At 68.5% G+C, this 55739-nt stretch carries 50 protein-coding genes (1 of these 50 running past the window's edge); 14 read left to right on the top strand and 36 right to left on the bottom strand.

Annotation, left to right across the window (positions count from 1 at the left end):
• The 3 genes in view from AC6LJ9_RS15565 to fdnG are tightly spaced (at most 12 nt apart) and all read right to left on the bottom strand, a layout consistent with a single transcriptional unit that may run on beyond the window.
• On the bottom strand, window positions 1–35 hold the 5' end (the start) of the coding sequence (locus AC6LJ9_RS15565) for a formate dehydrogenase subunit gamma (protein ID WP_103272123.1). It extends 625 nt beyond the left edge of the window; 35 of the gene's 660 nt are visible here — the first part of the coding sequence; its start codon is at window positions 33–35; its stop codon lies off the left edge, out of view.
• A complete protein-coding gene (gene fdxH / locus AC6LJ9_RS15560; RefSeq protein ID WP_212313697.1) occupies window positions 28–927 on the bottom strand; it encodes a formate dehydrogenase subunit beta in 900 nt (299 codons plus the stop codon). The genes AC6LJ9_RS15565 and fdxH overlap by 8 nt, the downstream gene beginning before the upstream one ends.
• A 12-nt stretch (window positions 928–939) precedes the next feature.
• The gene (fdnG, locus tag AC6LJ9_RS15555) at window positions 940–4008 is read right to left on the bottom strand and encodes a formate dehydrogenase-N subunit alpha (protein WP_498148253.1); all 3069 of its coding nucleotides are present in this window, start codon (window positions 4006–4008) and stop codon (window positions 940–942) included.
• Between the two features lie 442 nt (window positions 4009–4450).
• Between fdnG and solA the strand changes: the two genes are divergently transcribed.
• Window positions 4451–5590 (top strand): N-methyl-L-tryptophan oxidase, encoded by a 1140-nt coding sequence (gene solA / locus AC6LJ9_RS15550; protein WP_498148252.1) that lies wholly within the window; start codon window positions 4451–4453, stop codon window positions 5588–5590.
• A gap of 38 nt (window positions 5591–5628) precedes the next feature.
• Here solA and AC6LJ9_RS15545 read toward each other — a convergent pair whose 3' ends face one another.
• On the bottom strand, window positions 5629–6333 hold the full coding sequence (locus AC6LJ9_RS15545) for an SDR family oxidoreductase (protein ID WP_498148251.1): 705 nt from the start codon (window positions 6331–6333) through the stop codon (window positions 5629–5631).
• A 99-nt stretch (window positions 6334–6432) separates the two neighbouring features.
• The gene (locus AC6LJ9_RS15540; RefSeq protein WP_498148250.1) at window positions 6433–7770 is read right to left on the bottom strand and encodes an MFS transporter; all 1338 of its coding nucleotides are present in this window, start codon (window positions 7768–7770) and stop codon (window positions 6433–6435) included.
• A 377-nt stretch (window positions 7771–8147) separates the two neighbouring features.
• On the opposite strand from AC6LJ9_RS15540, the gene AC6LJ9_RS15535 reads away from it, so the two are divergent.
• Entirely contained in the window at window positions 8148–9740 is a 1593-nt protein-coding gene (locus AC6LJ9_RS15535; RefSeq protein ID WP_498148249.1) for a DUF1254 domain-containing protein, read from the top strand.
• Between the two features lie 145 nt (window positions 9741–9885).
• Entirely contained in the window at window positions 9886–10395 is a 510-nt protein-coding gene (locus tag AC6LJ9_RS15530; RefSeq protein ID WP_498148248.1) for an acyl-CoA thioesterase, read from the top strand.
• A gap of 13 nt (window positions 10396–10408) precedes the next feature.
• Here AC6LJ9_RS15530 and AC6LJ9_RS15525 read toward each other — a convergent pair whose 3' ends face one another.
• Entirely contained in the window at window positions 10409–11371 is a 963-nt protein-coding gene (locus AC6LJ9_RS15525; protein WP_498148247.1) for a LysR family transcriptional regulator, read from the bottom strand.
• Between the two features lie 95 nt (window positions 11372–11466).
• Here AC6LJ9_RS15525 and AC6LJ9_RS15520 point away from each other — a divergent pair, with 95 nt between their 5' ends.
• Window positions 11467–12963 (top strand): sulfatase-like hydrolase/transferase, encoded by a 1497-nt coding sequence (locus AC6LJ9_RS15520; protein WP_498148246.1) that lies wholly within the window; start codon window positions 11467–11469, stop codon window positions 12961–12963.
• Window positions 12964–13015: 52 nt separating this feature from the next.
• Complete coding sequence (locus AC6LJ9_RS15515) at window positions 13016–13990, top strand: Bug family tripartite tricarboxylate transporter substrate binding protein (protein ID WP_498148245.1); 975 nt, start codon at window positions 13016–13018, stop codon at window positions 13988–13990.
• 14 nt (window positions 13991–14004) lie between these two features.
• On the opposite strand, the gene AC6LJ9_RS15510 is transcribed toward AC6LJ9_RS15515, so the two are convergent.
• From AC6LJ9_RS15510 to AC6LJ9_RS15440, 15 genes are all read right to left on the bottom strand, one after another.
• Window positions 14005–15012: a sterol desaturase family protein gene (locus tag AC6LJ9_RS15510; protein WP_498148244.1), complete on the bottom strand. Its 1008-nt coding sequence runs from the start codon at window positions 15010–15012 to the stop codon at window positions 14005–14007.
• Between the two features lie 2 nt (window positions 15013–15014).
• Window positions 15015–15821, bottom strand: a complete 807-nt coding sequence (locus tag AC6LJ9_RS15505) for a polysaccharide deacetylase family protein (RefSeq protein WP_498148243.1) — start codon at window positions 15819–15821, stop codon at window positions 15015–15017.
• The gene (locus tag AC6LJ9_RS15500) at window positions 15805–16785 is read right to left on the bottom strand and encodes a YVTN family beta-propeller repeat protein (RefSeq protein WP_199770963.1); all 981 of its coding nucleotides are present in this window, start codon (window positions 16783–16785) and stop codon (window positions 15805–15807) included. Before AC6LJ9_RS15500 ends, AC6LJ9_RS15505 begins: the two co-directional genes overlap by 17 nt.
• A gap of 216 nt (window positions 16786–17001) precedes the next feature.
• Window positions 17002–17217 (bottom strand): TOBE domain-containing protein, encoded by a 216-nt coding sequence (locus AC6LJ9_RS15495; protein ID WP_006227327.1) that lies wholly within the window; start codon window positions 17215–17217, stop codon window positions 17002–17004.
• Window positions 17218–17281: 64 nt separating this feature from the next.
• Window positions 17282–18196, bottom strand: a complete 915-nt coding sequence (locus AC6LJ9_RS15490; RefSeq protein ID WP_498148242.1) for an ATP-binding cassette domain-containing protein — start codon at window positions 18194–18196, stop codon at window positions 17282–17284.
• Window positions 18197–18246: 50 nt separating this feature from the next.
• Window positions 18247–19086 (bottom strand): MetQ/NlpA family ABC transporter substrate-binding protein, encoded by an 840-nt coding sequence (locus tag AC6LJ9_RS15485; RefSeq protein WP_498148241.1) that lies wholly within the window; start codon window positions 19084–19086, stop codon window positions 18247–18249.
• Between the two features lie 27 nt (window positions 19087–19113).
• Window positions 19114–19776, bottom strand: a complete 663-nt coding sequence (locus tag AC6LJ9_RS15480; RefSeq protein WP_212319595.1) for a methionine ABC transporter permease — start codon at window positions 19774–19776, stop codon at window positions 19114–19116.
• Window positions 19776–20585 (bottom strand): methionine ABC transporter ATP-binding protein, encoded by an 810-nt coding sequence (locus AC6LJ9_RS15475; protein WP_212319597.1) that lies wholly within the window; start codon window positions 20583–20585, stop codon window positions 19776–19778. Before AC6LJ9_RS15475 ends, AC6LJ9_RS15480 begins: the two co-directional genes overlap by 1 nt.
• 51 nt (window positions 20586–20636) lie before the next feature.
• On the bottom strand, window positions 20637–21878 hold the full coding sequence (locus AC6LJ9_RS15470) for an acyl-CoA dehydrogenase family protein (protein ID WP_498148240.1): 1242 nt from the start codon (window positions 21876–21878) through the stop codon (window positions 20637–20639).
• A gap of 21 nt (window positions 21879–21899) precedes the next feature.
• Window positions 21900–22682 carry an aliphatic sulfonate ABC transporter permease SsuC gene (ssuC, locus tag AC6LJ9_RS15465; protein WP_212319602.1) on the bottom strand — a complete coding sequence of 261 codons (783 nt, stop codon included), beginning with the start codon at window positions 22680–22682 and terminating at the stop codon, window positions 21900–21902.
• Window positions 22682–23854, bottom strand: coding sequence for an FMNH2-dependent alkanesulfonate monooxygenase (ssuD, locus tag AC6LJ9_RS15460; RefSeq protein WP_498148239.1), 1173 nt, complete (start codon window positions 23852–23854; stop codon window positions 22682–22684). The genes ssuC and ssuD overlap by 1 nt, the downstream gene beginning before the upstream one ends.
• A 134-nt stretch (window positions 23855–23988) precedes the next feature.
• Window positions 23989–24954 (bottom strand): sulfonate ABC transporter substrate-binding protein, encoded by a 966-nt coding sequence (locus AC6LJ9_RS15455; RefSeq protein WP_498148238.1) that lies wholly within the window; start codon window positions 24952–24954, stop codon window positions 23989–23991.
• A gap of 15 nt (window positions 24955–24969) precedes the next feature.
• A complete protein-coding gene (gene ssuE / locus AC6LJ9_RS15450) occupies window positions 24970–25563 on the bottom strand; it encodes an NADPH-dependent FMN reductase (protein WP_212319608.1) in 594 nt (197 codons plus the stop codon).
• 46 nt (window positions 25564–25609) lie between these two features.
• Entirely contained in the window at window positions 25610–26410 is an 801-nt protein-coding gene (locus AC6LJ9_RS15445) for a MetQ/NlpA family ABC transporter substrate-binding protein (protein WP_498148237.1), read from the bottom strand.
• Window positions 26411–26630: 220 nt separating this feature from the next.
• Window positions 26631–28001 (bottom strand): LLM class flavin-dependent oxidoreductase, encoded by a 1371-nt coding sequence (locus AC6LJ9_RS15440; protein ID WP_212319612.1) that lies wholly within the window; start codon window positions 27999–28001, stop codon window positions 26631–26633.
• A gap of 265 nt (window positions 28002–28266) precedes the next feature.
• Here AC6LJ9_RS15440 and AC6LJ9_RS15435 point away from each other — a divergent pair, with 265 nt between their 5' ends.
• Together AC6LJ9_RS15435 and AC6LJ9_RS15430 are read left to right on the top strand one after the other, a co-directional pair.
• Window positions 28267–28485, top strand: coding sequence for a hypothetical protein (locus AC6LJ9_RS15435; RefSeq protein ID WP_498148236.1), 219 nt, complete (start codon window positions 28267–28269; stop codon window positions 28483–28485).
• A 138-nt stretch (window positions 28486–28623) separates the two neighbouring features.
• Window positions 28624–29061, top strand: coding sequence for a universal stress protein (locus AC6LJ9_RS15430; RefSeq protein ID WP_212319616.1), 438 nt, complete (start codon window positions 28624–28626; stop codon window positions 29059–29061).
• Window positions 29062–29089: 28 nt separating this feature from the next.
• Here the strand turns inward: AC6LJ9_RS15430 and AC6LJ9_RS15425 are convergent, their stop codons facing one another.
• On the bottom strand, window positions 29090–29485 hold the full coding sequence (locus tag AC6LJ9_RS15425) for a ribosomal maturation YjgA family protein (protein WP_103272097.1): 396 nt from the start codon (window positions 29483–29485) through the stop codon (window positions 29090–29092).
• 151 nt (window positions 29486–29636) lie between these two features.
• Here AC6LJ9_RS15425 and sorA point away from each other — a divergent pair, with 151 nt between their 5' ends.
• The 3 genes from sorA (at window position 29637) to AC6LJ9_RS15410 (ending at window position 33048) form a co-directional block, all read left to right on the top strand.
• Window positions 29637–30872 carry a SorA family sulfite dehydrogenase catalytic subunit gene (gene sorA, locus AC6LJ9_RS15420; protein ID WP_498148235.1) on the top strand — a complete coding sequence of 412 codons (1236 nt, stop codon included), beginning with the start codon at window positions 29637–29639 and terminating at the stop codon, window positions 30870–30872.
• 10 nt (window positions 30873–30882) lie between these two features.
• A complete protein-coding gene (gene sorB, locus AC6LJ9_RS15415) occupies window positions 30883–31215 on the top strand; it encodes a SorB family sulfite dehydrogenase c-type cytochrome subunit (RefSeq protein ID WP_498148234.1) in 333 nt (110 codons plus the stop codon).
• A 129-nt stretch (window positions 31216–31344) separates the two neighbouring features.
• Window positions 31345–33048 carry an MFS transporter gene (locus AC6LJ9_RS15410; RefSeq protein WP_498148233.1) on the top strand — a complete coding sequence of 568 codons (1704 nt, stop codon included), beginning with the start codon at window positions 31345–31347 and terminating at the stop codon, window positions 33046–33048.
• A 33-nt stretch (window positions 33049–33081) separates the two neighbouring features.
• Here the strand turns inward: AC6LJ9_RS15410 and AC6LJ9_RS15405 are convergent, their stop codons facing one another.
• Genes AC6LJ9_RS15405 through AC6LJ9_RS15390 form a run of 4 tightly spaced genes read right to left on the bottom strand, consistent with a single transcriptional unit; the run spans window position 33082 to window position 37683 of the window.
• The gene (locus AC6LJ9_RS15405) at window positions 33082–34056 is read right to left on the bottom strand and encodes a Csu type fimbrial protein (protein WP_498148232.1); all 975 of its coding nucleotides are present in this window, start codon (window positions 34054–34056) and stop codon (window positions 33082–33084) included.
• Window positions 34053–36398 (bottom strand): fimbria/pilus outer membrane usher protein, encoded by a 2346-nt coding sequence (locus tag AC6LJ9_RS15400; protein WP_498148231.1) that lies wholly within the window; start codon window positions 36396–36398, stop codon window positions 34053–34055. The genes AC6LJ9_RS15405 and AC6LJ9_RS15400 overlap by 4 nt, the downstream gene beginning before the upstream one ends.
• A 52-nt stretch (window positions 36399–36450) precedes the next feature.
• Window positions 36451–37170, bottom strand: a complete 720-nt coding sequence (locus AC6LJ9_RS15395) for a fimbrial biogenesis chaperone (RefSeq protein WP_498148230.1) — start codon at window positions 37168–37170, stop codon at window positions 36451–36453.
• Between the two features lie 12 nt (window positions 37171–37182).
• Window positions 37183–37683 carry a Csu type fimbrial protein gene (locus tag AC6LJ9_RS15390; protein ID WP_498148229.1) on the bottom strand — a complete coding sequence of 167 codons (501 nt, stop codon included), beginning with the start codon at window positions 37681–37683 and terminating at the stop codon, window positions 37183–37185.
• A 709-nt stretch (window positions 37684–38392) separates the two neighbouring features.
• Here AC6LJ9_RS15390 and AC6LJ9_RS15385 point away from each other — a divergent pair.
• Entirely contained in the window at window positions 38393–39988 is a 1596-nt protein-coding gene (locus tag AC6LJ9_RS15385) for a methyl-accepting chemotaxis protein (protein ID WP_498148228.1), read from the top strand.
• A 38-nt stretch (window positions 39989–40026) separates the two neighbouring features.
• Here the strand turns inward: AC6LJ9_RS15385 and hutI are convergent, their stop codons facing one another.
• The 7 genes from hutI to hutC all read right to left on the bottom strand — a co-directional run bounded on the left by hutI (window position 40027) and on the right by hutC (window position 49147).
• Window positions 40027–41253 (bottom strand): imidazolonepropionase, encoded by a 1227-nt coding sequence (hutI, locus tag AC6LJ9_RS15380; RefSeq protein WP_498148227.1) that lies wholly within the window; start codon window positions 41251–41253, stop codon window positions 40027–40029.
• Between the two features lie 29 nt (window positions 41254–41282).
• Window positions 41283–42725: an amino acid permease gene (locus tag AC6LJ9_RS15375; protein WP_498148226.1), complete on the bottom strand. Its 1443-nt coding sequence runs from the start codon at window positions 42723–42725 to the stop codon at window positions 41283–41285.
• Window positions 42726–42848: 123 nt separating this feature from the next.
• A complete protein-coding gene (hutH, locus tag AC6LJ9_RS15370; protein WP_103272083.1) occupies window positions 42849–44378 on the bottom strand; it encodes a histidine ammonia-lyase in 1530 nt (509 codons plus the stop codon).
• Between the two features lie 32 nt (window positions 44379–44410).
• Window positions 44411–45832: a purine-cytosine permease family protein gene (locus AC6LJ9_RS15365; protein WP_498148225.1), complete on the bottom strand. Its 1422-nt coding sequence runs from the start codon at window positions 45830–45832 to the stop codon at window positions 44411–44413.
• Window positions 45833–45915: 83 nt separating this feature from the next.
• The gene (gene hutU, locus AC6LJ9_RS15360; protein WP_498148224.1) at window positions 45916–47592 is read right to left on the bottom strand and encodes a urocanate hydratase; all 1677 of its coding nucleotides are present in this window, start codon (window positions 47590–47592) and stop codon (window positions 45916–45918) included.
• A 206-nt stretch (window positions 47593–47798) separates the two neighbouring features.
• Window positions 47799–48407 (bottom strand): HutD/Ves family protein, encoded by a 609-nt coding sequence (locus tag AC6LJ9_RS15355; RefSeq protein ID WP_498148223.1) that lies wholly within the window; start codon window positions 48405–48407, stop codon window positions 47799–47801.
• Complete coding sequence (gene hutC, locus AC6LJ9_RS15350) at window positions 48404–49147, bottom strand: histidine utilization transcriptional repressor HutC (RefSeq protein ID WP_498148222.1); 744 nt, start codon at window positions 49145–49147, stop codon at window positions 48404–48406. Before hutC ends, AC6LJ9_RS15355 begins: the two co-directional genes overlap by 4 nt.
• 199 nt (window positions 49148–49346) lie before the next feature.
• Here hutC and AC6LJ9_RS15345 point away from each other — a divergent pair, with 199 nt between their 5' ends.
• The 3 genes from AC6LJ9_RS15345 (at window position 49347) to AC6LJ9_RS15335 (ending at window position 52981) form a co-directional block, all read left to right on the top strand.
• Window positions 49347–49631 (top strand): metal-sensing transcriptional repressor, encoded by a 285-nt coding sequence (locus tag AC6LJ9_RS15345; RefSeq protein ID WP_103272078.1) that lies wholly within the window; start codon window positions 49347–49349, stop codon window positions 49629–49631.
• Window positions 49632–49797: 166 nt separating this feature from the next.
• Entirely contained in the window at window positions 49798–50907 is a 1110-nt protein-coding gene (locus AC6LJ9_RS15340; RefSeq protein ID WP_212317126.1) for an S-(hydroxymethyl)glutathione dehydrogenase/class III alcohol dehydrogenase, read from the top strand.
• Window positions 50908–51040: 133 nt separating this feature from the next.
• Window positions 51041–52981 carry a bifunctional metallophosphatase/5'-nucleotidase gene (locus AC6LJ9_RS15335; protein WP_498148221.1) on the top strand — a complete coding sequence of 647 codons (1941 nt, stop codon included), beginning with the start codon at window positions 51041–51043 and terminating at the stop codon, window positions 52979–52981.
• A 31-nt stretch (window positions 52982–53012) separates the two neighbouring features.
• On the opposite strand, the gene AC6LJ9_RS15330 is transcribed toward AC6LJ9_RS15335, so the two are convergent.
• The 3 genes from AC6LJ9_RS15330 to AC6LJ9_RS15320 form a co-directional block, all read right to left on the bottom strand.
• Window positions 53013–53360, bottom strand: a complete 348-nt coding sequence (locus AC6LJ9_RS15330) for a DUF4148 domain-containing protein (protein ID WP_498148220.1) — start codon at window positions 53358–53360, stop codon at window positions 53013–53015.
• A 136-nt stretch (window positions 53361–53496) separates the two neighbouring features.
• A complete protein-coding gene (locus AC6LJ9_RS15325) occupies window positions 53497–54840 on the bottom strand; it encodes a heavy metal sensor histidine kinase (RefSeq protein ID WP_498148219.1) in 1344 nt (447 codons plus the stop codon).
• Window positions 54840–55529, bottom strand: a complete 690-nt coding sequence (locus AC6LJ9_RS15320) for a heavy metal response regulator transcription factor (protein ID WP_498148218.1) — start codon at window positions 55527–55529, stop codon at window positions 54840–54842. Before AC6LJ9_RS15320 ends, AC6LJ9_RS15325 begins: the two co-directional genes overlap by 1 nt.
• Window positions 55530–55739: the final 210 nt, after the last annotated feature.

Genomic DNA, 55739 nt, shown 5'->3' with positions numbered 1-55739 from the left:
TTGCCGCGGTGGTCGCGGGATTGGCTGTCACTCATGGCGAGCCTCCTCTTCGGCCTTGCGTTCGTCTTCCTCGTGCACCTCGTTGCGGCCGACGCGGGCGTAGTGGAAGAAGCCCGCCAGCGCGGTCAGCGCCATCGCCGCCACGCCCAAAGGCTTGGCGATGCCCTTCCACAGCGACACCATCGGGCTGATGTGCGGATCCTTCGGCAGCCCGTGGTACAGCCCCGGCTGGTCGGCGTGGTGCAGCACGTACATGACGTGGGTGCCGCCCACGCCCTGCGGGTCGTACAGCCCGGCCTGCTCGAAGCCGCGCGACTTCAGATCCTCGATGCGCTCGGCCGCGTGCTGCTTCATGTCCTCCTTGGTGCCGAACACGATGGCGCCGGTGGGACAGGACTTCACGCAGGCCGGCTCCTGGCCGACCGCGACGCGGTCGGAGCACAGGGTGCACTTGTAGGCCTTGTTGTCCTTCTTCGAGATGCGCGGCACGTTGAACGGACAGCCGGTGATGCAGTAGCCGCAACCGATGCAGTTCTCTTCGTGGAAGTCCACGATGCCGTTGTTGTACTGGATGATCGCGCCCGGCGAAGGACAGGCCTTCAGGCAGCCGGGATCCTCGCAGTGCATGCAGCCGTCCTTGCGGATCAGCCATTCCAGGTCGCCCTGCGTGTTCTCGTATTCGGAGAAGCGCATGACGGTCCAGGAATGCTCGGTCAGGTCGGCCGGGTTGTCATAGACGCCCACGTTGGTGCCGACCTCGTCGCGCAGGTCGTTCCATTCCATGCACGCGGCCTGGCATGCCTTGCAGCCGATGCACTTGGAAACGTCGATCAGCTTGGCGACCGAGCCGACGGACGGCTCGCGGATGCCGGGCGGCGGGGTGGTGGTGGCGGAGCGCCGCTTGATGTCCAGGGATTGCATAGCCATGTCGGTCTCCTGTTATGCCTTCTCGACGTTGACCAGGAACGACTTGAACTCCGGCGTCTGGGAGTTCCCGTCGCCCACGAACGGCGTCAGGGTGTTGGTCAGGAAGCCCGGCTTGGCGATGCCGACGAAGCCCCAGTGGATCGGTATGCCCACGTGGTGCACGGTCTTGCCTTCGATCGTCAGCGCGCGCAGCCGCTTGGTCACCAGCGCCACGGCCTTGATATAGCCGCGGTTCGAGGACACCTTCACGCGCTGGCCGTTGGCGATGCCCAGTTCCTTGGCCATCGCCTCGCCGATCTCGACGAACTGCTCGGGCTGCAGGATCGCGTTGATGCGGACGTTCTTGGTCCAGTAGTGGAAGTGCTCGGTCAGGCGGTAGGTGGTGGCCACGAACGGGAACTTGTCCACCGTGCCCATCGCCGCCAGGTCGTCCTTGAACACGCGCGCGGCCGGGTTGCTGGTCACGCCCTTGGCCTTGGGATGCAGCGGGTTGTAGCCCAGCGGCGTCTCGAACGGCTCGTAGTGCTCGGGGAACGGACCCTCGGCCATGCCCGCGCGGGCGAAGAAGCGCGCCACGCCCTCGGGGTTCATGATGAACGGCCCCATGCCGCCTTCCGGATTCTCGTCGGCCTTGAAGTCCGGCACGTCGGCGCCGCCCCAGCTCTTGCCGTTCCACGAAATCAGGCTGCGGCGCGGGTCGAAGGGCTTGCCCGACACGTCACAGGACGCGCGGTTGTAGAGAATGCGGCGGTTGGCCGGCCATGCCCAGGCCCAGTTCAGGGTCTGGCCGATGCCGGTGGGATCGCTGTTGTCGCGGCGCGCCATCAGGTTGCCCGCCGGGCTCCAGGCGCCGGCGAAGATCCAGCAGCCGCTGGCGGTGGAACCGTCGTCGCGCAGCTCGGCGAAGGCGGCCAGCTGCTCGCCGGCCTTGCGCGTGATCTTGGTCGGATCCTTGGGATCGGCCAGGTCGGCCAGCGCCTTGCCCGAGTATTCCTTGGCCAGTTCCTCGGCCGTCGGACTCTGCGGGTTGGAATACGGCCACGACAGGTTGACGATGGGATCGGGGTACTTGCCGCCGTCGTCCTGGTACATCTTGCGCAGGCGCGTGAAGATCAGCGACATGATCTCGATGTCGCTCTTGGCCTCGCCCGGAGGCTCGGCGCCCTTCCAGTGCCATTGCAGCCAGCGCCCGGAGTTCACCAGCGCGCCGTCTTCCTCGGCGAAACAGGTGGTCGGCAGGCGGAAGACCTCGGTCTGGATCTTGGTCGGATCCACATCATTGGCCTCGCCCGCGTTGCGCCAGAACTCGGAGGTCTCCGTGACCAGCGGGTCCATGATGACCAGGTACTTGAGCTTGGAGAAGCCCGCGGTCAGCTTGGCCTTGTTGGGCGCGGCGGCCAGCGGGTTGAAGCCCTGCGCCAGGTAGCCGTTCATCTTGCCCTGGTTCATCAGCTCGTAGACCTGCAGCATGTCGTAGAGCTTGTCGAGCTTGGGCAGGTAGTCAAAGGCCCAGTTGTTCTCGGCCGTGGCGGACTTGCCCCACCAGGCCTTCATCAGGCTGACGTGGAACTTGGCGTAGTTCTGCCAATAGCTGAGCTGGTTCGGACGCAGCGGCTTGGAGGCGCGCGCGGCGATGTACTTGCCGTAGTCCTGCTCGGGCTCGTTGGGCAGCGTCATGTAGCCGGGCAGCAGGTTCGACATCAGGCCCAGATCGGTCAGGCCCTGGATGTTCGAGTGCCCGCGCAGCGCGTTCATGCCGCCGCCGGCGATGCCGATGTTGCCCAGCAGCAGCTGCACCATCGCGCCGGTGCGGATGATCTGCGAGCCGATGGAGTGCTGCGTCCAGCCCAGCGCGTACAGGATGGTGGCGGCGCGGTTCTTGGTCGCCGTCGAGGCCAGCATGTCGCAGACCTTCAGGAACTTGTCCTTGGGCGTGCCGCAGACGCGCTCGACCATTTCCTCGGTGTAGCGCGAGTAGTGCTTCTTCAGCAGCTGGTAGACGCAGCGCGGGTGTTCCAGCGAGGGATCGGTCTTGACGTAGCCGTCGTCGCCGCGCTCGTAGTCCCAGCTCGACTTGTCATAGCTGCGTTTCTCGGCGTTGTAGCCCGAGTACAGGCCCGCGTCGAACGCGAAGTCCTCGCGCACGATGAAGGAGAAGTCCGTGTAGTTGCGCACGTACTCGTGCTGGATCTTGTCGTGATCCAACAGGTACTTGATGACGCCACCCAGGAAGATGATGTCGGTGCCGGTGCGTATGGGCGCGTAAAAATCCGCCACGGACGCCGAGCGCGTGAAGCGCGGGTCCACGACGATGAGTTTCGCCTTGTTGTGGGCTTTGGCTTCCGTGACCCATTTGAACCCGCAAGGGTGGGCCTCGGCGGCATTTCCGCCCATGATCAGTACTACGTCCGCGTTCTTGATGTCGACCCAATGGTTCGTCATCGCTCCACGGCCAAACGTCGGGGCAAGACCTGCCACCGTCGGGCCATGTCAGACACGGGCTTGGTTGTCGAATGCAAGCATCCCCATGCTGCGCACGGTCTTGTGCGTGATGTAGCCCACCTCGTTGCTGCTTGCCGAGGCGGCCAGCATGCCGGTGGTCAGCCACCGGTTGACCGTCTTGCCGTCTTCCGTCTTCTCGACGAAGTTGGCGTCACGGTCGGCCTTCATGAGCTTGGTGATGCGCGTCAGGGCGTCGTCCCACGACATCCGCACCCACTTGTCCGTACCGGGCGCCCGGTATTCCGGGTACTTCAGGCGGTTGGGGCTGTGGATGAAGTCGATCAGGGCCGCGCCCTTGGGACAGAGCGTGCCGCGGTTGACGGGGTGATCGGGATCGCCTTCGATGTGGACGATGCTGGCGCGCGCATTCTTGGCGCCGTCGCCCAGGCCGTACATCAACAGGCCACAGGCGACCGAACAGTAGGGACAGGTATTGCGCGTTTCGGTCATGCGCGCAAGCTTGTACTGACGGACTTCCGCCATGGCCGTGCCGGGGGCAGCCCCCAGCAATGCCAGACTGGAGCCTGCCAGCGTCGCACCTGTCACCTTGAAGAACTGGCGGCGGTTCATGTTGACCATGAAACACTCCTCTCCGGGTGAGTGACGGAAGCCGAGGGCCGGCCCGACGGGAAAGCCCTACGAATTCCAAGGATATTTAACGCGAAGTATATGCCCAGAACCCGTCCCCGCGCCACGGGCCGGACGGACGAGCCGCAAACCGGGGATTTGACCGCCTGATCACGGTTTTTCGCGGATTTTGGACAATCGCGGGACTGTTGCCAATGCCGGCGCCCCCTGCCCGTCTGTTGGTGCGCCGCAGCGCCGCCGATCCTGCCCCTGTCCCAGGCCGGCGCCGGCCGGCCTGGGACAGGGTCGATACCGCGCCGATCTTGCAACCATCGCGCAAATATATTCGACGCGAGATTTCCCCCCTCGTACCATCCGATCCATCCACGTTGGCACGGCTTGCCGCAGTGACTCGCCACACGAAAGCGCCGGGCACCAGGACCCTGGAGACGACATGCAAGAAGCTATCCATGATGTGGCCGTGATCGGCCTGGGTGCAATGGGCGCCGCGACGCTTTTTCAGCTCGCGGAACGTGGCCAGCGCGTCATCGCAATCGAGCAGTTCCAGCCGGGGCACGATCGCGGCTCGTCGCACGGGGAGTCGCGGGCGATCCGCCTGGGCTACTCGGAAAGTCCGCAATACGTGCCATTGCTGCGGCGCGCCTACGCGTATTGGCGCGAGCTCGAGCAGTTGACGGGCGAAACGCTGCTGATGACTTCCGGGATCCTGGAGATGGGCCTGCCCGGCAGCCGATTGGTGGCGGGCACGCTCAAGGCGAGCGAGCAATATGGACTGGACTACGAGGTGCTGAGTCCGCGCGAAGTTCAGCGCCGCTATCCCGCCATTGAATTGCCGCAAGACTATTCCTCGGTCTGGCAGCCGGATGCCGGGATCCTGCGGTCCGATGCCATCAATGCGCTGCATATCCGCCATGCGACCGCCCGGGGAGCGCAAGTCGTGACGAATGCGCGCGTGATGGCCATCGAGCCCCGGACCGGCGTCGTGCGACTGGTCCTGGACGACGGGCGCGCCATCGAAGCCGGGTCGGTGGTCGTCTGCGCGGGGCCGTGGGCGAGCGATCTGGTGCCATCCCTGAAGCCCACGCTCACGCTCACGCGGGCAGTCTCCTGCTGGTACCGGCCCAAGCGGCCCGAGCTGTTCAAGTCCGGCGCGCTGCCCGTCTTCATGATTGACGACGGGCGCGATTTCTTCTACGGCTTCCCGGACTTTGGCGATGTCGGCCTGAAGTGCGGCTCGCACTATGGAACCGGGCAGATCCAGCATGCCGACCTGGCGCGACAAGACGCATCGGCGTCAGATGAAAACCACACGCGCGACTATCTTGAACGCTACATGCCCGAGGGCGCCGGCACGCTGCTTGGCATGAAGACGTGCCTGTACACCATGACCCCGGATACGGATTTCATCATTGACACGTCGCCGGAGGACGATCGCATCGTGGTCGTATCTCCCTGCTCGGGACATGGTTTCAAGTTCGCCGGCGTCGTCGGCGAGATCGCTGCCGACCTGGCGACCGGCGGCGATACGGAGCAGGACATCACGCGATTCCGCATCGACCGATTTCCGGCCTGAGGGCGGCGCGCCGCACAGCCCTCCCCTCTGGCTGGACGCTATATGGAGCGTCCCAGGCCGCCGTCGACCCGCAGGTTCTGTCCGGTGATGTAACCCGCGCCCTCGGAAGCCAGAAACGCCACGGTCGCGGCGATTTCAGCAGTGCTTCCATAGCGTTTCATGGGAACGCCATCGCGGCGCTCGATGACCGTTGGCAGGCTGTCGATCCAACCGCATTGAATATTGTTCATGCGCACATTGTCGGCGGCATAGGTATCCGCGAAGACCTTTGCATAGGCGGCGAGACCTGCCCGGAACACCGCGGACGTCGGAAACCCCGCAACCGGCTCGAAGGCCGCGACCGATGAAAAATTGATGATCGAACCCGATTTCTGCGCCTGCATGATCGGAGCCACGATACGAACCGGACGAATGACATTCATCAGATAGATATCCAGGCCCAGGTGCCACTGCTCGTCGGTGATTTCCAGAACCGGCCCGCGCGGCCCGTGGCCGCCGCTGTTGACCAGCACGTCGATGCGCCCCCACTGCCGCATGACGGCATCGACCAGTCGCTGCAAATCGTCGTTCGACTGATTGGAGCCGGTCACGCCAATCCCGCCCAGTTCATTCGCCAGCGCTTCGCCCTTTCCGGAAGACGAGAGAATCGCCACCTTGAAACCATCCGTCGCCAGGCGCCTGGCTGCTGCCGCGCCCAAGCCGCTTCCGCCGGCGGAAATGAGCGCCACTTTTTCCATTGACATGTGAAAGTCCTTTTTCATTGACTACTTGGACAAGAATCAGAGCCGCCCATCGCCGGGCATGGCAACCCGCTTGCACGGGACCTTCGGCTCGCCTCGATTTCAATCTAGTGGTTTTCCCCTGAGGTCTCGCAGGCCGAATGCCGCCAGGCCACTTATGACGCAAAGCGCCACGACATACCAATTGAACAGGTCGGACATTCCTCTACTGGCGAGCCAGGAGCCGAGATACGGCGCGGTGCCGCCAAACACGGCAATGGAAACGTTGTAGGGCACCCCCCAGCCAATCGCGCGCACGCTGGTCGGAAACTGCTCGGCGAAGCTGGCGGCGACCGCGCCGCTGCCCATTCCGATCAGGCTCATCGCGGCCACCATGATCCATGGCAGCAATTCGGGATTGCCCAGCGCATAGTGAATCATGGGTATGAACAATGCCGCGAACAACAACCACGAACTCCCGAGCACGAGTCGACGACCCACACGATCCGCAAGCGCGCCGCTGATCGGCATAGACACGCTATAGGCGATCAACCCGAACGTGCTCGCGAGAAATGAGGTTGATGCGGATATGCGGCCACTGGCTCGCAACAGGTTGGGAATGTACGCGGCCCAGATATAGAACGCCATCGTCGTGCCGATCGCAAGGAAAAAGACACGCAACACGCCCGGCCAATGGTTGAGCATGACGGCGCGCAGGCTGCCCCGGTCTTTCTTTGACGTGGTTTGAGCGGCGCGCTTGAAAACTTCCGACTCTCCGATCGAGCGCCGCAGATAGAGGCCGAAGATACCAAGCAACGCGCCCAGCACGAACACCAGCCTCCAGCCGTAACTTTCCATCTGCTCCTTCGGCAGCAGAAAGGTCAGGAAGGTTCCCGTCAACGACGCGCATAACGTCCCCAGCCCAACGCTGATGTAGAAGAAGCTGCCGCTGAAGCCGCGACGGTGCAAGGGAGCCGATTCGACGATATAGCTGCCTCCTGACGATGTTTCACCGCCCATGGCAAGCCCCTGCATCAGGCGAGCCAACAGGAGCATGGCGGGAGCCAGCCAGCCCGCCTGTTGAAAGGACGGGACGATCGCGATCATCAGGCTTCCCGTGGCCATGAGGAAAATCGTCGCGGCCAACGCATTCTTGCGGCCATACCGGTCCGCATAGATTCCGAAGATGAAGCTTCCCAGCGGCCGCACGAAAAAACCGATGGCAAAGACGGCGAATGTTGAAAGCAACGCCCCCAGCGGATCACCCGAGGGAAAGACCAGGTGCGACAGATAACTGGCGAAGAGCGCGTAGGCAAACCAGTCGAAGCACTCGACGAAATTGCCAATCGCGCCGGCAATCACCGCGCGGTTCATGGAAGATGGCGGACTTGTCTCTTCCTGCTGTCCGCGCACGTCATGCACGGGCGCGTCGGGGTCGATACTTTTGAGCGAGCTGTTCATTTCCTAGCCTTGCATTCAGATGCCTGTTTCAGAAAAAGACACTCGAATCGGGGCTGGCGAGAAGGGTGCGATGGCAGCTGTTCCCCTCCGGAAAAACGCTCCGTGAAACGCGGCCTTGAATGCCCCAGACTCGCACCGCATGCTTCGATGCAAGTTAGCTGTCACCCTGGAAAGAGTCCAAGACAATCATTCGACTGCTGCTATCGCGCGAATGTATGCGACGCGCCTGCTCCGCAAGTCGCGCATGCATGGGCCTGGCAAAGACGGCCACGCGCAAGCCGGAAATCTGGTGGCCGGATCCCGGTTTTTCGCGGTTTTTGGACAATCGCGGGACTGTTACCATTGCCCGCGAACCCCGCAAGTCCGTTGGAGCGCCGATGCGCCGCGTTGCCCCGCTGATCCTGACCCTGTCCCTGGCCGCCGCCTGGCCGTCCCTGGCGCCGGCCGCGCCGCCGGCCCCGACCCCGGCCGCCGCCGCCACCGAGGCCGCGCACCAGGCGGCGATGGAAGGCTATCTGTACTTCTACCCGCTGCTGGTCATGGACCTGACGCGGCGCCAGGCCGCCCATCCCTCGCAGAACACGCCGCCCAACGCCTACGCCTTCGTGCGCGGCCTGCCCCAGGCCGGCGCCGCCGCCCCCTGGGCCAATCCCGACATGCTGCGCGGCACGGCCTGGCTGGACCTGAGCGCGGGCCCCGTGGTGCTGTCCGTGCCCGACTCCGGCGGCCGGCTGTACACGCTGACGCTGGTGGACCTGTGGAACGACGCCTTCGCCGTCCTGGGCAAGCGCAGCACCGGCACCGCCAAGGGCAACACCGCGCTGGTGCCGCCCGGCTGGAACGGCACCCTGCCGTCCGGCATGTCGCGCATCGACGCGCCCACCACCCATGTGCTGGCCCGGCTGCTGATCCAGGCCGACGGCCCGGCCGAATACCCGGCGGTGCATGCCCTGCAGGATGGCTTCGCGATCACGCCGCTGTCGCAATGGAACCTGCCGCCGCAGGCGCAGCGCGTGCGCGCCGACGGCTCGCTGAACATGAAGGTCTCGCCGCGCGAGCAGGTCGAGTCCCTGCCGACCGACGCCCTGTTCGCCTACGCCTCCGAGCTGCTGCGCAGGAATCCGCCGCACGCCGCCGACCAGCCCGTGCTGGCCCGGCTGCGCGGCGTGGGGCTGATCCCCGGCCGTCCCTTCGACTTCGACAAGCTGGATCATCCCGCCAAGCAGGGCATGCGCCGGGGCCTGCGCGCCGCGCGCGAGCGCATGCAGGCCGCCGCCGGCGCCACGCTGCGCGAGGCCAATGGCTGGCAACGGGAAGCGGGCGGCGTCGGCGTGTACGGCAATGCCTACATGCGCCGCGCGCTGGCCGCCCAGGCCCAGCCCGGCGCCAGCCTGCCGGAGGACCTGGCCACGCTGCTGCTGGCCGCCGACGGCCGAGGCGAGGCCGTGGACGGCTCGCGCCGCTATCACCTGCGCTTCGCCAGCGGCCAGCTGCCGCCGGCCGGCGCCTTCTGGTCGCTGGCGGCCTACGACGCCCAGGGCCTGCTGGCGCCCAACGCGCTGAACCGCCCGGCGCTCGGCAGCCGCGACCCGCTGCGCTACAACGAAGACGGCTCGCTGGACCTGATCGTCGGCCACGAAGCGCCCGCGCCCGAGCAACAGTCCAACTGGCTGCCACTGCCGGCGTCAGGACCGGCGCAATTGTTGCTGCGCGTTTACCAGCCCGGCCCGGCGCTGCTGGACGGGCTGTGGACGCCGCCGCCGCTGCTGTTGGAGGCGCCGCCCGAGGCAACCGCCGAGGCTGCCCCGCCGCCGCCGTCGCCCGCGACCGACGCCGATCCCAAGGCCGCGCCGAGCGCGCCGGCGGCCGCAGCCGCCCCCCCATCGCCCGCCCCAGCCGCCACGGCGTCCTCGCCCGCCAAGCCTGCGGCCCAGGGCAAGGCCAAGCCGCAGCCCCAGCCGCGCCACTGACGGGCGCAGCGGCCCCGCGCGCCGGGCGGCATTCCCCGCCGCGCCGGCGCGAACAAGCCCCCCGCCCCATCCGCCCAAGAAAAAGACAGCGGCGCGCCCGCGCCAGCCGCTACCATATTCATTTCAGCAATCAGGAGCGCCCGACATGGACGACGCCTTCAGCCACCAATTGTCGATGACCATCCTGATGACGCCAGACATGGCGAATTTCTCAGGCAATGTGCACGGCGGCACCATCCTCAAGTACCTGGACCAGGTGGCCTATGCCTGTGCCAGCCGCTACGCCGGCCACTACGTGGTGACCCTGTCGGTCGACCAGGTGGTGTTCCGCGAACCCATCCACGTGGGCGAGCTGGTGACCTTCCTGGCGGCGGTGAACTTCACCGGCCGCACCTCGATGGAGATCGGCATCAAGGTCGTGACCGAGGACATCCGCAAGAAGCTGGTGCGCCACACCAACAGCTGCTACTTCACGATGGTGGCGGTGGACGAGCACGGCGTGCCCGCCGAAGTGCCGCCCCTGAACCCGGGCACGCTGGAGGAAAAGCAGCGCTTCGTGGCCGCGCGGCTGCGGCGCGAGCTGCGCCAGGAAATGGAGCGCCGCCACGGCGAGATCAAGCGCGACACCGCGCACGACGCCGGCGGCGCCGGCTGAAGGCCCGCGCGGTTCAATCCGTCGCGGCTCCCGCCTGCGCCAGCGGCTCCAGGCACAGCCGCAGGATGCGCGCGACCTCGCGGCTCGCCTGCGTCGCTGGCCGGACTTCGGACATGGCCAGCGTGATGCCGCGCCGGATGGCGGGCTCGACGATGGGCGCGGCGGCCAGCGCGCCGTCCCGCACGTCCCGCAGGACCGCGTGCTCGGCCAGCACGGCGTAGAGCCCGCCCTGCAGCACCATGTGTTTCTGCAGCGCCAGGGAATCGCACTCCAGCGCCACCGTCAGCGTCACGCCCATGCGGCGCGCGAGCTGGTCCATCTGGCGCCGGAAGGCGCTGGGCGCGCCGGCCAGCACCAGCGGCAGGCCCTGCAACCCGGCGAAGGGCACGGTCCGGCGGCCCGCGACCCAGCTGTCCGGCGCGCCGACCAGCAGATGCCGGGCGGTGAACAGCGCGCTGTCGCGGCGGCGCGCGGCGCGGCCGCTGCGCGGCAGGATGCCGATGTCGACCTCGCCGTTCTCCAGCCACTCGTCGACGGCCGCGCCCACGCCATCGCGCACGCGCAGGCGGATGCCGGGATAGCGCCGGCTCAGCTCCAGATAGGCGCGCGACAGGTATTGCGGATCGATCGAGGACAGCACGCCGATGCAGACCGAACCGGCCGGCTGCTCGACCTCCCGCGCCAGATCCTGGCCCAGCGCCTCGCCCGCCTCCAGCCAGGCCAGCACGCGCGGATACAGGCGGCGTCCGGCCTCGGTCAGGGCCACGCCGCGCCCCGTGCGCAGGAACAGGCGGCCGCCGCAGGCCTGCTCCATCGCCGCCAGCTGGCGGCTGACGGCCGACTGCGCGCCATCGCGCAGGGCGGCGACCTTGGTCAGGCTGCCCAGATCGGCGATCTGGATGAACAAGCGCCATTGATCCAGCGTCAACGTAGCCATGAGGCCCTCGGTGGAGAAGACGCGCGCGGCGTCAGACATGACGAAAAAAGTATATCTGGTATCGCCGTCATGCCCTGTTTTCGCAAGCCACGGCGTCCTAGACTGGCCAGGATCCGTAGCCGCGAGACGCCCCCATGCCCCATCCGCCCAACGTGCTGTTCATCATGGTCGACCAATGGCCCGGCGCCCTGCTGGGCAGCGCCGGCCATCCCGTCATCCAGACGCCGACGCTGGACCACCTGGCCCGCCTGGGCACCCGCTATCCGCGCGCCTACGCTGAGTGTCCAATCTGCATCCCCGCGCGGCGCAGCGTGATGACCGGCACCTCGCCGCGCGGCCACGGCGACCGCAATTTCGCTCCCGCGCTGCCCATGCCCGCGCTGCCCACGCTGGCCCAGAGCTTTCGCGACGGCGGCTACCAGGCCTACGCGGTGGGCAAGATGCACCTGTACCCGCAGCGCGACCGCATCGGCTTCGACGACATCCTGCTGGCCGAGGAAGGCCGCTCGCAGCTGGGCGCGGTGGACGACTACGACATGTACCTCGCCGAACAAGGCGCGGCGGGCGAGCAGTACCTGCACGGCATGAACAACAACGACTACCTGCACCGCCCCTGGCACCTGCCGGAACGCCTGCACGTCACCAACTGGACCACCCGCGAGGCCGCCCGGATGATCAAGCGGCGCGACCCGCGCCGGCCGGCCTTGTGGCATGTCTCCTACACCCATCCGCATCCGCCGCTGGTGCCGCTGGCCGCCTACCTCGAACTGTATGGGCGCGACGCCATCGACCTGCCCGCGCGCGCCGCCTGGGAACAGCGCTGGGACCAGGACGCGGACGCGATCCCGCCCGCCCTGCGCAGCATCCGCGAGCACTGGCCCATCGGCGACGACCCCGCCCGGCTGCGCGCCATCCGGCGCGCCTTCTACGCGCTGTGCAGCCACATCGACCATCAGCTGCGCGTGCTGCTCGGCACCCTGCGCGAGGAAGGGCTGCTGGACGATACCGTCATCCTGGTCTGCGGCGACCACGGCGACATGCTGGGCGACTTCGGCCTGTGGGCCAAGCGCCTGTTCTACGAAGGCTCGGCGCGCGTGCCCATGATCCTGGTCGGCGCGGCTGGCGATGCGCGCGTGCCCGCCGGCCAGGTGGACGAGCGGCTGGTGGGCCTGCAGGACGTCATGCCTACCCTGCTGTCGCTGGCCGGGCTGCCGGTCCCCGCCACGGTGGAAGGCCTGCCCATGACGGGCGAGCGGCGCCGCGACATCCTTTACGGTGAATGCAAGGAAGACCGGCTGGCGACCCGCATGGCGCATGACGGCCGCCACAAGCTGATCTGGTATCCGGCCGGCAACGCGGTGCAGCTGTTCGACCTGCGGGCCGACCCAAGGGAATGCCACGACCTGTCCGAGGCGGCGCAGTACGCGCCCATCCGCCAGCGCCTGGAACAGGCGCTGGTCGAACGGGCCTGGGGCGTGGACCGGGACTGGATTTCCGCAGGCCGGCTGACCGGCTTCCCGGCCCCCGCCGCGCCGCCGCGCGCGGACCGCCAGTTCGGCGGCCAGCGCGGCCTGCACTATCCGCAACCGCCCCTGAGCGATCCCACCCGGACGGTGGGATCGCCGGGCTGAGGCGCGCGTCCGGCCCCGCGCCGGCTACAACAACGACAAGGGAGACTGCATCATGAGCTGTGCCAAAACGCTGCTGGCCATCGGCCTGGCATTCTGCGCGCCCCTGGCGGGCGCCGCCGGCCCGGGGCCGTCCTGGCCGGGCGACAAGCCCATCCGGCTGATCGTGCCCTACCCCGCCGGCGGCAACGCCGACATGATCGGCCGCGTGTTCGCGCGGGCGCTGGGAGAAAAACTGGGACAGCCCTTCATCGTCGACAACCGCCCCGGCGCGGGCGGCTCCATCGGCGCCGGCATCGCGGCCAAGGCCGAGCCCGACGGCCATACGCTGCTGCTGGGCGACATCGCCACGCACGCCATCAACCGGCTCTCGATGCCCAACCTGCCCTATGACGCGCAGCGCGATTTCGCGCCCGTCGCGCGCCTGACCAGCGTGTCGCTGCTACTGGTCGCCAACCCCAAGACCGGCTTCAAGACCGCCGGCGACTTCATCGCCTACGCCAAGGCCCATCCCGGCAAGCTGAGCTACGCCACCGGCGGCATCGGCACGCCCAGCCAGCTCGCGATGGAGATGCTGCGCGGCGCGGCCGGCATCGACCTGCTGGCCGTGCCCTATAAGGGCAGCGCGCCCGCGCTCAACGACGTGGCCTCGGGCCAGGTGGATGTGATGATCGACGGCGCCGCCGCGCCGCTGGTCAAGGGCGGCAAGCTGGACCTGCTGGCCGTCACCGCCGACCGTTCACCGGCCTTTCCCGACACGCCGACGCTGGCCGAGGCCGGCCTGCCCGGCTTTCGCTTCGCGTCCTGGCATGGGGTGTTCGCGCCCCGAGGCACGCCCGCGGCGGTGGTCGACGCGCTGGCCGCCGCGATCGCCGAGGCGGCGCGCGACGCAGGCTTGCGCAGGCAATTCCAGGAACAGGGCATCACGCTGGATACCCGCGCCGGCGCGGCGTTCGCCAGCTTCCTGGACGAACAGCGCGAATCGATCGAGACCTTGGCGCGCGAACGCGGACTGCGCCTGGCGCAGTGAGTCCGCGCGCCGGCTCAGGCCTGGCCGGCCTGTGCCGGCGGCTTGGACGCCGCCGTTTCCGGATCGTGCTCGCGGCCCGTCATGCGCTTGAGCGCCAGCCACTGCTGCGACCAGAAACCACGCCCGTAGTCGCGTCCGCCCTGCTCGGGCAGCTGGTCATGGATGCCGGTGGGGCCATAGTTCGTGCCGAAGCGCGCGGTGCGGAACAGCACGTCCCAGATCGGGAACAGCGCGGCGAAGTTGTAGCCGCCGGCCGGGCCCGGTGACGAGGCGTCGTAGGCGATGGAATGGTGATGCCGGTGAAAGCGCGGGCTGACCAGCAGGCGTTCGCCGATGGCGCCGAAATGCAGGCGCAGATTGGCATGCGAGAAGCTCTGCGCCAGCTGGGTGATCGCCACCACCGCCACGAACTGCGCCGGCGGCACGCCCACCAGCTGCGACACGAACACCACGACCACGTCGCGCAGCATATCGTCCAGCAGATGGTTGCGGTCGTCGCTCCAGATGGTCATCTGGCGCTGGCTGTGGTGCACCGCGTGCAGCGACCAGAGCCAGCCGAAGCGATGCTGGGCGCGATGGTAGAAGTAATCGACCGCGTCGAACAGCAGCAGGTAGATGATCAGGCTGACCCAGGCGCGATCGGTCACGCCCGGCCAGTACTGGTCCAGCTGGAACGGCGCGAAACCCCAGATATGCAGCTGGCCGAACACGCTGTCCCACAGCGGGTCCACGGTGAAGAACAGCGCCAGGCGGAACACGCCCAGCCGGTGGATCAGCGTGTAGAGCACGTCGATGCCGATCTGGCGGCGGTCGGTCACGGGTTCGACCGGGCGCAGGCGTTGCAGCGGGCCGAACACCAGCACCAGCAGCGCGATCTGCAGCAGGCCGACCAGCAGCCACATGGTGGCGTCGTAGCCGTCCTCGATGAAGTTGCTCATGCCCAGGTGAAACAGCGCGGGCTGCACGAGGGTCTCGAAGAGCCATTGCTGGCACTCCCCGAACCATTGACTAAGCGTATCCATGATCAGTGATGCGTGGCGATCCAGCCCTTGTAGGCCGGATGCGTATCCAAGGTGGCGAAACAATAGCCCTTGCGCTGCAAGCCTTCAACCAGCGGCTCCAGCACGGCGGGGGCCCAGGGGTCCTGGCGCGACCAGATGCCCAGGTGGGCCAGCAGGACGTCGCCGGGCTTGATGTTGCGCAGCGCCTGCTCCAGCAGGCGGGCGTTGGGGAATTTGTCGCTGGGCAGCTCGTCGCCCAGGAAACCGGCCGGCGCCCAGCCCACGTGCTCGTAGCCGCATTCGCGGGCCGCCTTGAGCAGCGCCGGCGAGGTCTTGCCGCCCGGCGCGCGGTACAGCGGCAGCATGGCGCGGCCGGTCATCTGCGTGAAACGCGTGGCCGAACGCTTGATCTCTTCGCAATACTGCTGCGCGGTCCAGGTCTGGACCTTGCCCGTCTGCGGGCCGGCGCTGGGCTTGACGCGGAACTTGCCGTCCGGCAGGTCGCCCTGCCAGTAGACGTGGTCGTAGGTATGCGAGCCGAAGGCATGGCCCTCGGCGGCGCGCGCCTTCCACCAGGGCGCCCACTGGTCGTCCAGGCTGGCGCCGTCGGTCAGCGTGCGCTCGTTCGCCAGGAAGAACGTGACCTTGACCTGATGGCGGGCCAGCACGTCGGCCACCAGCGGGGCCACGCCCATGTGGCCGGTGTCGAAGGTCAGGTAGACGGGCTTGTCGCAAACCGCCGGGGCCGGCCCGGCGGCGCCGGCCAGCGCCGGCAGCAGCGCGGCCAGGCAGGCCGCCGCCAGCTTCGACGGCTCAGCGCGTCGGCGCATGGTTCAGCGTCCAGACGCCGTGCGGCGACTTGCCGACCGGCACCTGCTGCACGACCTTCTTCTGCTCCAGGTCGACCACGGTCAGCTTGCGCGCCCAGCGCGAGGTGACCAGCAGGGTCTTGCCGTCGGCCAGCACGTCCATGCAGTCCGGACCGCCCGGCACCGCGAAGGTGTCGGTCACGGCCAGCGTCTGCAGGTCGATGCGGCTGATGGAGTTGGCGGTGCGGTTGCTGACGAACAGGTGGCGCTTGTCGCCCTGCGCGCGGAAGGCGTGCGCGCCTGCCGCCGTCTTGATGCGGGTGACCAGCTTGGCCGGGCCATTGCTGACGTCATAAGCCTCGACATAGGAATCGCCGGTCAGGGCCACCAGCAGCGTTTTCTGGTCGGGCGTGAGGAACACGTCGGCCGGCGTCTTGCCCACCGACACGGTCCACTTCGGCGTCTGCGTGGCCAGGTCGATGGCGATCAGCTGGTCGCTGTCCTGCAGCGTGACGTAGGCCGTGGTGCTCTTGGCGTCGATCATGATGTGGCTGGGCGTCTTGCCCGCCGGGATGCGCTTGACCAGCTTCAGGTCGAAGCCCTTTTCCAGCGGCTTCCAGGCATAGATGTCGATGTGGTCCAGGCGGTTCGCGGCGGTGACGAACCACTTCATGTCGGGCGAGAACTGCAGCTGGTAGGGATCGACGATGCCGGTCAGCGTGCGCTGCACTTCGCCGGTCTTGGGATCCATCAGCGTGATCGAGTCGCCGGTGGCGTTGGCCACCATGAGCGACTTCTCGTCGGGCGTCAGGTACAGGTGGTGCGGCTCCTTGCCGGTGGGCACGCGGCGCACTTCCTTGTACGAGGCGGGATCGACGATGCTGACGTTGGCGTCCAGGGAATTCAGGACGAAGATGGGGGCCGAGGCCGCCGCGGCGCTAAGCGCCATCCCTGCGCCGAACAGGGCGCAGCGGACAAAATGCATGGGATTCAATTTCAAGGTCCGGCAAGGGGGGATCTGGCTCCGATCCCGGTGCCCGACATTTTGGCATAGCGGCAAGCTAAAAAAGCGACGGCGCAGGGTTTGGAAACAATCCCCGGCGGCTGTTGCTGGGTCGCAACAACCGCCGGCCCGCCCGGGCGCGCGACGTCACATGACGTGGCCGCCACATGAAGCCGCTACACGGTTGCGGCCCCCGCGTCAAAGCTTGGCGACCGACACCTCGGTGGCCTTGACGAAGGCCAGCACCTCGGTGCCCACCTGCAGGTCCAGTTCCTTGACCGAACGGGTCGTGATCACCGAGGTGACGATGCCCGCCGGCGTGTCCACGTCCACTTCGGACACCACCGGGCCGAGGATGATTTCCTTGATCTTGCCGCGGAACTGGTTGCGGGCGTTGATGGATTGAATGCTCATGACTTGCTCCCGAATTGAGAAAAACAAAGAAAATCCGCGCCCGCCGTTGCCGGCGCGGGCAATGCTAGATCGCCAGCTTCAAGTGCCGGATGGGAATCACCTGCGCCAGCGGCCGCGGCTCCTCTTCCGGCTGGCGCAGGACCACGCGCAGCACGCGCGCCTCCAGCGCGGCGAAGGCGGCCGATCCGCGCGCGCGCGGACGCGCCAGCGGCACGCGCTCGTCCAGCGCCACCCCGCCCTCGTCCAGCACCAGGATGCGGTCCGCCAGCGCCACGGCCTCGCCCACGTCGTGCGTCACCAGCACGGACGTGAAGCCATCGCGCCGCCACAGCGTCTCGATCAGCTGCTGCATGTCGATGCGCGTGAGCGCGTCCAGCGCACCCAGCGGCTCGTCCAGCAGCAGCAGGCCGGGCCGGTGCACCAGCGCCCGCGCCAGCGCGACCCGCTGGCGCTGTCCGCCCGACAGCTGCGCCGGCCAGTCGCCGCCGCGATCGCCCAGGCCAACCTGGCGCAGCACCGCCGCGGCCTGCGCCCGCTCCCGGCGCGGCAGGCCCAGCGCCACGTTGTCCAGCACCGACTTCCACGGCAGCAGTCGCGCGTCCTGGAACATGATGCGGACCCGGTCGTCGGCGCCCCATTGCGGAAACCCGTCGAACAGCACCGGCGAGCGCGCGGGCGGTCCGCCCTGCTCGCCGCTGGGCGCTTCCAGTCCCGCCAGCAGGCGCAGCAATGTGCTCTTGCCGCAGCCGCTGCGCCCGACCACCGCCACGAACTCGCCGGCGGCTAGTTCCAGATCCAGGCCGCGCAGCACCACGCGCTCGCCGTAGCGCTTGCCCAGCTTGCGCAGCGTCACGCTCAGCGGCGGCGTCGGTCCCGGCTCGGCCTGCGCCGCCCGGGCGTCCGCGTCGGCCTCGGGCCCCGTGCGGGCCGGCCCGTCCAGGTGCCGCAGCAGCTCGAACTCGTTGGGGTTGATGAACATGACGGCGGCCTCCCGATACCCGATCCTGTCCGCGCCCGGCCGCGCGGCCGTCAGCGGGACGCCTCCAGCTTGCGCTGGTCGTCGGTCTTGACGAAGCCGGCGAAGGATTTTTCGGTCACGGCCAGGAACTCGCGCGAGCGGTAGGCCGCCGCGATGTCCTGCACATAGGGCCTGGACAGATCGGCCGTGCGCACCGCCACCAGGTTCTGGTAGGTGGGCGTGGTCTTTTCCAGCGCCAGCGCCTCGGTCAGCTTGAGCCCGGACGCCAGCGCGAAATTGCCGTTGACGAAGGAATAGTCGGTGTCCTCCAGCGAGCGCGGCAACTGCGCCGCCTCCAGCGGGATCAGCTTGATCTTCTTCGGATTGGCGGCCACGTCCTTCTCCGACACCCGCAGCGGGTCGTAGCCCTCGCGCAGCTTGACCCAGCCCAGCTCCTGCAGCACCACCAGCGCGCGCGCCTGGTTGGTGGGATCGTTCGGCACGGCCACGCTCACGCCCTCGGGCGCGGCGTCCACGCTCTTGTATTTCCGGCTGTAGATGGCGATGGGCGCGGTCGGCACCTTCACCAGCTCTGACAGTTCCAGCTTGTTCTTGGTCGCGAAGTTCTGCAGGTAGACCACGTGCTGGAACGCGTTGGCGTCCAGCGCGCCCTGCGCCAGGGCGAAGTTGGGCTGCACATAGTCGTTGAACTCGACCACGCGCACCGTGTAGCCCTGCTTTTCCAGGATGGGTTTGATGCCCAGCTTGATCTGGTCGCTGTAGGGACCGGCGGTGGCGCCGAAGACGATTTCCTTCTTGGCCGGATCGGCCGCGACGGCGGCGCCGGACAGGGCCAGCGCGGCGACGGCGGCGGCCAGTTGACGGAGGGAGGGCTTGCGCAGGACGGACATGGACGACCTCGGAATGGCGTAGGGGAATCAGCGTTTATCGATGCGCCGGGCGATGGTGTTGCCGGCGAACTGGATGATCTGCACCAGCACGACCAGCAGCGCCACGGTCAGCGCCATCACGTCGGTCTGGAAGCGGTAATAGCCATAGCGGATGGCCAGGTCGCCGATGCCGCCGCCGCCCACCACGCCGGCCACGGCCGAGTAGGACAGGAAGCTCACCGCCAGCACGGTCAGCGCCAGCACCAGGCCGGAGCGCGCCTCCACCAGCAGCACACGGCGCACGATCTGCAGCTCCGACGCGCCGGCGGCATGCGCGGCCTCGATCACGCCGCGCGGCACTTCGCGCAGCACCTGTTCGACCAGCCGCGCGAAATACGGAATGGCGGCGAAGGACAGCGGCACGGCCGCGGCCACCGGGCCGATCGAGGTGCCGGCGATGACGCGCGTGAACGGCACCAGCGCCACCAGCAGGATGATGAAGGGAAAGGACCGCACGGTATTCACCGTCCAGCTCAACAGCTGGTGCAGCACGGGGCGGTCCAGCGACTGGCCCGGCCCGGTCAGGAACACCAGCACGCCCAGCGGCCCGCCCAGCAGGATGGACGCGGACAGGGCGATCGCCAGCATCAGGAAGGTCTGGCCGATGGCCACGCCCAGCTCGGGCAGCAATTGCACGAAGGTATCCAGCATCACGCCACCTCTTCATAGGGATGGGCGGCCTCGCGGATGAGTTCGCGCCCCAGCGCCGAACTCAGGTTCACGTGCGCGCCCGTGATCTCGGCCTGCTCCAGCACCCGGCCGTTCTCCATCACCGCGACGTGGCGGCACAGCGCGCGCACCACGGCCAGCTCGTGCGTAACGATGACGATGGTCACGCCCAGCCGCCGGTTGATGTCGCGCAGCACGCCCAGCACGGAACGCGTGGTCTCGGGATCCAGCGCGGAGGTGGGTTCGTCGCACAGCAGCACCGCCGGTTCGCTGGCCAGCGCGCGGGCGATGGCCACGCGCTGCTTCTGGCCGCCGGACAGCTGCGCCGGATGGCTGGCGGACTTGTCCGCCAGCCCCACGATCTCCAGGCACTCGCGCACCCGCGCGGCGATCTGTTCGCGGTCGCGGCCGCCGTGCACGCGCAGCGGGAAGGCCACGTTCTCGAACACGGTCTCGTTCTGCAGCAGGTTGAACTGCTGGAAGATCATGCCGATGTTCTGGCGCGCGGCGCGCAGCGCGGACTTGCCCAGGCCGGTCAGCTCGGTGCCGGCCACGTGCACGGCGCCATGGTCGGGCCGCTCCAGCAGGTTGATCAGGCGCAGCAGCGTGGACTTTCCGGCGCCGCTCTTGCCGATGATGCCGAAGGTGTCGCCGGCGCGGATCGACAGCGAAACGTCGCATACCGCATCGAAACGGCCCGCCGGCAGGCGGAAGGATTTGCTCACGGCGTCCAGCCGGATCACGGGCTGGGGCACGGCGGAAAGCGGGGAAAGCGTCGCGCTCTGGGTCATCGGGTAAATCCGGGAAATGGCAGTCGGTTCATCATCGGGACAGGATTGGGGTCAGGAATACGGCGTGGGTTCGGGCAACTGGTCCAGCAGCGCGTAGCGGCCCAGGTCGCGGATCTTGTAGGCCACGGGATCGTGCAGCGTGTGCACGCGGGCGTTGCGCCAGTGGCGGTCCAGGCCGTGGCGGTTGTGAGTGGAACTGGCGCCGGTCACGTCGAACAGCTCGGCGCCCACCGACAGCGCCGCGCGATGCGCCAGCACCTTGGCCTGCGCGCCGGCCACGGCGACGCGGCCGCGCTCTTCGGCGGTGACGGACGGGCCGCGCGCCAGCGCCTCGTCCAGCGCCTGCGCCGCCTGGTCGGCCAGCGCGCGGGCCGCCTGCAGCGACAGCCAGAACTCGCCGAAGCGCTCCTGCACGTAGGGATCGTCGGCGTGGCGCTCCACGCCCGAGGCGAACCACGGCCGGGCGGCGTCGCGCACATAGCCGCGCGCATCGTGATACGCGCCCTGCGCGATGCCCAGGTACAGGTTGGTCATGATCAGCTGCGCCACCTGCGAGCGCAGCGTGGCGCGCGCGGTCGGCGTGGCGCCCGGCGCCTGCAGCACCTGCACGGCCTCGAGCCGCACATGGTCGAAGCGCACCGTGCCGCTGTCGGTCTGGCGCTGGCCGAAGGCGTCCCAGTCCGGGTTGACGGTGATGCCCTCGACGCGCGTCGGCAACGCGGCGATCAGCGCCGTGCCGGACGGCTTGTGCCAGGCCGAGAAGGTCAGCAGGTCCGAGCCCACCGAACCCGAGCTGAAGCTCTTGACGCCGTCGATGCGATAGCCGTCCAGCTCGGCGCGCGCGACCACGCGGCGGTCCAGCGGATTGAGCGCATTGCCCCAGAACAGGTTGCGCGCCACGGTCGGCTCCAGGAAGTAGGCGTGCTGCTCGGGCGTGCCGTAGAGCAGCACCCCGGCCACCTGCAGATGGTGGAAACCGAATACATGCGCCAGCGCGCTGTCGGCCTGGGCCAGCCGGCGCACGGCGCCCAGGACCGTCGACCAGCTGGCGCCGGCCCCGCCATGCGCGGTCGGCACCGACAGCCGCAGCAGGCCGCTCTGGCGGATCAGCTCGCGCTCGCGGGCGGCATGTCCGCCCAGGCGGTCACGCTCGACGGCGGTGGCGGCCAGCGCCTGCGCCAGCGTTTCCAGCGCCTCGGCCGGCGTGGGCGGCGGCGCGTCGGCCGCGCGCCCGGAAGCGGCGCCCGCGCCGTCGTCGCGGCGCGCGTCCTGCACGGTTTGGATCTTGGCCATCATCACTCCTCGATGGCCGGCTCAAGCCGGCCGGTAAGCGGGGTTCCAGCGCAGCAGGCGCCGCTCCAGCGCGCGGGCCAGCGCGTCCGCGCCCTTGCCCAGCAGCGCGTAGAGCAGGATGCCCAGCAGCACCACGTCGGTCTGCAGGAACTCGCGCGCGTTCATGGTCATGTAGCCGATGCCGGACTGCGCCGAGATGGTCTCGGTCACGATCAGCACCACCCACACCAGGCCCAGCGCGAAGCGCAGGCCCACCAGCATGGACGGCAGCGCGCCGGGCAGGATCACGTCGCGGTACAAGCGCCAACCGCTCAGGCCGTAGGACCGGCCCATCTCGATCAGCGCCGGATCCACCGAGCGGATGCCGTGGAACGTGTTGAGATAAACGGGAAAGAACACGCCCACCGACAGCAGCGCCAACTTGGCGGTCTCTTCGATGCCGAACCACAGGATGAACAGCGGGATCAGCGCCAGCACTGGGATGTTGCGGATCATCTGCAAGGTGGTGTCCAGCAGCGTCTCGGCGCGGCGCGACGCGCCGTTCAGCAGGCCCAGCGCCAGGCCCAGCCCGCCGCCCAGCAGCAGGCCCCACAAGGCGCGCAGCGCGCTGACGCGCAGATGCAGCCACAGCTCGCCCGACACGGCCAGCGACCAGGCCGCGGCGGCCACGGCCGAGGGCGCGGGCAGGATGCGCGAGGACAGCCAGCCAGCCTGCGCAGCCAGCTGCCACAGCGCCAGGATGCCCAGCGGCACCAGCCAGGGCGCCAGCGCCGCGCGCCAGCCGCGTTCGGGGCGCGTATCCATCAGCTGGCCGCGACCTTCGGCACCAGCTCGGTGGCCATGACCTCGCCGAACGGGCCGGTCAGCACCGGATTGCCCTGGCGGCCACGGCCCTTGCCGGGCAGCAGCGGGAACACCAGCTCGGCGAAGCGGTACGACTCTTCCAGGTGCGGATAGCCCGAGAAGATGAAGGTGTCGATGCCCAGATCGGCGTACTCCTGGATGCGCGCCGCCACGGTCTGCGGATCGCCCACCAGGGCCGTGCCCGCGCCGCCGCGCACCAGGCCCACGCCGGCCCACAGGTTGGGCGCGATCTCCAGGTGCGAGCGGCCGCCACGGCCGTCGTCGAGCTTGCCGCCGTGCAGCGCGGCCATGCGGCGCTGGCCTTCCGAATCCATCCTGGCGAAGGCCGCCTGCGCGGCGTTCACCGTGTCCTCGCTCAGATGGCTGATCAGCTCGTCGGCGGCGGCCCAGGCCGCCGCCTCGGTCTCGCGCACGATGACATGCAGCCGGATGCCGAACTTGACGCTGCGTCCATGGCGCGCCGCGCGCTCGCGCACGTCGGCGATCTTGCGCGCCACGGCCTCGGGCGGCTCGCCCCAGGTCAGATACACGTCCAGCTGCTCGGCCGCCAGTTCGTGCGCGGCCTCGGACGAGCCGCCGAAGTACAGCGGCGGATACGGCTTCTGCGTCGGCGGATACAGCACCTTGCCGCCCTTGGACACCAGCTTTTCGCCGTCATGGCTGTAGCCCGCGCCCTCGTGGCTGGCGGCCAGGATGCCGCGCCAGATCTTCAGGTAGTCGGCGGTGATGGCGTAGCGCTCGTCATGGCTGACGAACACGCCGTCGCCTTCCAGCTCGCCGGGATCGCCGCCCGTCACCACATTGACCAGCAGGCGCCCTTGCGACAGGCGGTCGAAGGTGGCGGCCATGCGGGCGGAGAACTGCGGCGAGCTGACGCCGGGGCGGATCGCCACCAGGAACTTGAGCCGATTGGTCGCGCCGATCAGGCTGGAGGCCACCACCCAGGCGTCCTCGCAGGAGCGTCCGGTGGGCAGCAGCACGCCGTCGTAGCCCAGCGTGTCAGCGGCCACGGCCACCTGCCGGAAGTAGTCGTAGCCGGCCTCGCGCGCGCCCAGGCTGGTGCCCAGGTAACGCGAATCACCATGCGTGGGGATGAACCAGAATACGTCCATGAAAGTCCTTTCCTAGTGCATTTCAGTTGTGCATCACACCGTCGCCGCGCCATCGGGATGCCACGGAGCCGGCTTTGCCGGTCCGTAGGCATGCCCCCTTGAGGGGGAAGCGCGCAGCGCTTCGGGGGTGGGCTTCATTTCAGTATCGACGGCGCGGCGTCGAATACGTTGAGCGGTTTGGGGATGAGCTTGAGCGCATGAAACGCGTCCGCCACTTGCTGCTGCTCCTGCAGCACCTCGCGCGTGATCGGCTGCACGCCATAGGCCAGCCGGCTCGCCGCCAGCTCCACGATCTCGCGGTCCAGGCCCAGCACCGGTTGCAGCAGGGCCACGCTTTCGGCGCGGTGGTCGCGCGCCCACAGATCGCCCTTGCGCACTTCGTCCAGCACGGTCTGGATGATCTGCGGATGCGCCTTCTCGTAGCCGCTGGCGGCCAGGAAGAACTGGTAGTTCTTGACCACGCCGGTGCCGTCGGCCAGCACGCGCGCGCCCAGCTGTTTCTCGGCGGCGGCCTGGAACGGATCCCAGATGACCCAGGCGTCGATCGCGCCGCGCTCGAAGGCGGCGCGCGCGTCCGACGGCGTCAGGTAGACCACGTTCACGTCGCGGTAGGCCACGCCCGCGCGCTCCAGCTGCTTGACCAGCAGGTAGTGCACGTTCGAGCCCTTGTTCAGGGCGACCTTCCTGCCCTTCAGGTCGGCCACGCCGCGCAGCGGCGAATCCTTGGGCACCAGGATGGCCTCGCTGGCGGGCGCGGCGGGCTCGCTGCCCACGTACACCAGCGCGGCGCCGGCGGCCTGGGCGAAGATCGGCGGGGCCTCGCCCACCGTGCCGAAGTCGATCGAGCCCACGTTAAGGCCTTCCAGCAATTGCGGGCCGGCGGGGAACTCGGTCCACTTCACCGTCACGCCCTGCTCGGCCAGGCGCTTGTCCAGCGTGCCCAGCGCCTTGACGATGGTGAGCGTGCCGTATTTCTGAAAGCCGATGCGCAGCGTCTTGCCGTCCTGCGCCTGCGCGGCAGGCGCCAGCAGCGCCGCGCCCAACAGGCCCAGCAGGCCGCGCAGCAAGGCGCGGCGGATGGCGGAAGGAAACAGGTTCATGAGCGTTTTTCCGGTTCAGACGCTGAAGCCGCCGGCCAGCGCCAGCCGGCCCAGGTCATAGGCTTCATTGGCGACATAGGCATGCGGACGCAGCTGCTCGGACAGCCGGTCGACCGAGTCCTCCAGCCGCTGCCGCACGTCGTCGTCGATATGGGGCTGGCCGGCCTCGTCCACGCGCACCTGCTTGTCGGTGGCGTACACGCCGGCCAGGATGTGGCGCGCGCCCAGCGCGGACAGCACCGGCTTCAGGCCATATTCCAGCGCCAGCAGGTGCGCCGGGCTGCCGCCGGTGGCGATGGGCAGCACCACCTTGCCGGCCAGCGCCTTCTCGTCCAGCAGGTCCAGCACCGCCTTCAGGCCGCCGGCGAACGAGGCCTTGTAGACCGGTGTGGAAATCAGCACCGCGTCAGCGGCCGCGACGCGGGCGCGCAGCGCGCCGGCGGCGGGGCTGGCGTAGTGGCCCTCGATCAGTTCTTCGGCGGGAATGTCGCGCAGGCCCAGTTCGCCGATGCTCCAGCCGCCCGCGCGCAGCCGGTTGGCGGCATGGCGCAGCAGGGCGGAGGAACGGGAACGCTGCGACGGGCTGCCCGCCAGGGTGATGATGCTCATGGTGTGTCGCCGGAAGTCAGGGATGCGGAAAGGACGGCCGGACGCGTCAGAACGCGGGCACCAGCGAGCCCTTGAATTCTTTCTCGATGAAGGCGCGGACCTCGGGCGACTGGTAGGCCGCCACCAGCTTCTTGACCCAGGGCTGGTCGCGGTCCTTGGCGCGCACCGCGATCAGGTTGGCATAGGGGCCATCGGCGGCTTCGCGGCCGATGGCGTCGCGAGCGGGCACCAGGCCGGCCTGGTCGGCATAGTCGTTGTTGATGGCGGCGGCGGTCAGGTCATCGAGCGAGCGCGGCAGCTGCGCGGCGTCCAGCGGCACCAGCTTGAGCTTGCGCGGGTTGGACACCACGTCCTGCGGCGTGGCGTTGTTCTTCTGCTCGGCCTCGGGCTTGAGCGTGATCAGCTTGTAGGCCGCCAGCAGGCGCAGCGCGCGGTTGCCGTTGGAAGGGTCGTTCTGGATGCCCACCGAGGCGCCCTCGGGCAGGTCGCCCAGCGCCTTGATCTTGCGCGAATAGAAGCCCAGCGGCGCGGTGACGGTCAGCCCCACCGGCACGATGTCGAAGCCGCGCGCCTTGATCTGGTTGTCCAGGAAGGGCTTGTGCTGGAAGGCGTTGGCGTCCAGGTCGCCGGCGTTCAGCGCGGCATTGGGCAGCTGGTAGTCATTGAACTTGATCAGCTTGATCTCCAGGCCATCGCGGGCCGCGACCTGCTTGACCACGTCGAAGATCTTCTCGGTCGTGCCGACGGAAATGCCGACGCTGATGGAGGATTTTTGCTGCGCTTGCGCGCCGGCGGTGAAGGCGGTGGCCAGGACGGCGACGGACAGCAGGCGGATCAGGGCGGGCATCGTTTCGATTCCAGGATGGGACAGGAGACGAGACGATTCTGTCATCGCGGTTGCGCGCCGAAAAATACTTAGTCGGCATGATCTTATGTGCCTTATGTGGCCGCGCTTGCGCCGCATGGACAGCAACCCACTTCGGGAAATATGCGCTTATCGCCCGAAGTTCTAAACGAAGCCGGCGCCTTGCGGCGCCGGTTATCTGCCACGCATGCGCGCCGCGCGTTCAGGCGTAGGCGGTCCGGGCGCGCGCGCCCGCGTGTACGTCCGGCAAGGCCGCGCGGCCCGCGCCGAACAGCTTCTCGCGCAACGTGCCGTCGGCGTAGGCGGTCTTGTACGAGCCGCGCGATTGCAGCTCGGGAATCACCAGGTCGATGAAGTCCTCATAGCATTCCGGCGTGACCGTGCGCGCCAGGTTGAAGCCGTCGATGCCGGTTTCCGCGACCCAGGATTCCAGCTCGTCGGCCACCTGCGCGGCGCTGCCCACCAGCGCCGGATAGCGCCCGCCCAGCGCCATGTCGGCCAGCAGGTCGCGCACCGTGCGGTCGGTGCGCGCCACGGTCAGGCTGCGCACGGCGGATTCGATGGCGTTGTTCTTCACGTAGCGGATCGGCTCGTCCGGCGCGTAGGTGGAAAAATCGATGCCGGTGGAGCTGGCATAGTGCGCCAGGCCAGCCTCTGGGCTGGCGTAGCGCAGGTACTCGGCGTGCTTGTCCCGGGCTTCCCGTTCCGTGCGTCCGACGACGGCCGTGATGCCCATGAAGAACTTGATGTCGCGCGGATCGCGGCCCTCGCGCGCGACCGCCGCGCGTAGCTCGGACACCAGCTTGCGCAGCCCCTCCTTGGTCTGGCTGGAAACGAACACGCATTCCGCATGGCGCGCGGCGAAGGCCAGGCCCCGGCCCGACGAGCCCGCCTGGTACAGCACCGGCGTGCGTTGCGGCGAGGGCTCGGCCAGGTGATAGCCTTGAACACGATAGTATTTGCCGTCATGGTCCACCCGGCGCACGGCGGCGGGATCGGCATAGACCCGCGCGCGCTTGTCGGCCTTGACCGCGTCCGCGTCCCAGCTGCCTTCCCACAGCTGATAGGCCACGTCCAGGAATTCGTCGGCGCGGTCGTAGCGCTCGTCGTGCGCGATCTGCCCGGACAGCCCCATGGCGCGCGCCGCGCTCTCCAGGTAGCCCGTGACGATGTTCCAGCCCACGCGGCCCTGGGTCAGGTGGTCCAGCGTGGAGAAGCGGCGCGCCAGCAGATAAGGCGCCTCGTAGGTCAGGTTGACGGTGACGCCGAAGCCCAGGTGACGCGTGGCCGCCGCCATGGCCGGCACGATCAGCAGCGGGTCGTTGACCGGCAGCTGGATGGATTCGCGCAGGGTCAGGTCGGCCGAGTCCTGGTACACGTCGTACACGCCAACGATGTCGGCCAGGAACAGGCCGTCGAACAGGCCGCGCTCCAGCAGCCGGGCAAGGTGGGTCCAGTAGTCCAGCGTCTTGTAGGCGGTGGAGGTGTCGCGTGGATGCGTCCACAGCCCATGGTTGATGTGGCCCACGCAGTTCATGTTGAAGGCGTTGAGCAGGATCTGCTTCTTGGTCATGACGGACGGTCTTCCAGGCTTCTGGCCGGGGCCGGCGCGACGGCTGGCCCCGGCGGGGTTCAGGCATGCAGCCTATCGCCGCGCGCGCCGGCGCGGAAGAACCGATTGCGCATGCGCTTATGCGAGGCCGGCATAAGCGGCGCGCGCATATCGTCATCACCAAAGAGTGTTTGCCGGCGATGCGCATGCTTGCTTAGAGTCTGGGCTTGCCACTACCAGCCCACACCGCAGGCGGCAGCGCCTGCGCGGCATCGCGAGCAGATCCATGACCCTTTCCCCACCAGACACCCGCAACGGCGCCAGCGACCCACATGGCGTCGGCCAGACCCTGCATCGCTGGCTGATGGCCGCCGGCGCGCTGATGGGCACCGGCGCGCTGTTCCCCAACGTGATCCTGCCGGACGGCCGCGCCGGTGACGCCGCGCCGCCCGCCGCCGACCAGGCCGCGCCCGCCATCGGCCGCCGCGCCCCCGCGCACGCCTGACCCGCCGCCCGAAACGCCCGGCGCCGTCCGGGAAAACCCCGCCGCCCTCGTCCGAAAGCGGGACTGGATCACGCCAAAACACGGGCCTATACTGAATTCGCCGTTGCTGAACGTTCCTTTTTCCAAGGGAGAGGCAACATGTACAGGCACCTGCTCATCACCGTGGACGGCTCGCCGCTGTCCGATTCGGTTTTCCAGCGCAGCATCGTCTTCGCCAAGGAGATGAACGCCGCCGTCACCGTGCTGCGCGCCATTCCCGAAGACCACCTGCTGGTCTACCAGGCCGAGATGCTGGGCACCGCCCAGGGCTACCACACCGACCAGGCGCGCAAGAACGCGCAGGCCTACCTGGACGGGCTGGAGGCGCAGGCCCGCAATGCGCTGGTGCCCTGCTCCTGCATGGTGGCGGTCAACGACCACCCGCATGCCGCCATCGTCGACGCGGCCAAGGCGCAGGGCTGCGATCTCATCATCATGGGCTCGCATGGACGCCACGGCATGACCGGCTTCCTGCTGGGCAGCGAAACCCAGCGCGTGCTGGCGCAGACCAAGCTGCCGGTGCTGGTGCTGCGATAGCGCGCGGCCGCCGGCATGCGGACGCCGCCTAGGCGCCGGCGGGCACCCGCCCGCCGCGCCGGCGCCAGCCCGCCAGCGCCAGCACCAGGAAGAAGCCCACCGTGTAGGCCAGCACGTCCCACCAGTCCGGCACGCTGCCCAGCAGGATGCGCAGCAGCGGCTGCTTGATCTGCCAGCCGTAGAGCTTGGCCAGGTATTGGCCGAACTCGACCGCATAGCCCGTCAGCAGCGCCGCCACCGCCAGCGGCAGCACGCCCGCCCGGATGAAACTGCGGAACACCAGGTACACCCAGCCCACCGCCAGCACGTCGCCGACGAAGCCGCGCAGCCAGGGATAGGGTTTTCCCACGGTGGCGATCAGCGCCTCCACGGCGGTGAGCAGCAGCAGGGCCGCGAAGGCGCGGCCATCGAATCGTAGCGACATGGTCAAAGACGGAAATAGCGGTTATTGAAACCGCGCGCCGCGCAAAAACGTGGCGCGGCGGCGGGGTCCGGGCGCATACTCTGGCAAGCCGCCGCCGGACAGGTTGCGCAACGCCGGCAGCGTACTCGAAAAACTCCAGGAGACAACGAGTATGAGCACATCCGGCACCAACGGACGCCGGCGCTTCCTGCGCCAGGCCTGTACCCTGGGCGCGGCCGGCACGACAGCCGGCCAGGCCCTGAATGCGCTGGCGGCCCCCGCCACCGTCACCCTGCCCTTCGCCAATGGCGAGCGCGAGCTGATCGCCTACCCGCAAAAGCGCCCGCTGATCCGCCAGACCGCCCGGCCGCCGCAACTGGAGACGCCGTTCGAGGTCTACAACGAGGGCATCATCACCCCCAACGACGCCTTTTTCGTGCGCTATCACCTGGGGAACATCCCGACACGGATCGACCCGGCCGCCTACCGGCTGCGAGTGGGCGGCCTGGTGGACGCGCCGCTGGAACTGACGCTGGCCGACCTGAAGGAGAAGTTCGGCGCGCCGGTGGAGCTGGTGGCCGTGACCCAGTGTTCCGGCAACAGCCGCGGCTTCTTCGAGCCGCGCGTGGGCGGCGGGCAGCTGGGCAACGGCGCCATGGGCAATGCGCGCTGGCTCGGCATCCCCCTGTCGCGCGTGCTGGAGAAGGCCGGCATCGGCAAGGCCGCGCGCCAGGTCAGCTTCGAGGGCATGGACCGGCCGGTGCTGCCGGGCACGCCCGAGTTCGTCAAGGCGCTGGACGCGGCCCACGCGATGGACGGCGAGGTCATGCTGGCCTACGCCATGAACGGCGCCGACCTGCCCCTGCTGAACGGCTACCCCGTGCGCCTGGTGGTGCCGGGCCACTACGGCACCTACTGGGTCAAGCACCTGGCCGACATCACCGTGCTGGACAAGGAATTCGACGGCTACTGGATGCAGAAGGCCTACCGCATCCCGGACAACGACTGCGCCAGTACGCCGGTGGGCAAGGCGCCGGAGAAGACCCGTCCGATCGGCCGCTACAACGTGCGCAGCTTCATCACCAGCCTGGCCGACGGCGCCCGCGTGCCGCTGGGCCAGGCGCAGCGCGTGCGCGGCATCGCCTTCGACGGCGGGCGCGGCATCCGCGAGGTGCAGTTCTCGGCCGACGGCGGCAAGACCTGGCGCGCCGCCCAGCTGGGCCAGGATCTGGGGCGCTACTCGTTCCGCGAATGGCAGGCGGACTTCAAGCCGGAACGGGCCGGCGCCTACGAGCTGAAGGCCCGCGCCACCAACATGGCGGGCGAGACCCAGCCGCTGGAGGCGCTGTGGAACCCCGCCGGCTACATGCGCAACGTGGTCGAAACCCTGCGCGTCACCGCCGCCTGAGGAGCCCGTCATGAACCGTCATCTGCTTGCGCTGGCCGGCGCCGCCGCCCTGGCCATGCTGTCGCCGGCCCATGCGCTGGACATCCAGCTGCCCGCCGAAACCGCCACCCTGCATCCGGGCAACAGCCCCGGCGCCCAGAGCGCGGCCCAGTGCCTCATGTGCCATTCGGTGGACTACCTGTCCACCCAGCCGCCCATGCCGCTGGGCTTCTGGGAGGCCGAGGTGAAGAAGATGGTCGCCGTCTATGGCGCGCCCATCGCGCCGGACCAGGCGCAGCTGATCATCCAGTACCTGAACCAGGCCTACCCCCCGCCCCCGGCGGCGCCCGCCGCCGCGAAGTAGGCCGGGCCAGGCAGGCCCCGGGGCGGGCCCGGCCCGCCCGCCCCGCCATGCCATGCTGGCGTCCGGCTTTCGGCGTACCATTGGGCGACCCCGGCCCGCGGTACGGCCGGGGCGCTTCTTGAGGCCCGCATGCTCCAACCCGTTTCGGCCAACACCGACCTGCCCGCCGAGCCCGCCGCCGAGCCCGCCGCCGCGCCGGCGCCCGCGCTGCGCGTCAGCACGCTGTCCCCGCTGTCCTTCCCGGCGTTCCGCATCATCTGGATCGCCAACCTGTTCGCCAACCTGGGCACCTGGGCGCAGTCCGTCGCCGCGGCCTGGATCATCACCACCGAACAGAGCAGCCCGCTGCTGGTCGCCATGATCCAGGTGGCCGCCGCCTTTCCGCTGGTGGCCCTGTCCATCCTGACCGGCGTGCTGGCCGACAACTACGACCGCCGCAAGGTCATGCTGGCCGGCATGGGGCTGGAACTGGCCGGCGGCCTGTTCATCACCATCCTGGCCTTCGCCGGCCTGCTGCATCCGATCACGCTGATCGCCTCGGTCTTCTGCATCGCCATCGGCAGCGCCGTCGTGACGCCGGCCTGGCAGGCCGCGGTGGGCGAGCAGGTGCCTCGCGCCCACGTGGGCAGCGCGGTGCTCCTGAACAGCGTCAACTACAACGTCGCGCGCGCGGTCGGTCCGGCCATCGGCGGCCTGCTGCTGGGCGCGCTGGGCGCGCCCTGGGTGTTCCTGCTGAACTGCTTCTGCTATGGCGGCCTGATCTGGGCGATCTGGCGCTGGAAGCGCGACCTGCCCGAGCGCCGCCTGCCGCCCGAGCGCCTGCTGCAGGGCGCGGTCACGGCGCTGCGCTACACCCAGCACTCCACCGTGACGCGCGTGGTCATGCTGCGCGCCTTCGCCTTCGGCCTGTCGGCCAGCGCGCTGTGGGCGCTGCTGCCCCTGCTGGCCCACGAGCACGACGGCGGCAGCGCCATGCTGTACGGCTACATGCTGGGCGCGCTGGGCCTGGGCGCCATCCTGGGCAGCGTGCTGGTGCGCCGGGTGCAGGCGCGCTGGGGCGCCAGCGGCCTGATCAGCGCCGCCGCCGGCCTGCTGGCGGCCTGCCTGCTGGCGCTGGGCCTGACCGGCACGCTGTGGGTCGCCTTCCCCGCCCTGCTGCTGTCCGGCGGCTGCTGGATCGGCGTGCTGGCCACCTACAACACCACGGTGCAGATGCTGGTGCCGGACTGGGTCAAGGCGCGCTCGCTGGCGCTGTACCAGACCGCCATCTTCGGCGGGCTGGCGGCCGGCTCGTTCATGTGGGGCCATTTCGCCGGCACGCTGGGCGTGTCGGGCGCGCTGGCCGGCGCCGGCGTCATGCTGGGCCTGACGGTGCTGCTGTTGTATCGCTCGCGCCTGCCCGAGCAGGTGGACGCCCAGTCGCTGACGCGCGCCGACAGCGCCGAGCCGGCCCTGCAAGCCGCCGGTTTCGACACCGAGCACGGCGCGGTGCTGGTGGCGGTGCAGTACCAGATTCCGAACGACAAGCTGCGCGCGCTGATCGCCGCCGCCCATCCGCTGCGCCTGATGCGGCTGCGCAACGGCGCGCAGCAGTGGCAGCTGTTCCGCGACCTGGAGCGCGAAGGCGTGTGGCGCGAGGTCTTCCTGGTCGAGAGCTGGATGCAGTACCTGCGCATGCTGGACCGCATGACGCTGGCCGACAAGATGGTGCTGGACGGCGTGCGCGCGCTGCACGCCGGCGACGCGGCGCCGGAAGTGTCGCGCAACGTCAGCTACCTGGCGATGAACGGGGCGCAGGGATTCTCGCTGCGGCGGGATCCGGAGTCGCTGTAGGACGCCCGGCTCCTGGCCGGTCCTGGCGCGGGCTCAGAATGTGATGGTGGCCGTGACGGTATCGCTGTAGCTGCCCGGCCTGGGCGTGGCCTGCGCCGGCACCAGGCCGTAGACGGTATAACTCTGCGCCGCGCCCGTGCCCAGGCCGGCCAGGGGCGAGCCGCCCGTCGCGTCGCCCCAGACGATGGCGTAGTTCGACCCCTGGTACAGCTGGTAGCCGACCGTGTCGGCGGCGGTCGCGTGCTTCATCTTGCGCGCCAGCACATTGCCGCCCACCGTGCCGCCGTTCAATGCCAGCGAATACGCGTTGTTGTTGGTGCATTGCACGCTGATCTGGCTGCTGCCCGGCACCGGGGCCGTCAGCAGGCCCTGGGCCGGGAACACGAGATTGGTGGCGGAGATGGTGCAGTTCTTCTGCACCAGCGCCTTGATCGTCAACGGGATCTGCAAGGTCTGGGAAGGCGCGCTCAACGGGCAATTCTGCAGCAGTCCGATGAGCGGAAAGCTCTGCACATCCACCCTGGCCTGCGCGGTCGTGGCGTAGCTTTCCATGTATTGCGTATCGGCATTGTTCACGATGGCCACGGTGTTCTGGCCGCCCGGCAGCTTGGCATAGACGGTCGCCGACACCGACCCGGCGCCGATGCCGGTCAGCAGCTGCGAGGTGGGCGCCGTTGTCGTGGCGGCGCCCCAGACGTTGGAATAGCCGGAGTCCGTATACAGGTTGTAGTTCATGCGGTAGGCGCCGTTGCCCATCGCGCGCGCCGCGATCGACGGACTGGTACTGCCCACCCCGATGCTGATGCACACCCGCGTGAACAGCGACAGGCCGGAGCAGTCCAGCTTGATCAGCCCGCCGCTGTTGAGCGTATCCACCGGCAGCAAGGGATTGATCGTGCCGAAATCGATGGTGGTGGCGCTGGCCGACAGGCTGCAGCTCTGCGCCTGCGCCGCGCCGGCCCAGGCCCCGCACCACGCCATGACGATCAACACGATGGCACGTCTCATTGCGCAGGTTCCTCCAGGGGATGGCAGACAAACGGGCCCAGCGTGGGCATCAGGCGTCCGGGCTCGGCGCCGTATTCGAATTGCGCGCGGCAGGACGCGCCCTTGCCCTGCACCGTCAGGTGATTCAGCGCCTGCAGATCCTCGACGAAGGTCATGCCGTCGTAGCCCACCACGCCGCGCTTGCCGCTCTCGGCGTGCAGCACCCCGGCACCCGGCGGCAGGAACTTGCCGTCCGGCGTCCTCAGGATCACCGTGGCCGCCACATAGCGCTCCAGCTGGAAGTTCGCCACCACGCCCGAGCGCGACTGCGGCACCACCACCGCCTTGGTCGACTCCAGCCGCGTATCGACCGGCAGGTTCTCGGCATCGATCGACAGGCGATTGGCCTGGTACGGGATCAGGTCCGGCACCAGCAGGTGGCCCGAGCTGTCGGTCTTGCCCAGCTTGCGGTTCTCGTGCAGCACGTCCACGTCCGGCCGGCCCGTCGACACCAGCGCGAAGCTGTCGTTGATCCGGCGCGACGGCGTGACCACGCCGTCCATCAGCACCAGCGCCCCCGAGGCCTGCGCCGCCGCCTGCGTGCGTCCGCCCTGGTCCTGCGCCAGACCAGTCAGCTGGCCGTAGCGGCCCAGGTACTGCACCTGGCCCTGCGTGTAGGCCTGGCCGCCGCTGCGACCGCGCTGCACCGACCAGCCCGTGCCGCCCTCGTAGTCGATCGAACGCTGCGCGCCCATGTTGTAGCTGTCCTGGCCCTGCTGGCGGCTGGCCGATGCGAAGACCTGGGTGCGGTCCCCCAGCATCAGCGTCAGGCCCAGGTACACGCCGTTCGAGTCGGACTGGTTGAAGTCGTGGAACGCACTCAGGTTCATGGCCACGCGGCTGTGCAGGTTGACGGTATAGGTCGCCGAGCCCAGCCTGGCGGCCGGCGCGTCCGGCTGGCGATAGCCGATGTAGCTCAAGGCCACGCTCTGCGACCGCGTGATGGGAAACGACACGGTCGCGCGATCCGTCTGGCGCACCACCGGCGCGTCTTCGCGCGAGCCCAGGTCGCCGTAGTCGCCGAGCGCCCGGGTGGACAACAGGTCCAGGCTGAACTCGGGCCGCACGTACTGGTAGCCCAGGCTGGCCTGACCGCCCGCGTAGCGGCCGGCGCTGCCGGCCAGCGAACCGCTGACCACGCCCGCCTCGCCCAGCCTGACCAGCGCGCCCGCGCCCAGGTTATAGACGCCGGGCGCGCTTTCGGCATGGCCCTCCAGCGTCAGCGCTTCGTCCAACCCGTAGCGGCCCGATGCGCTGAAGGCCGGCGCGTGGTCGTAGTCGAACGAACGCACGCTGAACCGCCGCCGCACGAAACCGGCTTCCACCGAATAGCTGGACAGGCCGCGCGCCAGCAGGCGCGTGTCCACATACAGAGGCACCGTGGTCGCGATGCTGCGCCCCAGCGCATCGCGCGTGACGATGGTGGCCTGGCCCGCGCCGGTGATGCCGGGGATCTGGTTGACCACGAAGGGGCCCGCCGGCACGTTGCTGGAGTATTGCTGTACCCCGTTGATGTACAGCGCGATCGAGGACGGCACCACCGAGGACGCGCTGATCGCCGCCACCGGAAAGGTCACCAGGTCCGGCCGCAGCGAAAAGTTGCGCCCCCACTGCACGCCGGCGATGCGGATCGAGCGCGACCAGTCCAGCGACGACGTGATCGTGTCGCCCAGCCGCAGCGTGCGCATCGTGTCCTGGTCCGAGCGCGTCCAGTAGGTGTCATAGCGGATATAGCGGTCCGCCCGCCCGCCGGCATAGGTAATGCCGGTATTGCTGAACACGCCCGAGGGGCTGAAGTAGCGCTGCTCGGTATACAGCGACAGCCGGGACAGGCCGCTGGTCTGCGCGTAGGCGTCATAGTTCAGCACCAGCCCGCGCCCGCTGGTGGCCGGCGGCGCCCGCGACACGCCGCGCATGTCGAGTTGATAGGGCGTGCGCAAGGCATCCGGCACCACCAGGTTCACCGACTGCGTCGCGGCGTTGTAGCTGTAGCGCAGGCCCGGAATCGCATCCAGCCGCAGCTCCGGGCTGCCCGCCGCGCCGTCCGGCCCCGGCACGTCGATGCCGATCGAGCGCAGTGAATCGGCGCTGGCCGACAGCCGGCCCTGCGCATCGCGGAACCGCAGCAGTTGCGAGGTGTTGGCGCCGTTGATGCTCACTTCCAGGAATACGTCGCGCTCGGCGAGATCGCCGAACGACACCAGCTGATCGGGCGGCTCGGCCGCCTGCGCCACCGCGCACGACAGGGCGAGCGCGATGCTCCAGGCGCGTCGCCCGCATGTACGGGAAGCACATACCGCCATAGGCTGCCTACCTCTGGCGCGCCGCCTTCTTCCCAGGCCGGCGCGCGGCCAGTCAGTCCATCCGGGGCGCCACCGAGATCGCGCCGCCATTGATCAGGGCCTTGATGCGCACGGGGCCCGGCGCCTGCTGCCGGCCCGGGATGCGCCATTGCCGCTGGCGCTGGGCCAGCGCATAGCCCACCAGCCCGTCGACCTCGGCCACCGGCTTGCCGCCGCTGTCCAGCACCTGCAGGCTGGCCACCTGCGCGTAGCGGGTGCCGCTATTGTTCAGGCTCAGCACCCATTCCTTGCCCTCGCGCACGGCTTTCCAGCTCAGTTCCGGACGCGGCTCCGGCGTGGCGCCGGCCACGAACACCGGCACCGAATAGCGCAGCCGCAGCACCACGCCATTGACCGCCGGCGTGGACGGATCCGGGATCTCGTCGATGACCAGCCGATAGCTCTTCTCGATCGCCGCCGTCTCCCGCGACGCGCGCACCAACCGCACCAGCTGCTCGCTCCTGGGCGGCACCTGGATGATGGGCGGGCTGACCTGGATCTCGTCGGTGGGCAGCAGCACGTCGTCGCCGTCGCGCTGCTCCCAGGCATAGACCCGCACCTGGCCATAGACCGGCATCGCGTCCGGGTTGCGCAGCACGATGCCGCTGGCGCCCTGCTGCGGCGCCATGTCGACCATGACCGGGGAAATCTGCAGCGTGGCAGCGCCCGCCGGACCCGTCGGGCCCAGCAGGACCGCCACCGCCGCCAGCACTGCAAGCATGGCTGTGCGCACGGTGGCGGCTCCTCAGAAATAGACGGTGGCGGTGACGGTGGAGCTGTAGGTATCGGGCGCCGGAGTGGCCTGGGCCGGCACCGAGCCGTTGACGGTCAGCGTCTGCGCGGCCCCGGTGCCGGTGCCGCTCACGCGCGCCGCCACCGTGGAATCGCCCCACACCGTGGTCAGGTCGGCCTTGTACAGCTGGTAGCCGACCGACGACGTGGTGTTGACGGCTCCGAACATGTGCCGGCTGCTCTCGGTATTGCCCGTGCCGGTGCCCGCGCTCAGGCCGACGGTATACGGCGTGGTGTTGGTGCAGGTGACGGTCAGCGTCGAGGAGGACGCCACCGCCGCGCTCAACACGCCCTGGGGAGGGAAAGTCAGGTTGTTGGCCGCGATGGTGCAATTGGCCTGGATGATGATGCTGACGTTGAAGTTCGCCGTGCTTTGGCCCGCAGCCAGGCTTGATGCGCATGCCAGGAAGCAGGACAGGGAAAATGCGGCCGAGCGATAGATCAGGCGTTTCATGAGCGCGACTCCACGAAATACTGCTGAATCAACCTACCCGCAATTGATGCATGTCATGTCAATTTTGAAATTTGACGAAACATGCAGCTATTTTCCATTCTCTCCGGCTTTCTTCAAGACATTTTCGATATTTTCCCGTCTTTTTTCTGTCTTCCCCTTCGAAGTCGCACCAATGTTCAGCGATAAAACTTGTTGTAATTCAGCGAATTGCCTGTTTTTTTGAAAAAAGGGGCCGAATTAAGGCATGAAATGCCGCCTTGATTCGGTATTTTTCAGCGTCTTTATGTACGGATTTTTTCGATTATTGGCCGCATTAATTGCGGCAAGGACCAAACGTGACCGAGGAGTCTCAAAAATCCTCTCACTCGCCGCATTGCGCGGCTATCCGGTAGGCGACCGCCGTTGCCCCGCCGTGCGCGGGATTTGATATCCGAAAAAATATACCCGTGCATATTTAATTCGATGCCAATGTGGGGGCTTTAACGTTAATGGCGCTTTTCGCCCTTCAGGCAGATATAACGACCTGGCCCAGGATGTCTCGGCAGGCATTCCCATTTGCCATGTATTGCGCAACACTATTGCTTGAAATGTCGATTTGTTCCATGGTGTGCTGGCACATTCCGTTATGTTGTAACGCCAGCTAAATTCGCCTGCCTCCGAGCCGTTGTTGCCGATGTAGCACCCCCTAAGCACTCAAGAACGTCGCGCCATGAAACAGCTACTGAAAGACATCACCATCCGCCGCATGATCCTGGGCACCCTGCTCACCATCAGCGTCCTGCTCGCCGGCATGTCGGCCATCACCATCAACGGTTTGCGCGGCTCGGCGGATGCGCTGGCTGACAGCACCGAACTGCTGCACGAAATCTCCGCGCTTTCGCGCGTCAACGACCAGATCATGCGCGCGCGCCTGCGCCTGTCGCGCCAGATGGAATATGCCGCCGCCGGCGACGCCACCCAGGCGGCGGAGGAAGGCCGCAGCATCGACGCCGCCCTGGCCGAAGCCCGCAAGCAGCAGGCCATATTCCTGGAACTGGCCGGCAACGATGCCCCGGCCGCCATCCTGGACCCCATGAAATCGGGCTTCGAGGCCCTGACCGTGGCGGGCATCGCGGCACAGCGCGACCTGCTGACGGCCGGAGACTTGGCGCGCGCCCGCGCCCATGGCGCCGGCCCGGTCGTGACCGCCAGCCGCGCCTTCGGCAAGAGCATCGAGCAATACGAGGCCTACGCCAAGGAACGCGAGACCCAGCTGTGGGAGAGCGCCGCCGCCAAGCGGCGCAATGCCTATATCGGCACGGGCGCCGTGCTGGCGATCTGCCTGCTGCTGCTGGTGCTGGGCGACCTGTACGTGGTGCATTTCGTCAAGCGTCCGCTGGAGGACGTGCGCGGCCATTTCCAGCGCATCGCCGCCGGCGACCTGACCTCGCCGATCGCGGCCTTTGGCCGCAACTGCGTGGGGCAGGTGATCCCCTACCTGCAGGACATGCAGGCCAGCCTGGTCCGCACCGTGCACGCGGTGCGCGCGGGCGTACATGAAATCCATACGGGATCCAGCGAAATCGCCGCGGGCAACCAGGACCTGTCCAGCCGCACCGAGCAGCAGGCCGCCTCGCTGGAGGAAACCGCGGCCAGCATGGAGCAGCTGCTCTCCACCGTCAGCAGCAACGCGGAGAACGCGCGCCAGGCCAACCAGATGGCCTCGACCGCGTCCGCAGTCGCGCAACGCGGCGGACAGGCCGTGCGCGATGCCGTGAACACCATGCGCGAAATCGCCCAGGACTCCAGCCGCATCGAGGACATCGTCGGCGTGATCGACGGCATCGCGTTCCAGACCAACATCCTGGCGCTGAACGCGGCCGTGGAAGCGGCCCGCGCGGGCGAACAGGGCAAGGGCTTCGCGGTGGTGGCGGGCGAGGTGCGCTCGCTGGCGCAACGCAGCGCCACGGCAGCCAAGGAAATCAAGCAGCTGCTCAACACCTCGGGCGCCACGGTGCAGGCGGGGTCCACCCAGGTGGAGACCGCCGGGCGCACGATGGAGGAAATCGTGCGGGCCATCGAACATCTGACCTCGCTGGTGGCCGACATCGCCGCCGCCTCCCAGGAACAGGTCACGGGCATCGACCAGGTCAACACGGCGGTCACGCAGATGGATCACGTGACCCAGCAGAACGCCGCGCTGGTCGAAGAGGCCGCCGCCGCCGCGTCATCGCTGGAAACGCAAGCGCAGCGGCTGCAAAGCGCGGTCAGCGCCTTCCGCCTGCCGTCCCAGGCGGGCCTGCCGGCGCTGGCGATGGCGGCGTAGGCCGCGCGCATCGCCGCAAGCGCCCGGCCTGGCGGCCGTCAGGCCGCCGTGTCCGGCGCCGTCGCGTACACCAGCTGCCCATGCCGGACCACGCGCCTGGGCAGCTCGCCGCCGATCCAGTAGGCCAGCTCCGACGGATGATCGATGCTCCAGGCCACGAAGTCCGCCGCCTTGCCCGGTTCCAGCGTGCCATGCGTGGCTTGCAGCCCCAGCGCGCGGGCGCCGTGGATAGTGGCGCCGGCCAGCGCTTCCTCGGGCGTCAGGCGGAACAGCGTGCAGGCCATGCTCAGCATCAGGCGCAGCGACAGCGCCGGCGACGTGCCCGGGTTGAGGTCGGTGGAGATGGCTATCGGCACGCCGTGGCGGCGCAGCAGATCCACCGGCGGCAGCTGGGTCTCGCGCAGCGCGTAGAACGCGCCCGGCAGCAGCACCGCCACGGTGCCCGCCTGCGCCATGGCCAGCACATCGCTCTCGGTCAGGTATTCGAGGTGATCGGCCGACAGCGCGCCATGGCGCGCCGCCAGCGTGGCGCCGTGCAGCGAGGACAGCTGTTCGGCATGCAGCTTGACCGGCAGGCCCAGGTGCGCCGCGCTCTGGAACACGCGCTCGACCTGCGCCGGCGAGAACGCCAGGTGCTCGCAGAAGGCGTCCACGGCGTCCACCAGCCCTTCCGCCGCCAGCACCGGCAGCATGCGGCGGGCGACCTCGTCGATGTAGTCGTCCGGCCGGCCCGTGAACTCGGGCGGCAGCGCGTGCGCGGCCAGGCAGGTGGCGCGCACTGTCAGCGGCAGCGAGCGGCCCAGGCGGCGCGCGACGCGCAGCATCTTGCGCTCGTTGGGCAGGTCCAGGCCGTAGCCGGACTTGACCTCCAGCGTGGTCACGCCGTCGCGCAGCAGGTGCAACGCGCGCCGGCTCGCGTCCAGGTACAGCTCGTCCTCGGTGGCGGCGCGCGTGGCGCGCACCGTGCTGGCGATGCCGCCGCCGCGCGCGGCGATCTCGGCGTAGTCCACGCCCTGCAGGCGCTGCTCGAACTCCAGGCTGCGGTTGCCGCCGAACACCAGGTGGGTGTGGCAATCGACCAGGCCCGGCGTGACCCAGGCGCCGCCCAGGTCCTGCACGCCCGCCGCGCCGTCCAGCGGCATCTCGGCCTCGGGGCCGATCCAGGCGATGCGCCCGTCCTCGGTGACGATGGCCGCGCGCTCGATGATCGAGTACGCGCCGCCTTGCATCGTGGCGGCGTGGCAGTTGCGCCAGACCTGTTTCATTGCCGGTTCTCCTTGTTGCTTGCGTTGTTTCAGTCCGAGCCCTGCGTCAGCGGCCGGGACGGGGTTTGCGGCGCGCCCTGCTCCGGGACCCGCGCCTGCGCCGCCTTGCGCTGCGGCAGCACCCACAGGCGATAGGCGATGCACAGCAGCGCGATCCACACGGATCCCACGATAAGCGCAGCCTGCGTGTTGGGGAAGTAGCCCAGCACCAGGATCACGAAGACCATGAAGGCGATCGCCAGGATCGGGCCGGCCGGCCACAGTGGCACCGGGAACTTGAGCTGCGCGGCCTCCCGCGGGTCCATCTTGCGGCGCATGTTGAATTGCGACAGCAGGATCATCAGCCAGACCCAGACCGTGGCGAAGGTGGCGATGGAGGCAATCAGCAGGAACACGTCCTTCGGGATCAGGTAGTTCAGCACCACGCCGATCAGCAGCGCGGCCGACATCACCACCACCGTCATCCACGGCACGCCGCGACGCGACACGGCGGCGAAGCCGCGCGGCGCCTGGCCCTGCTGCGCCATGCCGTAGAGCATGCGGCCGGCGCCGAAGATATCGCTGTTGATGGCCGACACGGCGGCCGAGATCACCACGATGTTCAGGATGGTGGCGGCGGACGGAATGCCCAGCTGGTCGAAGATCTGCACGAAGGGGCTGCCCTGGCTGCCGATCTGCGACCACGGGAAGATGGCCATCAGCACGAACAGCGTCAGCACGTAGAACAGCAGGATGCGCAGGGGCACGGCATTGATGGCGCGCGGAATGGCGCGGCCCGGGTCCTTGGCCTCGCCGGCCGTGATGCCGATGATCTCGATGCCGCCGAAGGCGAACACCACCACCGCCAGCGACGCGATCAGGCCGCCGATGCCGTTGGGCATGAAGCCGCCGTGTTGCCAGAGATTGTGCACGCCGGTGGCCGGCGCGTCCGCGCTCAGGCCGATGCCGAACAGCATGATGCCCAGCCCGCCGGCGATCATGGCGACGATGGCCGCCACCTTCAGCAGCGACAGCCAGAATTCCAGTTCGCCGAACAGCTTGACGGTGCACAGGTTGAGCCCGCCGATCAGCAGCACGATGGCCAGCACCCAGATCCACTGCGGCACGTCGGGATACCAGAACCCCATGTAGAGCCCGAACGCCGTGACGTCGGCCAGGCAGACGATGATCATCTCGAAGGTGTAGGTCCAGCCCGTGATGAAGCCGGCCAGCGGTCCCAGGGACTGGCTCGCGTACTGGCCGAAGGAGCCGGCCACCGGATTGTGCACCGCCATTTCCCCGAGCGCGCGCATCACCATGTACACGGCGGCGCCGGCGATCAGGTAGGCGATCAGGACCGAGGGGCCCGCGGCCTGGATGGCCTTGGCCGAGCCGTAGAACAGGCCGGTGCCGATGGCCGACCCCAGCGCGATGAAGCGGATGTGCCGGGCGCTCAGCCCTCTCTTCAACTCACTGTTCTGCACTTCTTGCATGCTTGTCTCCATGTGGTGGGAATCGCCGCGGGCAGGGCCGAGCGCCGCCCGCGCGCCCTCTGCGGGGCGCTGCAAGCGGCTGCGGCGGGAGGGCCCGCGCCGCGCGCGCGAGCCGGTGCTGCGTTACAGGCTGGGCAACAGGCCCGCCGGCATCAGCGCGTTCAGGCTGCGTCCGGCGATCAGCGCGCTAGCCTGTTCGATGTCGGGCGCGAAGAAGCGATCCTTCTCGTAGTGCGCCACCTTCTGGCGCAGCAGCTGGCGCGCGCGCTCCAGCTTGGGCGAGGTCTTCAGGCCCTCGCGGAAGTCCAGGCCCTGGCAGGCGCCCAGCCATTCGATGGCCAGGATGTCGCGCACGTTCTCGGCCATCGGCCACAGGCGCTTGCCCGCGTTCGGCGCCATCGACACGTGGTCTTCCTGGTTGGCCGAGGTGGGCAGGCTGTCGACGCTGGCCGGATGCGCCAGCGCCTTGTTGTCGCTGGCCAGCGCGGCGGCCGTCACCTGGGCAATCATGAAGCCGGAGTTCACGCCGCCGTTGTTCACCAGGAAGGGCGGCAGCTGCGACATGTGCTTGTCCATCATCAGCGAGATGCGGCGTTCGGACAGCGCGCCGATCTCGGCCAGCGCCAACGCCAGATTGTCGGCGGCCATGGCCACCGGCTCGGCATGGAAGTTGCCGCCCGAAATCACGTCGCCTTCGGCGGCAAACACCAACGGGTTGTCCGACACGGCGTTGGCCTCGACTGCCAGCACCTCGGCGGCCTGGCGGATCTGCGTCAGGCAGGCGCCCATGACCTGCGGCTGGCAGCGCAGCGAATAGGGATCCTGCACCTTGCCGCAGTCGGCGTGCGAATGGCCGACCTCGCTGTCGTCGGTCAGCAAATCGCGGTAGACGGCGGCCACGTCGATCTGGCCGCGCTGGCCGCGCGCCGCGTGGATGCGCGGATCGAAGGGCGCGCGCGAGCCCAGCATGGCTTCCACGCTCAGGCCGCCGCAGACCAACGCCGCGGACATCAGGTCCTCGGCCTCGAACAGGCCGCGCAGCGCATAGGCGGTCGACACCTGGGTGCCGTTCAACAGCGCCAGGCCTTCCTTGGCCGCCAGCGTGAACGGCTGCAGGCCGGCGATTTCCAGCGCCTGGCGGGCCGGCAGCCACTCGCCGCGATGGCGCGCGCGATTCTCGCCCAGCAGCAGCAGGGACATGTGCGCCAGCGGCGCCAGGTCGCCCGACGCACCCACCGAGCCCTTGAGCGGGATATGCGGATAGACCTCGGCGTTGACCAGCGCGATCAGCGCGTCGATGACCTTGCGACGAATGCCGGAGTAGCCGCGCGCCAGGCTGTTGATCTTCAGCACCATGATCAGGCGCACCATGGCGTCGTCCAGCGGCTCGCCCACGCCGGCCGCGTGCGACAGCACCAGCGAGCTTTGCAGCGCTTCCAGGTCCTCGCGCGCGATGCGGGTGGACGCCAGCAGGCCGAAGCCGGTGTTGATGCCATAGGCGGTGCGGTCCTCGGCGATGATGCGCTCCACGCAGGCCACGCTGGCGTCGATCGGGCCGGCCGCCGACGGATCCAGGGTCAGGCGCTGCGGCTGGTGGTAGACCTGGCGCAGGTCGGACAGCGTGAGTTGGCCGGGTTTCAAGTGCAAATCCATTGTCGATCTCCTATGCCGCCGTCAGGCGGTATTCATGCGATGTCGTGGCCGCCGCTCGTGGCGTGGCGGCGCGCAGCCGGCGCGCCGTTGCGGGCCAGCAGGTAGTACAGGACGCCCGGCACGATCAGGCCGATGATCCAGGAAATATCCACGCCGCCCAGGTGCTGGACCAGGGGGCCGGTGTAGAGCTTGGTCGAGATGAAGGGCATCTGCACCAGCACGCCCACGGCGTAGGCGGTGAGGCCCGTCATGTTCCAGCGGCCGTAGCGCCCGTCGGGGTCGGCCAGCGCCGGCACGTCATAGCGCTCGCGGTTCACGAAGTAGTAGTCCACCAGGTTGACCGCGCTCCAGGGCGTGAAGAAGGCCAGCAGGAACAGGATGAAGGACTTGAACGCGCCCAGGAAGCTGTGCTGCCCGATCAGCGCGACGGCCGTCGCCGCGCCCACGATCAGCAGCACCGCGACCACGCGCTGCCGGTGCGTGACTTCGATGCTCCCGCGAAAGCCGCTGATGATGGTGGCGATGCACATGAAGCTGCCGTAGGAGTTCAGCGTCGAGATGGTGATCTTGCCGAAGGCGATGCTGAAATACAGCAGCGCGGCGATCGTGCCCGTGCCGCCCAGGCCCACGATATGGGCCACTTCCCGGCCGGCGAACTGGCCCGGCGCCATGGCCGCGGCCAGCACGCCCAGCACCATCGCGATCTGCGCGCCCGCCACCGAACCCAGGCCCACCGCCAGGAAAGTCCTGACCGAAGACGTGCGGCTGGGCAGGTAGCGCGAGTAATCGGCCACATACGGCCCGAAGGCGATCTGCCAGGAGGCCGCCAATGACACCGACAGCAGGAACGAGCTCCAGGTGAAATGGCGGTTGGCCAGCAGCTCGCCCACGTCGGCCAGCGCCATGACGCGGCTGAACAGGTAGACGAAGGCAACGATGCCCAGCAGCGTCGCCACCCGGCCGATGATGTGGATGACGCGGTAGCCGAACACGGTGGCCAGCACGATGGCGGCGGCGAACATCAGGATGCCGGCGCTGTCGCTCACGCCCAGCAGCTGGCCGATGGCCTGGCCGGACAGCACGGTGCCGGTGGCGGTGAAGCCCAGGTACATGACGCAAACCAGCGCGATGGGAATCGCCGCGCCGTAGACGCCGAACTGCACCCGGCTGGAGATCATCTGCGGCAGGCCCAATCGCGGTCCCTGCGCGGCGTGCAGCGCCATGATGGCGCCGCCGAACAACTGGCCGACCAGCAGGCCCGCCAGCGACCAGAACACGTCGCCGCCCAGCACCACCGCCAGGGCGCCGGTGACGATGGCCGTGATCTGCAGGTTGGCGCCCATCCACAGCGTGAACTGGCTATAGAGCTTGCCGTGCCGCTCCGATTCCGGGATGTAGTCGATAGAACGCCGCTCGATGAGCGGCGCCCGTTCCGATCCGGCTGGTGTCGCCATGCTTTCGTCTCCTGGCGCCTGTACACAGGCCGGCGCCTTTTCCCCATGTGCGGGAGCCGCGCCAGCGCGGCTCCCCGGACCACTCAGCGGCCCGTGATCATCGGCAGGTTCAGGCCCTGCTCGCGGGCGCAGTCGATCGCGATCTCGTAGCCCGCGTCGGCATGGCGCATGACGCCGGTGCCCGGGTCATTGGTCAGCACGCGGGCGATGCGTTCGGCGGCGGCGTCGGTGCCGTCGCAGACGATGACCATGCCCGAATGTTGCGAGAAGCCCATGCCCACGCCGCCGCCGTGATGCAGCGACACCCATGTGGCGCCGCTGGCGGTGTTCAGCAGCGCGTTGAGCAGCGGCCAGTCGGACACGGCGTCGGAACCGTCGCGCATGGCCTCGGTTTCACGGTTGGGGCTGGCCACCGAGCCGGAATCCAGATGGTCGCGGCCGATCACGATGGGCGCGGACAGCTCGCCGCTGCGCACCATCTCATTGAAGGCCAGGCCGAGCCTGGCGCGCTGGCCCAGGCCAACCCAGCAGATGCGCGCCGGCAGGCCCTGGAAGCTGATGCGTTCGCGCGCCATGTCCAGCCAGCGGTGCAGGTGCGCGTCGTCGGGGATCAGTTCCTTGACCTTGGCGTCGGTCTTGTAGATGTCCTGCGGATCGCCGGACAGCGCGGCCCAGCGGAACGGACCGACGCCACGGCAGAACAGCGGGCGGATATACGCGGGCACGAAGCCGGGGAAATCGAAGGCATTGTCCACGCCTTCTTCCTTGGCCATCTGGCGGATGTTATTGCCGTAGTCGAAGGTGGGCACGCCCTGCTTCTGGAATTCGAGCATGGCGCGCACGTGCCGGGCCATGGACTGCTTGGCCGCCTTGACCACGGCGGCGGGCTCGCTTTTCGCGCGTTCGCGGTATTCGGCCCAGGTCCAGCCGATGGGCAGATAGCCGTTGAGCGGATCATGCGCACTGGTCTGGTCGGTGACCATGTCCGGACGCACGCCGCGCCGCACCAGTTCCGGCAGGATCTCGGCGGCGTTGCCGCACAGCGCGATCGAGATCGCGCGACCTTCCTTGGTGTAGCGGGCGATGCGCGCCAGCGCGTCGTCCAGGTCGGCGGCCTGCTCGTCGACATAGCGGGTGCGCAGGCGGAAGTCGATGCTGGTCTGCTGGCATTCGATGTTCAGCGAGCAGGCGCCGGCCAGCGTCGCGGCCAGCGGCTGCGCGCCGCCCATGCCGCCCAGGCCGGCGGTCAGCACCCAGCGGCCCGCGAGCTTGCCGTCGTAATGCTGGCGGCCGGCTTCGACGAAGGTCTCGTAGGTGCCCTGCACGATGCCCTGGCTGCCGATGTAGATCCAGCTACCGGCGGTCATCTGGCCGTACATGGCCAGGCCGCGCGCATCCAGCTCGTTGAAGTGTTCCCAGGTGGCCCAGTGCGGCACCAGGTTGGAATTGGCGATCAGCACGCGCGGCGCATTCGCGTGGGTCTTGAACACGCCGACCGGCTTGCCGGACTGCACCAGCAGGGTTTCGTCCTCGTTCAAGTTCTTCAGCGACTCGACGATGCGGTCGTAGCAGTCCCAGTCGCGCGCGGCGCGGCCGATGCTGCCATAGACCACCAGCTCCTTGGGGTTCTCGGCCACGTCCGGATCGAGGTTGTTCATCAGCATGCGCAACGGCGCTTCGGTCAGCCAGCTCTTGGCCGTCAGCTGCCTGCCGCGCGGGGCGCGGATTTCAACGTCGCGGTAGCGTTTCGATTTTTCCATCGTGGTCTCCATAGCCAGGTGCGCCGCGCCTTGGATCCGCGGCCATTGGCCGAATCATAGGATGCCTATGCTTGTATATACAAGATGGGACGAGCTGTTTTTTCATCAGGGATTACCCGCAGCAAAGACGAAGCGCGGGCGCGCGACCGCGCCCCGCCCGCGAGGCGGACGGAGCGGAAAAACCGGGGTCGGAAAGGCCGCCGCGCTCAGGCGGCGACGGGCAGCAGCTCGATCAGGCAGGCGTCCAGCGCGGCGGACGCCATCGCCGGCTCGATGCGGTATTCGGCCAGGCCGCCGGCCGTTTCGATGTGCAGGCAGTCATGTCGCGACGGCAGCTCGTGGCGCGCGCCGTCCACGGTCAGCGCCAGCGGCGCGTCGGACGCGTTCAGCAGCAGCACGGCGCGAGCCGAGCTGTGGAACACGCAGGTTGCGTTCAACCATTGCAGGCGGGCCTGCCAGCGTGCCGGCGCGTAGAACAGGTTGAAGTCGCGGATGGGGCCATCCAGCAGGCGGCAGTCCACCTTGGCGTCGCCACGGAAGGCATAGGCGCGGCGCGGCCCCAGCGGCGGCTCGCGCCGGCCGTCGACGGTCAGCTCGATGCCCGCGCCTTCCAGCACGGTGATGATGCGCTGGAAGCCGTCAAAGGCGGAAAAACCGCCATCCTGCCCCACGTCCGCGATGGACAGGCGCCATTCGAAGCCGGCCGTGCTGCCGCCGGGATTGCAGGCCACTTCCTGGGTGGTGCCGCCGCCGTTGCGCCACGGCATGCGCGGATAGTCCCGCGCCCGGTACAGGCGCGCGTCGAACTGGGTCATGTGGTGAATTTTCCTTCGAGACGGTGGCGCGATCCGGGATGGATCAGGCGGGCCAGCGTGACCGCGCGTTCGCCCGACCAGGTGCGCCTGCGGATCAGCAGGCAGGGTTCGTCGCGCTCGATCTGCAGCAGCTGGCATTCGCGCGGCTTGGCGCGGATCGCCTCGACCACGTGCTCGCCCTCGGTCAGCGGCGCCACGCGCGTCAGGTATTCATAGGGCGTGCCCTGCGTGAAGTCCTGCTTGAGATAGTCGGGCGCCAGCTTGACGTTGACGTAGCGGTCTTCGAGCTGGATCGGCAGGTCGTCCTCGTAGTGCACGATGATCGAATGAAACACCGGCTGGCCTTCGCGGATCTCCAGCATCAGGGCCTGCTCGTTGCCGGCGGGTTCCTCGACCAGCCGGATGACGCGGCTGTGATGGTGGTGATTGCGCGCGGCGATCTCGTCGGCGATGTTGTTCACCGCGAACAGCGCCGAACGGGCCTTGGGCTGTGCCACGAACGTGCCCACGCCCTGCATGCGCACCAGCAAACCTTCGGCGGTAAGCTCGCGCAGGGCGCGGTTGATGGTCATGCGGCTGAAGCCCAATTCCTCGACCAGCTCGCTTTCGGACGGCACGCGATAGTGCGCGGGCCAGGCGCCGCTGCGGATCTGCTGGGCGATCATCTGCTTGACCCGCGCATACAGCGGGGCGGGCAGGGCGTCTGGCTGGACGGGCAATCGGGTAGGGTTGGAAACCACGAAACAGTCCTGTGCTGGGGCGGCAGGCAGGATGCGAGCGCCTGGCCGGTTCTCATGTTTCGGGAATTATATAGAGGATGCCTAGACACGTATAGACATCATTGCGAACGGAGCCGCAACGCCCGGTTCCTGGCGCCGTCCTGGACGCCGGGCAGTGAATTTCCTATACTCCCCCCCTGTATCTAACGGAGCCCCAGCCGTGCCCCACAGCCCGCAAGAGAAAAAGCGCGTCACGACCCGCCTGCGCCGCATCCAGGGCCAGGCCCTGGCGCTGGAGCGCGCCGTCAACGACGGCACGGAATGCGGCGCGCTGCTGCAACAGCTGGCGGCCCTGCGCGGCGCGGCCACCGGGCTGATGGCCGAAGTGCTGGAAAGCCATCTGCGCGAAACCTTCGCGCAATCGGCCCAGGCGCCCGCCCCGACCGCCGACGCCGATGCCGAGATCGACCAGATCATGCGCATCGTCCGCACTTATCTTAAATGAACAAGGCCCACCCCCGAAGCGCTATCGCGCTCCCCCCTCAAAGGGGGCGCTGCAGCGGACCGGCAAAGCCGGCTCCGCGCAGCCCGGCCAGGGCAACATCCGCGCACATGGCCCCGCGTCGTGTACGGCAGAAGCAACACCATCGTCAACGCTCTGGAGCATCATCATGAAATCACGCGCAGCAGTCGCATTCGGACCCGGCAAGCCGCTGGAAATCGTTGAAATCGACGTGGCGCCGCCGCGACGCGGGGAAGTGCTGGTGCGCATCACGCACACCGGCGTCTGCCACACCGACGCCTTCACCCTGAGCGGCGACGACCCCGAGGGCCTGTTCCCCGCCGTGCTGGGCCACGAAGGCGCCGGCGTGGTGGTCGAAGTGGGCGAGGGCGTCACCTCGCTGCAGCCCGGCGACCACGTCATCCCGCTCTACACGGCCGAATGCCGCGAATGCAAGTTCTGCCTGTCCGGCAAGACCAACCTGTGCCAGAAGGTCCGCGCCACGCAGGGCAAGGGCGTCATGCCCGACGGCAGCTCGCGCTTCAGCTACGAAGGCAAGCCGCTCTACCACTACATGGGCTGCTCGACCTTCAGCGAATACACCGTGGTCAACGAGATCTCGCTAGCCAAGATCAACCCGGCCGCGCCGCACGAAAAGGTCTGCCTGCTGGGCTGCGGCGTGACCACCGGCCTGGGCGCGGTCCACAACACCGCCAAGGTCAAGGAAGGCGACACCGTCGCCGTGTTCGGCCTGGGCGGCATCGGCCTGGCGGTGATCCAGGGCGCAGTGCAGGCCAAGGCCGGCCGCATCATCGCCGTCGACACCAATCCCAACAAGTTCATCCTGGCTCAGGCCATGGGCGCGACCGACTGCATCAATCCCAAGGATCACGAGCGTCCCATCCAGGACGTGATCGTCGAGCTGACCGACGGCGGCGTGGACTTCTCGTTCGAGTGCATCGGCAACGTCAACGTGATGCGCGCGGCGCTGGAATGCTGCCACAAGGGCTGGGGCGAGAGCATCATCATCGGCGTGGCCGGCGCCGGCCAGGAAATCAGCACGCGCCCGTTCCAGCTGGTCACCGGCCGCGTCTGGCGCGGCTCCGCCTTTGGCGGCGTCAAGGGCCGCACCCAGCTGCCCGGCATGGTCGAGGACGCCATGAGCGGCAAGATCGACCTGGATCCCTTCGTCACCCACACGCTGCCGCTGGACCGCATCAACGAAGCCTTCGACCTGATGCACGAGGGCAAGTCGATCCGCACCGTGATCCACTACTGATCCATCGCGTCACACCGGCATTCACGGGCGGCCCACGGGCCGCCCGTTATTTTTTCTTCACGCCCGGTTCATCTGCACGTCATCTGCCGCCACGATCATTCGCCGTTCCAAGACCAAGCACGCGGGAAAGAGAATGGACTGGAAGCAAGACTGGAAGCGGCATTGCGCGCGCGCGACGATGCTGGGAATGATGGCGCTGGTGGCCGCCTGCGGCGGCAGCGACGATGACGACGACAGCCCGGCGCCGACCCCGCCCGCCACGCCGCCCGCCGCCTCCCGGCCAATGGAGCTGACGATCCTGCACATCAACGATCATCACTCCAACCTGGACAGCAAGAAAAAGGACTTCAAGCTCAAGAACGCCGCCGGCGCGACCGTGACGGTCAACGCCGACGCCGGCGGCTTCGCCCGCGTGACGGGCGCCATCAAGGCGCTTTCGGCCGCCTCGCCCAATGTGCTCAAGCTGCATGCCGGCGACGCCACCACCGGCACCTTGTACTTCAACCGCGCGGGCGATCCGGGCGAGGCCGACGCGGCCATGATGAACACGGTCTGCTTCGACGCCATGACGCTGGGCAACCACGAATTCGACAAGGGCGACAGCGGCCTGAAGCGCTTCATCGACCTGCTGCACAAGGGCGCCTGCCAGACGCCGGTGCTCAGCGCCAACGTGACCTTCGGCGCCAACTCCGCGCTGAACGCCTCGCGCGCGCCCGGCCTGGTCAAGCCCGCCATCGTGCTGCAACGCGACGGCCAGTCCATCGGCCTGGTCGGCCTGACCATCGCCAACAAGACGCAGCAGTCATCCAGCCCCGATCCCGGCACCGTGTTCGGCGACGAGACCGCCGCCGCGCAGCAGCAGATCGACGCGCTGCGCGCGCAAGGCGTGAACAAGATCATCGTGATGAGCCACATCGGCTACGACTACGACAAACAGATCATCCCCAACCTGAGCGGCGTGGACGTGGTGGTGGGCGGCGATTCGCACACCCTGCTCGGGCCCGCCGGCATGGCGGGCTACGGCGTCGGCTCGCCGGCCGGCGCCTACCCCACCGAAGTGAAGAACAAGGACGGCAAGCGCGTCTGCCTGGTTCAGGCCTGGGAATACTCGCAAGTGGTGGGCGAGCTGAAGGTCAGCTTCGACGCCAGCGGCGACGTGACGGCCTGCGCCGGCACGCCGCACGTGCTGATGGGCAGCGCCTACAAGATCGGCGGCGCGGCGGTCTCCCCGGCGGACCAGGCCGCCATCGCGGCCGACATCAAGGCCAGCGGCTTCCTGTATCCGCAGGAGCCGGACGCCGACGCGCTGGCCGTGCTGCAGCCCTTCAAGGCCAAGGTCGACACCTTCAGCGCCAGCCAGGTGGCCCGGGTGCCGCAGGAACTGTGCTCGCGCCGCGTGCCGGGCGGCCCCGGCTCGCGCGACTACAGCCGGTCCGGCGTGGATTGCAATACGCTGGGCAGCGTCAGCCTGCGCGGCGGCGACATCCAGCAGCTGGTGGCCCAGGCCTACCTGGAAGTGGGCAACGCCAGCTACGGCGGCGCCGACATCTCGCTGCAAAGCGGCGGCGGCGTGCGCGTGCCCCTCAAGGGCACCGTGACCGCGGCCAACGTGATCGAGGTGGTGCCCTTCGGCAACATGCTGTGGCGCCTGAACGTGACCGGCGCCGAGGTCAAGAGCATGCTGGAAGACGGCATGCAGGCGGTCTATGGTCCGGGCGGCTCGACCGGTCCGTATCCGTACACGGGCGGCCTGCGCTTCGACGTCAACGCCGCGCAACCGCAAGGCAGCCGGGTGTCCAACATCGAGGTCCACGACGCCGCCACGTCCTCGTGGGGTCCGCTGGACGCCAGCCGCACGTACAAGCTCTTCGTGCTGAGCTTCAACGCCACCGGCGGCGACGGCTACAAGACCCTGGCCAATGTGCCGGCCGCGCGCCGCCAGGACATCGGCGTGCTGGATGCCGACGTGCTGCAGGCCTACATCGACAAGCAGGCCAAGGATCCGGCCACCGGCCTGCCGGTGCTGAACCTGCTGCCGATCAGCCAGTACAGCACCAAGTCCTACACCGAGTAGGACGGACTGCCCGCCGCGCGCGGGAGCGGGCTCAGTTGCCCCGCTCCTGCTCGCGGCGCAGCGCGGCGTCGTACTCGGGGCCGTTGCGCAGGCGCAGGTACTCCGCATAGCGCTTGCGGTACTTGGCGCTGTAGACGTCGGGTTCCTGGTTGCCGCGATACAGATCGGACATGCCGGACTTCTTCCACACGGCCAGATCGGCCAGCACCTGGGCGCGCGTCAGCGGCGCGGAGGCATCGCCGGGCGCGGATGCCATGGCGGCGGCCTGGCGCGGCGCGGCATAGGCTTGGGGGTTGCCGCCGGCAGGGCCCTGCGCGAGCGCGCTCGTGGACAGGGCCAGGGCCAGCATGCAGGACGACGCAGCGATGGGACGTTTCATGATTTCTCCTTAACGGGCGACAGGCCGCCGTGATGGGCGGCCGGAATGCCGGGTGCCGGAATCGCCCTGTCGGGCGCGCACCGGGCGCATGGAGAAAGTCTAGGGAAGCGGCTGCGACAGAAGCCCGACGCCAGGATTAGTTTTCGGTAATCCGAGGCGCCGACAGGCCAAAGCCGATGGTGATGTCGCGGCCCTCGGAAGCGGCGAAGGGCCGACCGCCGTGCATGCGGGCAATGGCCGCGACGATGGCCAGCCCAAGCCCGTGGTGGTTGGCATCGAAGCCACGCGCCTCGTCGCCGCGGTAGAAGCGGTGGAACAGCCTGGGCAGGTGCTCCTTGGCAATGGGCTCGCCGGCATTGCTGACGGCGATCAGCGCGTGCTCGTCGTCGCGCGACACATGGATGCGTATCGTGCTTCCCGCGTCCGCGTAGCGCACCGCGTTCGACACCAGGTTGGACACGGCCCGCTGCAACAGCGGGCGGTCGATGCAGGCGGCGGCCTCGCCCGAAACAGCCAGCGTCAGCCCGCGCTCCTGCGCCTCGGCCTCGTGGTAGTCGGCCACCTCGCCCAGCACCTCGGACAGCCGGTCGACCCAGACGCCGCGCGCCTGCGCGCCACGATCGGCCTGCGACAGGAACAGCATGTCGTTGACCATGCCGGACAGCCGCTGCAGCTCTTCCAGGTTGGAGCCCATGACATCGCGCAGCACCGCCTCGGAACGGCGGCCGCTCAGCGCCAGCTCGGTCTGGCCGATCAGCGTGGCCAGCGGCGTGCGCATCTCGTGCGCCACGTCGGCGTTGAAGCCCTCCATCTGCACATAGGCCCGCTCCAGGCGCTGCAGCACGGCATTGAACTGCCGCACCAGCGGCTGGATTTCCTCGGACTGTCCGCTTTCGTCCAGCCGTTCGCCGATGCGGTCCGGGGCGAGCCGCGCCGCCTGGCGCCCCAGCTCGTCCACGGGAGCCATGGCTCGCCGCACCAGCAGCGCCGCGATGCCCGACACCGCGGCCGCGCCCACGAAGGCGCAGGCGATCAGGGTCCAGGCCAGCGCGGCGCGCAGATGCAGGTCGGACGTGATGTCCAGCACCAGCTCGGCCTGCATGGCATCGCCCGGCGTGCCCGGCACCGGCAGCGAGAAACTGATGCGCCGCTCGTGTGCGTGATCTTCGTCCTCGGCGATGTCGGCGCCGAACGCGGTCTTGGCGCCATCGATCTCCAGCACCAGGGAAAAATCCGGGCGGCCATAGAAGAAATCGCTGAGCTTGTGCCGCAGGGTGGTCGAGTCGCCGGTGGCGGCGTTCTCGTCGACCAGGTGGCGGATGACTTCCATCTTCTGCTGCAGCAGCGCTTCCTGGCGGATCTGCAGGTTCAGGTTGGTGGCGTAATACACCGCCAGGCACACCCCGCCCAGCCCCAGGAACGTCAGCATCGCCAGCCAGCGCGAGAGCCAGCGGCGCAGGGAGCCGGAGCGCGGCTGCATCAGTCTTCCCGCAGTTCCAGCACGTAGCCCATGCCGCGCACCGTGTGCAGCAGCTTCTGGTCAAAGGGGTCGTCGACCTTGCCGCGCAGGCGTCGCACCGCGACCTCGACCACATTGGTGTTGCTGTTGAAATTGATGTCCCATACCTGCTCGGCCAGTTCCAGCCGCGATAGCACCTCACCCTGCTTGCGCATCAGCAGCGCCAACAGCGTGAATTCCTTGGCCGTCAGGTCCAGCCGGACGCCGCCGCGCGACGCGCGCCGGCGCAACAGGTCCAGTTCCAGGTCGCCCACGCGCAGCACATTCTGCCCGCCGGCCTCGGCCTGGTTCTGGCCGCTGCGACGGCCCAGCGCCAGCACGCGCGCCAGCAGCTCCGACAGGGCGAAGGGCTTCACCAGGTAGTCGTCGGCGCCATCGCGCAGCCCCTTGACGCGGTCCTCGATCTTGTCGCGCGCCGTCAACATCAGCACCGGCACGCGGTCGCTCTTGCGCAATTCGCGCAGCACCGAGAAGCCGTCCATGCCGGGCAGCATCACATCTAGCAGGATCAGGTCGTACTGGCTTTCGCGAGCCAGATGCAGGCCGCTGATCCCGTCCATCGCGACGTCCACCACATAGTTGTGTTCCGTCAGCGCCAGGCGCAGGTATTCGGCCAGTTTCTTCTCGTCTTCGATTACCAGTACTTTCATGGGGCCCGTGGGTGAAAAAAGGGCTGAGCGGCGCCGGTGCGCCGCCAACAGGCCGCGCCGGCCGGAAACGATCCAGCCATTCTATCGCTTGCGGATCTTGCACGGATAGCGCGCATCGCGCCATGCCGATTTGCGCGGCGCGGCAGGCTCAGCTGAAAAAGGGCGGGACGGCTAAAGCCGGTCCGCCCGCAGGCGCGCGGCCGCCCAGGG

The sequence above is a fragment of the Achromobacter sp. 1011811831 genome (assembly GCF_059760905.1).
This window is presented reverse-complemented; position numbering and strand designations above follow the sequence as displayed.

Excerpts from the sequence above, each read along its gene's own strand:
- AC6LJ9_RS15485 (WP_498148241.1), bottom strand. The coding sequence starts at position 19,086 with ATGTCCGTCCTGCGCAAGCCCTCCCTCCGTCAACTGGCCGCCGCCGTC.
- AC6LJ9_RS15525 (WP_498148247.1), bottom strand. The coding sequence starts at position 11,371 with ATGTCTGACGCCGCGCGCGTCTTCTCCACCGAGGGCCTCATGGCTACG.
- AC6LJ9_RS15440 (WP_212319612.1), bottom strand. The coding sequence starts at position 28,001 with ATGACCAAGAAGCAGATCCTGCTCAACGCCTTCAACATGAACTGCGTG.
- AC6LJ9_RS15390 (WP_498148229.1), bottom strand. The coding sequence starts at position 37,683 with ATGAAACGCCTGATCTATCGCTCGGCCGCATTTTCCCTGTCCTGCTTC.
- ssuC (WP_212319602.1), bottom strand. The coding sequence starts at position 22,682 with ATGGATACGCGCCCCGAACGCGGCTGGCGCGCGGCGCTGGCGCCCTGG.
- AC6LJ9_RS15425 (WP_103272097.1), bottom strand. The coding sequence starts at position 29,485 with ATGTCGCTACGATTCGATGGCCGCGCCTTCGCGGCCCTGCTGCTGCTC.
- AC6LJ9_RS15495 (WP_006227327.1), bottom strand. The coding sequence starts at position 17,217 with ATGAGCATTCAATCCATCAACGCCCGCAACCAGTTCCGCGGCAAGATC.
- AC6LJ9_RS15445 (WP_498148237.1), bottom strand. The coding sequence starts at position 26,410 with ATGCCCGCCCTGATCCGCCTGCTGTCCGTCGCCGTCCTGGCCACCGCC.
- ssuD (WP_498148239.1), bottom strand. The coding sequence starts at position 23,854 with ATGGACGTATTCTGGTTCATCCCCACGCATGGTGATTCGCGTTACCTG.
- AC6LJ9_RS15365 (WP_498148225.1), bottom strand. The coding sequence starts at position 45,832 with ATGGCGACACCAGCCGGATCGGAACGGGCGCCGCTCATCGAGCGGCGT.
- AC6LJ9_RS15530 (WP_498148248.1), top strand. The coding sequence starts at position 9,886 with ATGGACGACGCCTTCAGCCACCAATTGTCGATGACCATCCTGATGACG.
- AC6LJ9_RS15435 (WP_498148236.1), top strand. The coding sequence starts at position 28,267 with ATGACCCTTTCCCCACCAGACACCCGCAACGGCGCCAGCGACCCACAT.
- sorA (WP_498148235.1), top strand. The coding sequence starts at position 29,637 with ATGAGCACATCCGGCACCAACGGACGCCGGCGCTTCCTGCGCCAGGCC.
- fdxH (WP_212313697.1), bottom strand. The coding sequence starts at position 927 with ATGGCTATGCAATCCCTGGACATCAAGCGGCGCTCCGCCACCACCACC.
- AC6LJ9_RS15500 (WP_199770963.1), bottom strand. The coding sequence starts at position 16,785 with ATGCATTTTGTCCGCTGCGCCCTGTTCGGCGCAGGGATGGCGCTTAGC.
- AC6LJ9_RS15545 (WP_498148251.1), bottom strand. The coding sequence starts at position 6,333 with ATGTCAATGGAAAAAGTGGCGCTCATTTCCGCCGGCGGAAGCGGCTTG.
- AC6LJ9_RS15340 (WP_212317126.1), top strand. The coding sequence starts at position 49,798 with ATGAAATCACGCGCAGCAGTCGCATTCGGACCCGGCAAGCCGCTGGAA.
- AC6LJ9_RS15355 (WP_498148223.1), bottom strand. The coding sequence starts at position 48,407 with ATGACCCAGTTCGACGCGCGCCTGTACCGGGCGCGGGACTATCCGCGC.
- AC6LJ9_RS15405 (WP_498148232.1), bottom strand. The coding sequence starts at position 34,056 with ATGAGACGTGCCATCGTGTTGATCGTCATGGCGTGGTGCGGGGCCTGG.
- AC6LJ9_RS15410 (WP_498148233.1), top strand. The coding sequence starts at position 31,345 with ATGCTCCAACCCGTTTCGGCCAACACCGACCTGCCCGCCGAGCCCGCC.
- ssuE (WP_212319608.1), bottom strand. The coding sequence starts at position 25,563 with ATGAGCATCATCACCCTGGCGGGCAGCCCGTCGCAGCGTTCCCGTTCC.
- AC6LJ9_RS15540 (WP_498148250.1), bottom strand. The coding sequence starts at position 7,770 with ATGAACAGCTCGCTCAAAAGTATCGACCCCGACGCGCCCGTGCATGAC.
- AC6LJ9_RS15505 (WP_498148243.1), bottom strand. The coding sequence starts at position 15,821 with ATGCGCCGACGCGCTGAGCCGTCGAAGCTGGCGGCGGCCTGCCTGGCC.
- AC6LJ9_RS15520 (WP_498148246.1), top strand. The coding sequence starts at position 11,467 with ATGCCCCATCCGCCCAACGTGCTGTTCATCATGGTCGACCAATGGCCC.
- AC6LJ9_RS15515 (WP_498148245.1), top strand. The coding sequence starts at position 13,016 with ATGAGCTGTGCCAAAACGCTGCTGGCCATCGGCCTGGCATTCTGCGCG.
- AC6LJ9_RS15375 (WP_498148226.1), bottom strand. The coding sequence starts at position 42,725 with ATGCAAGAAGTGCAGAACAGTGAGTTGAAGAGAGGGCTGAGCGCCCGG.
- AC6LJ9_RS15480 (WP_212319595.1), bottom strand. The coding sequence starts at position 19,776 with ATGCTGGATACCTTCGTGCAATTGCTGCCCGAGCTGGGCGTGGCCATC.
- AC6LJ9_RS15385 (WP_498148228.1), top strand. The coding sequence starts at position 38,393 with ATGAAACAGCTACTGAAAGACATCACCATCCGCCGCATGATCCTGGGC.
- hutI (WP_498148227.1), bottom strand. The coding sequence starts at position 41,253 with ATGAAACAGGTCTGGCGCAACTGCCACGCCGCCACGATGCAAGGCGGC.
- AC6LJ9_RS15490 (WP_498148242.1), bottom strand. The coding sequence starts at position 18,196 with ATGTTCATCAACCCCAACGAGTTCGAGCTGCTGCGGCACCTGGACGGG.
- AC6LJ9_RS15335 (WP_498148221.1), top strand. The coding sequence starts at position 51,041 with ATGGACTGGAAGCAAGACTGGAAGCGGCATTGCGCGCGCGCGACGATG.
- solA (WP_498148252.1), top strand. The coding sequence starts at position 4,451 with ATGCAAGAAGCTATCCATGATGTGGCCGTGATCGGCCTGGGTGCAATG.
- AC6LJ9_RS15510 (WP_498148244.1), bottom strand. The coding sequence starts at position 15,012 with ATGGATACGCTTAGTCAATGGTTCGGGGAGTGCCAGCAATGGCTCTTC.
- AC6LJ9_RS15455 (WP_498148238.1), bottom strand. The coding sequence starts at position 24,954 with ATGAACCTGTTTCCTTCCGCCATCCGCCGCGCCTTGCTGCGCGGCCTG.
- AC6LJ9_RS15430 (WP_212319616.1), top strand. The coding sequence starts at position 28,624 with ATGTACAGGCACCTGCTCATCACCGTGGACGGCTCGCCGCTGTCCGAT.
- AC6LJ9_RS15320 (WP_498148218.1), bottom strand. The coding sequence starts at position 55,529 with ATGAAAGTACTGGTAATCGAAGACGAGAAGAAACTGGCCGAATACCTG.
- AC6LJ9_RS15400 (WP_498148231.1), bottom strand. The coding sequence starts at position 36,398 with ATGGCGGTATGTGCTTCCCGTACATGCGGGCGACGCGCCTGGAGCATC.
- hutH (WP_103272083.1), bottom strand. The coding sequence starts at position 44,378 with ATGGATTTGCACTTGAAACCCGGCCAACTCACGCTGTCCGACCTGCGC.
- AC6LJ9_RS15535 (WP_498148249.1), top strand. The coding sequence starts at position 8,148 with ATGCGCCGCGTTGCCCCGCTGATCCTGACCCTGTCCCTGGCCGCCGCC.
- sorB (WP_498148234.1), top strand. The coding sequence starts at position 30,883 with ATGAACCGTCATCTGCTTGCGCTGGCCGGCGCCGCCGCCCTGGCCATG.
- hutU (WP_498148224.1), bottom strand. The coding sequence starts at position 47,592 with ATGGAAAAATCGAAACGCTACCGCGACGTTGAAATCCGCGCCCCGCGC.
- AC6LJ9_RS15325 (WP_498148219.1), bottom strand. The coding sequence starts at position 54,840 with ATGCAGCCGCGCTCCGGCTCCCTGCGCCGCTGGCTCTCGCGCTGGCTG.
- AC6LJ9_RS15470 (WP_498148240.1), bottom strand. The coding sequence starts at position 21,878 with ATGGCCAAGATCCAAACCGTGCAGGACGCGCGCCGCGACGACGGCGCG.
- AC6LJ9_RS15475 (WP_212319597.1), bottom strand. The coding sequence starts at position 20,585 with ATGACCCAGAGCGCGACGCTTTCCCCGCTTTCCGCCGTGCCCCAGCCC.
- AC6LJ9_RS15330 (WP_498148220.1), bottom strand. The coding sequence starts at position 53,360 with ATGAAACGTCCCATCGCTGCGTCGTCCTGCATGCTGGCCCTGGCCCTG.